This window comes from Acidovorax sp. CF316, from assembly GCF_000276605.1.
Classification (GTDB): Bacteria; Pseudomonadota; Gammaproteobacteria; order Burkholderiales; family Burkholderiaceae_C; genus Acidovorax.
Genome location: NZ_AKJX01000006.1, coordinates 1 through 51560, shown reverse-complemented (window position 1 = coordinate 51560; position 51560 = coordinate 1). Strand labels below are relative to the sequence as shown.

Annotated in this window: 49 protein-coding genes and 1 pseudogene; 24 read left to right on the top strand and 26 right to left on the bottom strand. The window is 68.5% G+C overall.

From position 1 onward, the window contains the following. Together PMI14_RS00855 and ppa are read right to left on the bottom strand one after the other, a co-directional pair. On the bottom strand, window positions 1–845 hold an 845-nt coding region (locus PMI14_RS00855), incomplete at its 3' end, for an MCP four helix bundle domain-containing protein (protein WP_007848111.1). Between the two features lie 192 nt (window positions 846–1037). Continuing rightward, window positions 1038–1580: an inorganic diphosphatase gene (gene ppa / locus PMI14_RS00850; RefSeq protein WP_007848109.1), complete on the bottom strand. Its 543-nt coding sequence runs from the start codon at window positions 1578–1580 to the stop codon at window positions 1038–1040. Between the two features lie 277 nt (window positions 1581–1857). On the opposite strand from ppa, the gene PMI14_RS00845 reads away from it, so the two are divergent. Together PMI14_RS00845 and PMI14_RS00840 are read left to right on the top strand one after the other, a co-directional pair. Continuing rightward, entirely contained in the window at window positions 1858–3933 is a 2076-nt protein-coding gene (locus PMI14_RS00845; protein WP_007848106.1) for a sodium-translocating pyrophosphatase, read from the top strand. An 84-nt stretch (window positions 3934–4017) separates the two neighbouring features. Beyond that, on the top strand, window positions 4018–4404 hold the full coding sequence (locus PMI14_RS00840; RefSeq protein ID WP_007848099.1) for a VOC family protein: 387 nt from the start codon (window positions 4018–4020) through the stop codon (window positions 4402–4404). Window position 4405: 1 nt separating this feature from the next. Here PMI14_RS00840 and PMI14_RS00835 read toward each other — a convergent pair whose 3' ends face one another. After that, window positions 4406–5017 carry a TetR/AcrR family transcriptional regulator gene (locus PMI14_RS00835; protein WP_007848096.1) on the bottom strand — a complete coding sequence of 204 codons (612 nt, stop codon included), beginning with the start codon at window positions 5015–5017 and terminating at the stop codon, window positions 4406–4408. A gap of 116 nt (window positions 5018–5133) precedes the next feature. Between PMI14_RS00835 and PMI14_RS00830 the strand changes: the two genes are divergently transcribed. The 6 genes from PMI14_RS00830 to PMI14_RS00805 all read left to right on the top strand — a co-directional run bounded on the left by PMI14_RS00830 (window position 5134) and on the right by PMI14_RS00805 (window position 13228). Further along, the gene (locus tag PMI14_RS00830; RefSeq protein WP_007848093.1) at window positions 5134–5955 is read left to right on the top strand and encodes a metal-dependent hydrolase; all 822 of its coding nucleotides are present in this window, start codon (window positions 5134–5136) and stop codon (window positions 5953–5955) included. A gap of 11 nt (window positions 5956–5966) precedes the next feature. After that, complete coding sequence (locus PMI14_RS00825) at window positions 5967–7418, top strand: TolC family protein (protein WP_007848090.1); 1452 nt, start codon at window positions 5967–5969, stop codon at window positions 7416–7418. A 2-nt stretch (window positions 7419–7420) separates the two neighbouring features. Next, on the top strand, window positions 7421–8437 hold the full coding sequence (locus PMI14_RS00820; RefSeq protein WP_007848088.1) for an HlyD family secretion protein: 1017 nt from the start codon (window positions 7421–7423) through the stop codon (window positions 8435–8437). A gap of 34 nt (window positions 8438–8471) precedes the next feature. Continuing rightward, window positions 8472–9647: an ABC transporter permease gene (locus tag PMI14_RS00815; RefSeq protein WP_007848086.1), complete on the top strand. Its 1176-nt coding sequence runs from the start codon at window positions 8472–8474 to the stop codon at window positions 9645–9647. Then, on the top strand, window positions 9647–10807 hold the full coding sequence (locus PMI14_RS00810) for an ABC transporter permease (protein WP_007848084.1): 1161 nt from the start codon (window positions 9647–9649) through the stop codon (window positions 10805–10807). The genes PMI14_RS00815 and PMI14_RS00810 overlap by 1 nt, the downstream gene beginning before the upstream one ends. A 99-nt stretch (window positions 10808–10906) precedes the next feature. Continuing rightward, window positions 10907–13228, top strand: a complete 2322-nt coding sequence (locus tag PMI14_RS00805) for a DUF1631 family protein (RefSeq protein ID WP_007848081.1) — start codon at window positions 10907–10909, stop codon at window positions 13226–13228. On the opposite strand, the gene PMI14_RS00800 is transcribed toward PMI14_RS00805, so the two are convergent. Together PMI14_RS00800 and PMI14_RS00795 are read right to left on the bottom strand one after the other, a co-directional pair. Next, entirely contained in the window at window positions 13223–14098 is an 876-nt protein-coding gene (locus PMI14_RS00800; protein ID WP_007848078.1) for a bile acid:sodium symporter family protein, read from the bottom strand. The genes PMI14_RS00805 and PMI14_RS00800 overlap by 6 nt on opposite strands. Window positions 14099–14211: 113 nt before the next feature. Beyond that, window positions 14212–14739, bottom strand: a complete 528-nt coding sequence (locus tag PMI14_RS00795) for a DUF962 domain-containing protein (RefSeq protein ID WP_007848074.1) — start codon at window positions 14737–14739, stop codon at window positions 14212–14214. A 109-nt stretch (window positions 14740–14848) separates the two neighbouring features. On the opposite strand from PMI14_RS00795, the gene PMI14_RS00790 reads away from it, so the two are divergent. The 8 genes from PMI14_RS00790 (at window position 14849) to PMI14_RS00755 (ending at window position 22311) form a co-directional block, all read left to right on the top strand. After that, window positions 14849–15553, top strand: coding sequence for a Crp/Fnr family transcriptional regulator (locus PMI14_RS00790; protein WP_007848069.1), 705 nt, complete (start codon window positions 14849–14851; stop codon window positions 15551–15553). 92 nt (window positions 15554–15645) lie between these two features. Continuing rightward, window positions 15646–17079 (top strand): aldehyde dehydrogenase family protein, encoded by a 1434-nt coding sequence (locus PMI14_RS00785; protein WP_007848067.1) that lies wholly within the window; start codon window positions 15646–15648, stop codon window positions 17077–17079. Window positions 17080–17134: 55 nt separating this feature from the next. Continuing rightward, window positions 17135–17722, top strand: coding sequence for a DUF2889 domain-containing protein (locus PMI14_RS00780; protein WP_007848065.1), 588 nt, complete (start codon window positions 17135–17137; stop codon window positions 17720–17722). Window positions 17723–17785: 63 nt separating this feature from the next. Further along, complete coding sequence (locus PMI14_RS00775) at window positions 17786–18547, top strand: SDR family oxidoreductase (protein WP_007848062.1); 762 nt, start codon at window positions 17786–17788, stop codon at window positions 18545–18547. A 223-nt stretch (window positions 18548–18770) separates the two neighbouring features. Then, window positions 18771–19907 carry a GTP 3',8-cyclase MoaA gene (moaA, locus tag PMI14_RS00770; protein WP_007848060.1) on the top strand — a complete coding sequence of 379 codons (1137 nt, stop codon included), beginning with the start codon at window positions 18771–18773 and terminating at the stop codon, window positions 19905–19907. Window positions 19908–19967: 60 nt separating this feature from the next. Next, on the top strand, window positions 19968–20609 hold the full coding sequence (mobA, locus tag PMI14_RS00765; protein ID WP_007848057.1) for a molybdenum cofactor guanylyltransferase MobA: 642 nt from the start codon (window positions 19968–19970) through the stop codon (window positions 20607–20609). Further along, window positions 20606–21898, top strand: a complete 1293-nt coding sequence (gene glp / locus PMI14_RS00760; protein ID WP_007848054.1) for a gephyrin-like molybdotransferase Glp — start codon at window positions 20606–20608, stop codon at window positions 21896–21898. Before mobA ends, glp begins: the two co-directional genes overlap by 4 nt. An 86-nt stretch (window positions 21899–21984) precedes the next feature. Continuing rightward, window positions 21985–22311, top strand: a complete 327-nt coding sequence (locus tag PMI14_RS00755) for a thioredoxin family protein (RefSeq protein ID WP_007848051.1) — start codon at window positions 21985–21987, stop codon at window positions 22309–22311. 6 nt (window positions 22312–22317) lie between these two features. On the opposite strand, the gene ubiG is transcribed toward PMI14_RS00755, so the two are convergent. Further along, on the bottom strand, window positions 22318–23025 hold the full coding sequence (gene ubiG / locus PMI14_RS00750) for a bifunctional 2-polyprenyl-6-hydroxyphenol methylase/3-demethylubiquinol 3-O-methyltransferase UbiG (RefSeq protein ID WP_007848049.1): 708 nt from the start codon (window positions 23023–23025) through the stop codon (window positions 22318–22320). Between the two features lie 41 nt (window positions 23026–23066). Continuing rightward, window positions 23067–23447 (bottom strand): thiol-disulfide oxidoreductase DCC family protein, encoded by a 381-nt coding sequence (locus PMI14_RS00745; RefSeq protein WP_007848047.1) that lies wholly within the window; start codon window positions 23445–23447, stop codon window positions 23067–23069. Between the two features lie 94 nt (window positions 23448–23541). On the opposite strand from PMI14_RS00745, the gene PMI14_RS00740 reads away from it, so the two are divergent. Then, entirely contained in the window at window positions 23542–23880 is a 339-nt protein-coding gene (locus PMI14_RS00740) for a metalloregulator ArsR/SmtB family transcription factor (protein WP_007848043.1), read from the top strand. 128 nt (window positions 23881–24008) lie between these two features. Here the strand turns inward: PMI14_RS00740 and PMI14_RS00735 are convergent, their stop codons facing one another. From PMI14_RS00735 to PMI14_RS00715, 5 genes are all read right to left on the bottom strand, one after another. After that, entirely contained in the window at window positions 24009–24779 is a 771-nt protein-coding gene (locus tag PMI14_RS00735) for an SDR family oxidoreductase (protein WP_007848041.1), read from the bottom strand. 45 nt (window positions 24780–24824) lie between these two features. After that, window positions 24825–25931: an SMP-30/gluconolactonase/LRE family protein gene (locus tag PMI14_RS00730; protein ID WP_007848039.1), complete on the bottom strand. Its 1107-nt coding sequence runs from the start codon at window positions 25929–25931 to the stop codon at window positions 24825–24827. A gap of 67 nt (window positions 25932–25998) precedes the next feature. Further along, the gene (garD, locus tag PMI14_RS00725; protein ID WP_007848037.1) at window positions 25999–27606 is read right to left on the bottom strand and encodes a galactarate dehydratase; all 1608 of its coding nucleotides are present in this window, start codon (window positions 27604–27606) and stop codon (window positions 25999–26001) included. A gap of 43 nt (window positions 27607–27649) precedes the next feature. Continuing rightward, entirely contained in the window at window positions 27650–28801 is a 1152-nt protein-coding gene (locus PMI14_RS00720; protein ID WP_007848035.1) for a mandelate racemase/muconate lactonizing enzyme family protein, read from the bottom strand. A gap of 66 nt (window positions 28802–28867) precedes the next feature. After that, complete coding sequence (locus tag PMI14_RS00715; RefSeq protein WP_007848031.1) at window positions 28868–29827, bottom strand: tripartite tricarboxylate transporter substrate binding protein; 960 nt, start codon at window positions 29825–29827, stop codon at window positions 28868–28870. A gap of 366 nt (window positions 29828–30193) precedes the next feature. Between PMI14_RS00715 and PMI14_RS00710 the strand changes: the two genes are divergently transcribed. Beyond that, the gene (locus tag PMI14_RS00710; protein WP_007848007.1) at window positions 30194–31207 is read left to right on the top strand and encodes a LacI family DNA-binding transcriptional regulator; all 1014 of its coding nucleotides are present in this window, start codon (window positions 30194–30196) and stop codon (window positions 31205–31207) included. Window positions 31208–31224: 17 nt separating this feature from the next. Here PMI14_RS00710 and PMI14_RS00705 read toward each other — a convergent pair whose 3' ends face one another. Beyond that, window positions 31225–32376: an MFS transporter gene (locus PMI14_RS00705; RefSeq protein ID WP_052024297.1), complete on the bottom strand. Its 1152-nt coding sequence runs from the start codon at window positions 32374–32376 to the stop codon at window positions 31225–31227. 297 nt (window positions 32377–32673) lie between these two features. Further along, window positions 32674–33156, bottom strand: coding sequence for a VOC family protein (locus PMI14_RS00700; protein ID WP_007848000.1), 483 nt, complete (start codon window positions 33154–33156; stop codon window positions 32674–32676). Between the two features lie 173 nt (window positions 33157–33329). Here PMI14_RS00700 and PMI14_RS00695 point away from each other — a divergent pair, with 173 nt between their 5' ends. Genes PMI14_RS00695 through PMI14_RS00685 form a run of 3 tightly spaced genes read left to right on the top strand, consistent with a single transcriptional unit; the run spans window position 33330 to window position 35517 of the window. Further along, window positions 33330–33923, top strand: coding sequence for a YbhB/YbcL family Raf kinase inhibitor-like protein (locus PMI14_RS00695; protein WP_007847999.1), 594 nt, complete (start codon window positions 33330–33332; stop codon window positions 33921–33923). A gap of 11 nt (window positions 33924–33934) precedes the next feature. Further along, window positions 33935–34840, top strand: coding sequence for a helix-turn-helix domain-containing protein (locus PMI14_RS00690; protein WP_007847998.1), 906 nt, complete (start codon window positions 33935–33937; stop codon window positions 34838–34840). A 35-nt stretch (window positions 34841–34875) separates the two neighbouring features. Then, a complete protein-coding gene (locus tag PMI14_RS00685; protein ID WP_007847997.1) occupies window positions 34876–35517 on the top strand; it encodes a glutathione S-transferase family protein in 642 nt (213 codons plus the stop codon). Between the two features lie 29 nt (window positions 35518–35546). Here PMI14_RS00685 and PMI14_RS00680 read toward each other — a convergent pair whose 3' ends face one another. Together PMI14_RS00680 and PMI14_RS00675 are read right to left on the bottom strand one after the other, a co-directional pair. Then, a complete protein-coding gene (locus PMI14_RS00680) occupies window positions 35547–36308 on the bottom strand; it encodes an enoyl-CoA hydratase/isomerase family protein (RefSeq protein WP_007847996.1) in 762 nt (253 codons plus the stop codon). Window positions 36309–36340: 32 nt separating this feature from the next. Continuing rightward, window positions 36341–37951, bottom strand: a complete 1611-nt coding sequence (locus PMI14_RS00675; RefSeq protein WP_007847995.1) for an AMP-binding protein — start codon at window positions 37949–37951, stop codon at window positions 36341–36343. A 156-nt stretch (window positions 37952–38107) separates the two neighbouring features. Between PMI14_RS00675 and PMI14_RS00670 the strand changes: the two genes are divergently transcribed. Further along, window positions 38108–39523, top strand: coding sequence for a sigma-54-dependent Fis family transcriptional regulator (locus PMI14_RS00670; protein ID WP_007847994.1), 1416 nt, complete (start codon window positions 38108–38110; stop codon window positions 39521–39523). Window positions 39524–39538: 15 nt separating this feature from the next. On the opposite strand, the gene PMI14_RS00665 is transcribed toward PMI14_RS00670, so the two are convergent. The 4 genes from PMI14_RS00665 to PMI14_RS00650 all read right to left on the bottom strand — a co-directional run bounded on the left by PMI14_RS00665 (window position 39539) and on the right by PMI14_RS00650 (window position 45584). Next, window positions 39539–42688, bottom strand: coding sequence for an efflux RND transporter permease subunit (locus tag PMI14_RS00665; RefSeq protein ID WP_007847991.1), 3150 nt, complete (start codon window positions 42686–42688; stop codon window positions 39539–39541). Window positions 42689–42722: 34 nt separating this feature from the next. Then, on the bottom strand, window positions 42723–44129 hold the full coding sequence (locus tag PMI14_RS00660) for an efflux RND transporter periplasmic adaptor subunit (protein WP_007847985.1): 1407 nt from the start codon (window positions 44127–44129) through the stop codon (window positions 42723–42725). A gap of 136 nt (window positions 44130–44265) precedes the next feature. Continuing rightward, a complete protein-coding gene (gene rnhA, locus PMI14_RS00655) occupies window positions 44266–44715 on the bottom strand; it encodes a ribonuclease HI (protein ID WP_035201835.1) in 450 nt (149 codons plus the stop codon). 41 nt (window positions 44716–44756) lie between these two features. After that, window positions 44757–45584, bottom strand: a complete 828-nt coding sequence (locus PMI14_RS00650) for a class I SAM-dependent methyltransferase (RefSeq protein ID WP_035201829.1) — start codon at window positions 45582–45584, stop codon at window positions 44757–44759. Here PMI14_RS00650 and gloB point away from each other — a divergent pair. Together gloB and PMI14_RS00640 are read left to right on the top strand one after the other, a co-directional pair. Next, the gene (gene gloB, locus PMI14_RS00645; protein WP_007847979.1) at window positions 45583–46359 is read left to right on the top strand and encodes a hydroxyacylglutathione hydrolase; all 777 of its coding nucleotides are present in this window, start codon (window positions 45583–45585) and stop codon (window positions 46357–46359) included. The genes PMI14_RS00650 and gloB overlap by 2 nt on opposite strands. Continuing rightward, window positions 46356–47936, top strand: a complete 1581-nt coding sequence (locus PMI14_RS00640) for a transglycosylase SLT domain-containing protein (protein WP_007847976.1) — start codon at window positions 46356–46358, stop codon at window positions 47934–47936. Before gloB ends, PMI14_RS00640 begins: the two co-directional genes overlap by 4 nt. 162 nt (window positions 47937–48098) lie before the next feature. On the opposite strand, the gene PMI14_RS33940 is transcribed toward PMI14_RS00640, so the two are convergent. From PMI14_RS33940 to PMI14_RS00615, 6 genes and pseudogenes are all read right to left on the bottom strand, one after another. Next, window positions 48099–48251 (bottom strand): DUF3096 domain-containing protein, encoded by a 153-nt coding sequence (locus PMI14_RS33940; protein ID WP_007847974.1) that lies wholly within the window; start codon window positions 48249–48251, stop codon window positions 48099–48101. Window positions 48252–48397: 146 nt separating this feature from the next. Continuing rightward, window positions 48398–49450 carry an ABC transporter substrate-binding protein gene (locus PMI14_RS00635; RefSeq protein ID WP_007847971.1) on the bottom strand — a complete coding sequence of 351 codons (1053 nt, stop codon included), beginning with the start codon at window positions 49448–49450 and terminating at the stop codon, window positions 48398–48400. Window positions 49451–49604: 154 nt separating this feature from the next. Next, entirely contained in the window at window positions 49605–50027 is a 423-nt protein-coding gene (locus PMI14_RS00630; protein WP_007847967.1) for an MAPEG family protein, read from the bottom strand. 121 nt (window positions 50028–50148) lie between these two features. Continuing rightward, window positions 50149–50748, bottom strand: coding sequence for a recombination mediator RecR (gene recR, locus PMI14_RS00625; RefSeq protein ID WP_007847965.1), 600 nt, complete (start codon window positions 50746–50748; stop codon window positions 50149–50151). A gap of 222 nt (window positions 50749–50970) precedes the next feature. Beyond that, a complete protein-coding gene (locus PMI14_RS00620) occupies window positions 50971–51303 on the bottom strand; it encodes a YbaB/EbfC family nucleoid-associated protein (protein ID WP_007847962.1) in 333 nt (110 codons plus the stop codon). A gap of 61 nt (window positions 51304–51364) precedes the next feature. Beyond that, a pseudogene (locus PMI14_RS00615) lies at window positions 51365–51560 on the bottom strand (DNA polymerase III subunit gamma/tau); the annotation flags it as partial.

Here is a 51560-nt window from a genome sequence, read left to right as displayed (position 1 = left end):
CTCTCGGCGTTGCCGCGCACCCCGGTGACCACGCGCGCCAGGTTGGAGCGCATGTCCTCCAGGGCTGACAGCAGCTGGCCCATTTCATCGTTGCCATGGGCCGGCATGGCTGCCGTGAGGTCGCCTTCGGCAATGGCGCGTGCAGCGCTCACGGCCTGGCCCGCGGGGCGCGTGACCGAACGCGTGATCGACACGCCCAGCACGATGGCGAGCGCCACGCAGGCGGCCAGCGTGCCCAGCACCCAGACGCGCGCCGCCTGGAAAACCGACGCCACTTCGGCCTGCTCCTTGTCGGCCTGCGCCGAGTTGATCTTCTGCAACTGGCCCAGGGTTTCTGCGGCAGCCACGAAGGCGGTTTCGGACTCACCGGCAAACAGCCCGGACAAGGCATCTGCGCTCAAGGCCAGGGTGTCGTTGGTGCTGAAGTCCACCGCCTTGGCGACATCCACCAGGTTGGCCTGGAGCTTGTAGTAAGCGGCCTTGCGCGTGCGAAAGGCCTGGAAGGCCTCGCGCTCCTCGCCCGCGCTGACCAGCGGTTCGTACTGCCCCTCCACGCGCTCCAGGTCTTTGGCGCGCGCGGTCATCTGCTCGGCAAAGGCCTGGACTTCGGCCGTGCTGCGCGAGGTGATCATGCCGGCTTCGGAGCGCCGCATGCGGTTCATCAGCACCCTGAGCTCGCCCGTGTAGCCCACGCTGGGCAGCAGGTTGCTCGCAATCTCCTGTGCGTTGTGGTGGATGCGTGACAGCTGGAACAGCGAGACCGCTCCCAGGAGACCCGTGAGCAGCACCAGGGCAAAGAACCCGATCCCCAGCTTGAGCCCGATACGCACGTCGGAAATCTTCATATCACCCCTTGGCCACGGCCATTCGTGCCAGGGCGTGCGCAGGATTGCGCACCGACACCTTGGCTTTGCCCAGTCTAGCAACCGCAGGGGCACTGCACAGTGCGGGGTTTCCATGAAAAAAAGCATGCAGCCCGCGAGGGCATGCATGCTTTCTGGTCAGCGGGCTACCGCAGGGGCAGCCGGCCCGGGCGCTCAGGCCGCGTTGTTCTTGGCCTTGAAGTTGGCGATGCCGTCCATGATTTCCTTCTTGGCGGCGTCCAGGCCTTCCCAGCCCAGCACCTTGACCCACTTGCCGGCTTCCAGGTCCTTGTAGTGCTCGAAGAAGTGGCTGATGGCCTTCAGGCGCATCGGGTTCACGTCTTCCACCTTCTGCCAGTGGGTGTAGATGGGCAGCACCTTGTCGGTGGGCACGGCCAGCACCTTGCCGTCCACGCCGGCTTCGTCTTCCATCATCAGGATGCCGATGGGGCGGCAGGGCACGACCACGCCGGGGAACAGCGGGTAGGGGGTGATCACCAGCACGTCCACCGGGTCGCCGTCGCCCGACAGCGTCTGCGGCACGTAGCCGTAGTTGGTGGGGTAGTGCATGGCCGTGGTCATGAAGCGGTCCACGAAGATCGCGCCCGATTCCTTGTCCACTTCGTACTTGATCGGGTCGGCGTTCATCGGGATCTCGATGACGACGTTGAAGGAGTCGGGGGCGTTCTTGCCAGGAGGTACGTGGTTCAGGGACATGTCTGTGGATAGTGGTTTGAAACGATAACCCGCGAGCCCGGTTCAGGACCCATGGCGTCGGGATTAACCCTGATTTTAGGCGCATGCCCCTTTCTGCCCGCTTGCAAACCGGCGTTTGCCTGTAAATTGGGCCTGTTGGCCAATCGACCCCTTGAGAACCTGCTCTCGATTTTGAGCAGGTTTTTCTCCCAGGAGCACGAGGAAGCAACGCAGCGGAAGCACCACCGACCTGCGTTGTGTTTCCTTCCGTGCAACTGAAACAACCAAGGAGAAATGAATGGCTGACAACTCAGCGCTGACGTCCCCTCTGATACTGGCAGTGGTTTGCGGATTGATTGCGGTGGCCTACGGCATCTGGGCCCGTGGGTGGATTCTTGCCAAGGATGCGGGCAACGCGCGCATGCAGGAGATTGCCGGCGCCATCCAGGCCGGTGCAGCGGCCTACCTGGCACGCCAGTACAAGACCATTGCCCTCGTCGGCGTGGTGCTGGCCATTCTCATCGGTGCCTTTCTGGACCTGAGCTCCGCGCTCGGCTTCGTCCTGGGCGCATTTCTCTCGGGCGCCTGCGGCTTCATCGGCATGAATGTCTCGGTGCGCGCCAACGTGCGCACCGCACAGGCCGCCACGCAGGGCATCGGCCCGGCACTCGACGTGGCGTTTCGCGGCGGCGCCATCACCGGCATGCTGGTCGTGGGCCTGGGCCTGCTGGGGGTCACGGGCTTTTACTGGGCGCTGTCGCGGGGCATCACCTCGGGCCCCATGCTGGCCGAGGCGCTCAACCCGCTGATCGGCTTTGCCTTCGGCTCCTCGCTGATCTCGATCTTCGCGCGCCTGGGCGGCGGCATCTTCACCAAGGGCGCCGACGTGGGCGCCGACCTGGTGGGCAAGGTGGAGGCCGGCATCCCCGAGGACGACCCGCGCAACCCGGCCGTGATCGCCGACAACGTGGGCGACAACGTGGGCGACTGCGCCGGCATGGCGGCCGACCTGTTCGAGACCTACGCCGTGACGCTGATCGCCACCATGGTGCTGGGCGCGCTGATGGTGGTGGCCGCGCCGGTCAACGCCGCGGTGTACCCGCTGGCGCTGGGTGCCGTGTCCATCGTGGCATCGATCATCGGCTGCTTCTTCGTGAAGGCCTCGCCGGGCATGAAGAACGTGATGCCCGCCCTGTACAAGGGCCTGGCGATCGCGGGCATTCTGTCGCTGATCGCGTTCTACTTCGTCACGATGTGGATCATGCCGGACAACGCCATCCGCGCCAGCGGCAGCCAGATGCGCCTGTTCGGGGCCTGCGCCACGGGGCTGGTGCTCACGGCCGCGCTGGTCTGGATCACCGAGTTCTACACCGGCACGCAGTACTCGCCCGTGCAGCACATCGCGCAGGCCTCCACCACGGGCCACGGCACCAACATCATCGCCGGCCTGGGCGTGTCGATGCGCTCCACCGCCTGGCCGGTGCTCTTCGTCTGCCTGGCCATCCTGGCGTCCTACCAGCTCGCAGGGCTCTACGGCATCGCCGTGGCGGCCACGTCCATGCTGAGCATGGCGGGCATCGTGGTGGCCCTGGACGCCTACGGCCCCATCACCGACAACGCCGGCGGCATTGCCGAGATGGCCGAGCTGCCCAGCAGCGTGCGCGACGTCACCGACCCGCTGGATGCCGTGGGCAACACCACCAAGGCCGTGACCAAGGGCTATGCCATCGGCTCGGCAGGCCTGGCCGCCCTGGTGCTGTTCGCCGACTACACCCACAAGCTGGAGACCTATGGCAAGGCCATCTCGTTCGACCTGTCGGACCCGCTGGTCATCGTCGGCCTGTTCATCGGCGGGCTGATCCCCTACCTGTTCGGCGCCATGGCCATGGAGGCCGTGGGGCGTGCGGCCGGCGCCGTGGTGGTGGAGGTGCGCCGCCAGTTCAGCACCATTCCCGGCATCATGGACGGCACCGGCAAGCCCGAGTACGGCAAGGCCGTGGACATGTTGACCACCGCCGCCATCAAGGAGATGGTGATCCCCAGCCTGCTGCCCGTGGTGGTGCCCATCGTGGTCGGCCTGGTCCTGGGGCCCAAGGCGCTGGGCGGCCTGCTCATGGGCACCATCGTCACCGGCCTGTTCGTCGCCATCTCCATGTGCACGGGCGGCGGCGCCTGGGACAATGCCAAGAAGTACATCGAGGACGGCCACCACGGCGGCAAGGGCAGCGAGGCGCACAAGGCCGCCGTGACCGGCGACACCGTGGGCGACCCCTACAAGGACACGGCCGGCCCGGCCATCAACCCGCTGATCAAGATCATCAACATCGTGGCGCTGCTGATCGTGCCGCTGGTGGTGCGATTCCATGGGAGCTGATACGCTGCGGTAGCAGCCAGTACGGCCACGGGCCCGCTTCGGCGGGCCTTTTTCATTTTCACACCCCAGTCGCCCTCCTTTGCCATGCCCATCACCGTGCAATCTCTGGACCATGTGGTCCTGACCGTCGCCAGCATCCCGGCCACCATCGCCTTCTACGAGCGCGTGCTGGGCATGCAGGCACGGGAGTTCAAGCCGGGGCGCCATGCCCTGCACTTCGGCAGCCAGAAGATCAACCTGCACGAGGTGGGCACGGTGGTGGACCCGAACGTGCGCCATGCCACCGCGGGCTCGGGCGACCTGTGCTTTCTCACGCGCACGCCGCTCGATGAGGTGCTCGTGCACCTGGCCGCGCAGAGCGTGGCCGTGGTGCAGGGGCCGGTGGGCGCCACGGGAGCGCAGCACCGCCTGCGCTCGGTGTACCTCTACGACCCGGACGAGAACCTGATCGAAATAGCGAACGAAATCTGAGTCAGAACTCCGCCGAGATCGCCGCACGCAGCAGCATCGCGGCCGGCTCCACCAGCTCCTGCAGGTCGTTGGCGCGCCCCTGCTCGATGGACTGCAACACCATCTCGTTGATGCCGCCCACCACCGCCATGGCCATCATGGGCTGGAGCGGCGCCTTGCGCAGGCGTTCGCCCGGGCGGTTGTTCACCACGTCGAGCATCAGGTCGGCCAGTTGCTGGTTGGCGCGGCGGCGCGCCGCCAGCCCTGGCGCCCCCAGTCCCAGCATCTCCACGAAGAGCGTGCGCAGCAGCACGGGGTTGCGCTCAAGCACGCCGAAGTAGGCCCCCATGGCCTGCTCCACCTGCGCCTGCCAGTCACTCGCCGGGTCGATGGCGTTGCGCAGCACGGTGATGGCGTTGCCGCTGGCGACCTCGTACAGCGCGATCAGGCACTCGGCCTTGTCGCCGAAGTTCTCGTAGAAGGTGCGGCGCGAGACGCTGGCCTCGCGCACGATGTCGGCGATGGTCGTGTCCGCATAGCCGCGCGCGGCCACGGCGCGCGCCATGCCCTCCAGCAGGCGGGAGCGGTGCACGGTGGAGGGAGACGGGCTGGCGTCGGTCGTGGCGGCGGTCATGGCGGCAGGCAATTCCAGGATAGATCCAGAAGGTACTTGACAGTACCACACTCCAAGCGCATCATATGCATTGGTACCACGCAGTACCAAAACCTGTCCACCGATTGGAGCCTGCCATGACCGAACTTGTCGTCCGCCGCCTGCTCATTGACCTGGAAGCGCCTTTCGCGCGCCACTGGTGCGGTGGCGACGCGTTTCGCACGGCGCTCTTCAATGCGCTGTCCATGAGCTTCCCCGTGGGCGAGCAGTTCTTCATCGACGCGGTGCGCAATGGCCACAAGGCCTTGCCCGCTGACCGGCAGGCGCAACATGCCGATGAGGTGCGCGGCTTCATCGGGCAGGAGGCCACGCACCGGCGCATCCATGCGCTGTTCAATGGCCACCTCGACACGCAGGGCCTGGTCAATACCTGGGCCCCGCGCGCGGCCGCGCGCATGAAGCTCTTCGAAGGCGCTGACCCGCGCCACCCCCTGGCGGTGACCGCGGCCAACGAGCATTTCACGGCCCTGCTGGCCGAGTGGCTGCTGGGCCATCCCGAGGTCCTGGCGGGCGCCGATCCGCGCCTGGCCACGATGTGGCAATGGCATTGCGCCGAAGAGGCCGAGCACAAGAGCACCGCCTTCGACATCTACCAGGCCCTGGGCGGCGACCATGCCTGGCGCATCACCTGGTTCCGGCGCATCACCCTGGTGTTCCTGGGCGACGTGCTGCGCCAGACCGTGGGCAACCTGCGCCGCGACGGCACGCTGTGGCGGTGGCGCACCTGGGCCAGCGCGGCACGCACCCTGTTCGGCCAGGGCGGCCTGGTGCGCGAAAGCTGGCGCCCCTGGCGTGCGTACCTGCGCAGCGATTTCCACCCCAGCCAGCATGGCAGCGACCTCTCAGAACGCTGGCTGGCCGACCACCGTGATGCCTATATCCCCGTAGGCGCGCGCTAACCCCTCCCACCATGACCCAGAGCCCCTCCCACCGGCCGCATGCGGCGGCCGGCCAGCCCCGCCCTTGCCTGCGCACCTCCCCACTGCGGGCCGCCGCCCTGCTGGCCGCGCTCGCCATGCAGCTGCCTGCACAGGCCGAACCTATGGCCTTCCACACGGCGCTGGAGCAGCTCGCGGCCCGCTCCGACCAGCTCGCCGCATCGCGCAGCGCGGTCGAAGGCGCCCAGCTGCGCCGCCAGGCCCTGGCACGCCTGGGCGGCCCGGTGGTTTCGCTCAGCGGTGCCGCGTACGCCTACAACGCCAACCTGGACCTCGACCTCAACCCCGTGAACGAGGCCCTGCCCGGCGTGCTTCAGCAGCTGCCGCCGCAACTGGCGGGCTCGCTGGCCCAGTTGCCGCACCTGCCGGCCAGCTACACCTTGAACCGCCACAAGACGGACACCAGCACCTCGGTCTCGGGCATCTGGCCGATCTACATGGGCGGTGCCGGCGATGCCGCGCGCGGCCTGGTGGAGGCACAGGCCGCCGAGGTGCAGGCCGATGCCGACAAGACCGGCCACGAGGTCACCACGGTGCTGGTGCAGCGCTACTTCGGCGCCCAGCTGGCCGAGCAGGCGGCGCGGCTGCGCGAATCGGCCCTGGCCACCATCGAGCAGCACGACGCGGCCGCGCAGAAGATGCTGGACGCCGGCGTGATCGCCCGCGTGGAGCGCCTGCAGGCCCGCGCCGCACTGGAGGAAGCGCGCCGCAACGCGCGCAAGGCCCGCGACGATGCCGACCTGGCGGCCACGGCCCTGACCCGCACGGTGAAGGCCAGCGAGCGCGTGACGCCCACCAGCCCGCTGTTCGTGCTCGGCCAGCCGGTGGAGCCCCTGCCCCACTTCGTCGATGCCGCCCTGCAGCGCCACCCGGGCCTGGCCAAGGTAGCCGCCAAGAAGGGCCAGGCCGAGCAGCTGCATGCGGCGCAGGAGGCCCTGCGCAAGCCCCAGGTGTTCGCCTTCGGCCAGCGCCAGCTCAAGACCGGCAGGGACGCGGACTGGGTGGCCGGCATCGGCGTGCGCTTCACGCTGTGGGACTCCATCGACCGCGACGCGCTGGCCGCATCGTCCTCGCGCCAGATCGAGCAGGCCGAGCGCAGCGGCGCCCAGGCGCAGAACGACATCGCCCTGCTGGTGGAAAAGCGCTGGCAGGCGCTGGAGCAGGCGCGGCGCGCCTACTTTGCCCTCCAGCCGGGGCTGGAAGTGGCCGACGAGGTGCTGCGCCTGCGCACCTCGGGCCTGCGCGCGGGCACCAGCACCACGCTGGACCTGATCGACGCCCAGGTCAACCAGGCCAAGGCGCAGACCGAACGCGCCCAGGCCGCCCACGACTACGTGAAGGCCCTGGCCGAGCTGCTTGAAAGCTGCGGCCTTTCCGATGAATTTGGCAAATACATGGCACGTGCCGATGTGAAGGTGGAATGAACATGAGCGATACCAGCAACAAGAACAACAACGGCAAGGGCAGCAAGAAGGCGGCCGTACTGGGCGCCGTGGCCCTGGTGGCCGCGGGCGGTTTCGTCGGCTTCGGCCTGTGGAAGGCCTCCCAGCCGGCCCCCGAGGTGTTCCAGGGCCAGATGGAGGCGCGCGAGGCCGACATCGCCCCCAAGGTCACGGCGCGCATCGCGCAGATCCTGGTCAAGGAAGGCGACCAGATCGCCGTGGGCGCCCCGCTGATCCGCATGGACAGCCCCGAGGTGCAGGCCAAGCTGGCGCAGGCCACCGCCGCGCAGGAAGCGGCCCAGGCCGTGGCCGACAAGGCCCAGCACGGCGCGCGCCCGCAGGAGGTGGAGATGGCGCGCCTCGCATGGCAGCGCGCCGTGACGGCAGCCGACCTGGCCGAATCCTCCTACCGCCGCGTGGACGGCCTGGCCCGCGAGGGCCTGGTGGCCGCGCAAAAACGGGACGAGGCCGAAGCCAACCACAAGGCCGCACGCGACCAGGCCCTGGCCGCCAAGGCCCAGTACGAGCTGGCGCGCGCCGGTGCCCGGCCCGAGGACCGGTCTGCCGCCAGCGCCCAGGCGCGCCAGGTGGCCGGCGTGGTCGCCGAGGTCAAGGCGGCCCAGGCCGAGACGGAGCTCAAGAGCCCCGTGGCCGGCGAGGTGGCCAAGGTGCTGGCACGCAGCGGCGAGCTCTCGCCCCAGGGCGTGGCCGTGGTCACGGTGGTGGACCTGGCCGACCAGTGGGTGGTGCTGAACGTGCGCGAGGACCGGCTGCAGCGCTTTGCCATCGGCAGCGAGTTCGAGGCCACGCTGCCTGCCCTGGGCACGGCCGGCAAGCCCGTGCGCTTCAAGGTCTACCACACGGCCGCCCTGCCCGACTTCGCCACCTGGCGCGCCACGCGCGCCGGCCAGGGCTTCGACGTGCGCACCTTCGAAGTGCGCGCCCGCCCGGCCAGCCCCATCGAAGGCGCCCGCCCCGGCATGACGGTGCTGGTGCAATGAGCCGGCACGCGACACCCTGCCCACCGACCACGCCATGAGCACCCTGGTCCACAGCTTTCGCCGCGAGGCGCGGCGCCTGCTTGCCAGCCCCTGGGACCTGGCCATGGTCAGCTGGGTGCCGCTGCTGGCGGTGCTGCTCATGGGCTGGATCTTCTCGGCCGGCATTCCCCGCCACCTGCCCGTGGGCGTGCTGGACGACGACCACTCGGCCCTGTCGCGCCAGGTGGTGCGCATGCTCGACGCCACGCCCGGCCTGCAGGTGGTGCAGCACTACGCCAACACGGCCGAGGCCGAACGCGCCCTGCGCAGCGTGGAGGTCTACGCCGTGGTCACGCTGCCGCGCGACTTTGCGCGCACCGTGAAGGAGGGCCGCACGGCCCAGGTCACGCTGCTGCACAACGCGCAGCTGGGCACGCACTCGGGCGTGCTGCAGCGCGACGTGCGCGCCGTGGTGGGCACGCTGTCGGCCGGCATCGAGATGGCGGCGCGCAACAAGCGCGGCGAGCCGGCGCAGGCCGTGCGCGTGAGCATGGAGCCCATCCACACGCAGTTGCTGGCGCTGTTCAACGTGTCCACCAACTACGAACAGTTCCTGGGCGCGGCGCTGATTCCGGCGCTGCTGCACATCCTGGCCATGACGGCCGGCGCCTGGACCGTGGGCCGCGAACTGCGCGACCGCACGCTGGGCGAATGGCTGGGTGCGAACGGCGGCCTGCTGCGCACCGGTGGGGCCCTGGTCGGCAAGCTCGCCCTGCCCTGGGCATCCCTCACGCTGGTGGCCCTGCTGGCGCTGGTGGGCATCACCTGGGGCCGGGGCTGGCACCCGCCGGGCAACCTGGCCTGGGTGGCGGTCGGGCTGGCGCTGCTGATGGCCGTGTCGGTGGCCGCCGGAGCGGCACAGGCGGGCGCCACGCGCTCGCTGCGCACCGCCCTGTCGGGCGCGGGCTTCTTCGCGGCACCGGCGTTCGCGTTCAGCGGCGTGGGCTTTCCACTGGCGGGCATGCCGGCCAGCGCACGCGCCTGGGCCGAGGCCATGCCCTACACCCACTACATCCGCCTGCAGATCGAGCAGCTGCAGATGGGCGCTCCGCTGCGCACCAGCGTCTCCACCGTGGTGGCGCTGATGGCGGCCACGGCCGTGCTGCTGCTGGTGTGCACGCTGGCCCTGCAACTGGCACGGCGCAAACCCGAGAGTTGGGGAGGACGGTGATGGACGCACGACACAACCCGTCGGCAGAGCCGGCGAGCCTGTGGAGCGCCTGGCTGCAGGCCCTGGCCACCATCGGCCGCGACAAGGGCGTGCTGCTGCTGCTCGTGGCGGCGCCGGTGCTCTACGGCTTCTTCTACCCCTGGTTCTATGCCGACGAGGTGCTGACCCGCGTGCCCGTGGCCGTGGTGGACATGGACCGCAGCAGCCTGTCGCGCCAGATCACGCGCTTTGCCGAGGCCGACCCGCGCATCGAAGTGCGCCTGGTGACTGCCAGCGAACGCGAGGCACAGGAGGCGCTGTGGCGCGGCGAGGTGGAGGGCTACGCGCTGATCCCCCCCAACCTCAAGCGCAGCGTGGTGCGGGGCGAGGAAGCCCTGGTCCGCGTGGAGGGCAACGGCGCCTACGCGCTGCTCAACAAGGCCGTGCAGTACGGCTTTGCCGAAGCCGTGGGCACCGTGTCGGCCGGCATCGAGATGCGCAAGCTGCAGGCCGCGGGCCAGAGCGCCCAGCAGGCTGCCGCCAGCCGCAACCCGGTGCAGCTGCAGATGGTGGCGCTGTTCAACCCCACGGAAGGCTACGGCAGCTTCGTCGTGCCCGCCGTGGCGCTCCTGATCCTGCAGCAGACACTGCTGATGGGCGCAGCCATGCTCACCGGCACCTGGGTGGAGGCGGGGCGCCACCGGGCGCGCGCCCGCACCTGGCTGGGCCGGCTGCTGGCACTGTGCACCCTGGGCTGGGTGAGCGGCCTGTTCTATTTCGGCTGGATCTTCCTGCTGCACGACTACCCGCGCGGCGGCAACCCGCTCGGTGCGCTGGCGCTGCTGGCCTGCTATGTTCCTGCCATTGCGGCCCTGGGCGCGCTGATCGGCCTGTGGGTGGGCAACCGCGAGCGCGCGCTGCAGGTGCTGCTGTTCACCACCTTGCCGATCGCCTTCGTGGCCGGCTTCTCGTGGCCCGTGGAAGCGTTGCCCGAGCCGCTGCAATGGGCGCGCTGGCTGCTGCCCAGCACCTCGGGTGTGCAAGCCTCGCTGCGCCTGAACCAGCTGGGTGCGCCCCTCGCGGCGGCCTTGCCCCAGCTGTGCGCGCTGGTGGCGCTGTGCGCTGCAGGCACGGTGGCGCTGCTGGCCTGGACCCGGCCAGGGCCTGGCCGACCTGGCTGAGGAACCTGGAACCTGCTCAAGGTCTTCTTGAGCAGATTCTTGGGCACTTGGGCAGCAAGCCCGCGTACCATCACAGGCATTCCGGTATTCCCAGAGAAGATGGCCTTGACACATTCCGCACTGCCTGACCCTGCCCCTCTCGGCGGCAACGCCCCGCACTACCAGCGCATCGTCCAGGGTGTGCTGGCCGATTCCAGGCAGCTGATGGAGCGCGTCGCCGAGGCGACGCGCATGTCCTTGCAGCTGCGCCAGGACCAGGCCCGCACGCCGGGCGAGCACCAGGGCATGCTCGAAGCGCAGCAGCAGCTCATGCGACTCACCTCCGTGATGGGCGAGCGCTACCCCGGCGCGCTGCGCAAGGCACTCGCACAGCAGACCACGGCGCTCGGGGAGGAGAAACCCTCGCGCTCCCTGTTCTCCATCCATTTCGACCAGCTCGAACTGATGGACGAGTCGCAGATCACCGAAAGCATCGAGCGCGCCCGCGCCACCCAGGTGCTGGCGTCTGCCGTCGAGGGGCCGCTGGCCGACCTCGATGCCCTGGTGTGCGCAGCCCAGGGGCTGCCCAGGGTGCAGCCCGAGCACAACCCCCTGCGCCCCGAAGTCTTCCTGCAGGCACTGCAGGCCGTGGTGTCGCAGATGCAGGCCACCGCCCAGGTGCGGCACGACTGGATGGCACACATGGCCAAGGCGCTGGGCACCGAGCTACGCAAGCTCTACCTGGCGCAGATCGATCTGCTCAAGCAAGGCGGCGTGCAGCCCGTGGGCTACGCCATGCGCCAGGCCGACGGCGAGTATGTGTACGTCGCGCCGGGTGGCGACGGAGCATCCCCCGGGTTCGGGGCGGAAACGGACCTGCCCGTGCCGGCAGGCTCCGGCGACCCACTGCTGACGCTCGACCGACTGCGCCGCCTGCTGCTCGGCGAGTTCAGCGAGACACACGCGCCGGCGCAGGCCCCGGCGGCTGCGCCGGACGACGAGCCCTTTGCCGAACGCTTTGCACGCGAGTTCGAGAGCCCGGCCGAGCTTCCGCAGATCGACCCGCCCGCCACGGATTTCGCCATGACTGTGCCCGCCGCCTTCGAGGCGCTGCAGGAGATGAACCAAGTCGGCCAGATGATGGAGCGCCTGGGTGGCCAGCGCGCCCAGCCGGGCGACGGTTCGGGCCAGCGGCGCGCCGCGGGGCTGGGCGACGCCCTGGGCATGGAGGTGGTTGCGCTGATGGTGGACAACATCGCGCGCGACAGCCGGCTGCTGTGGCCCGTGCAGCAGTTCGTACGCGCCCTGGAGCCTGCCCTGATGCAGCTGGCGCTGGCCGACCCCCGGTTCTTCAGCAACAAGGAGCACCCCGCGCGCCGCCTGCTGCAGGACATCACCGACCACGCCATGGCCTTCAACGGGCCCGAGGCACCGGGCTTCAAGCGCTTCATGCGCTCCCTCATGGACATTGCCGGCCCGCTGGCCACGGCCACCATCGGAGGGGCCGACGATTTCGAGCAGGTCCGCCAGCAGTTGCATGCGCAATGGGCAGACAGCGAGCAGGCGCGCGAACAGGAGCGCCAGCGCGCCATCGAGGCGCTGCAGCACGCCGAGCAGCGCCACGTGCTGGCGGCCAGGTTGTCCGGCGAGATCCGGTTGCTGCCGCAGTTCGAGCAGATTCCCGGCGAAATTGCCCATTTCCTGCTCGGCCCCTGGGCCCAGGTCATGGCCCAGGCGCGCCTCATCGACCAGACAGGCAGCGCCGACCCGGGCCGCTACCAGGAGCTGGTGGGCGCCCTGGTCTGGAGCGCGCAGCCCGAGCTGACCCGCATGAACACCGGTGAGCTCGCGCGCCTGATCCCCCAGCTGCTGCCCCGGCTGCGCGAGGGGCTCGCCTTGATCGACTACCCAGCTGACAGGACCGAAGCCGTCTTCGAGCAGCTGATGCAGTTGCACCAGCAGGCCTTCCAGGGCGGGCCCAAGCCTGACGCACTGTCCCATGCTCCAGCGCCGCCGGGCACCGAGTCTGCGGAACCACCGGACCTGCTCCTGGATGAAGAGCCATGGGTCGCGCCATCGGAAGCCCAGGATTCCGGCTTCATGGACGACTTGCAGCCCTCTGTGCCAGGGGACCTGGAGCCCCTGCCGGCCCCCACCCCGGCGGATGCGCCCGCCAGGCCCACGCTGGCCGTCGGCAGCTGGGTCAACCTGCTGGTGGCGGGCCAGTGGGAACGCACCCAGCTGTCCTGGGTCGGCTCGCAGGGCACCTTCTTCCTCTTCACCAACGCGTCCGGCCGCACCCAGTCGATGACCCTGCGGCTGCTCGACCGGTGCATCCAGCAGGGCAACCTGCAGGTACTCAGCCAGCAGCCCGTGGTGGACGTGGCCCTGGACGCCGTGGCGCAGACGGCCATGCGCAACAGCGTGGAAAGCAGGTCATGAGCCCGGGGCCTTCTGCCCCTGCCTGCGCAGCACCAGCATGCCGAACAGCGGCGCCATGATGTACATGCTGACCGAGTAGATGGCGGCTGGCAGCGCCAGCTGGAAGTTGTTCAGCACCGACAGCGCAATGAAGATCGCCAGCGTGGAGTTGTGGATGCCGATCTCGAAGCCGATGGCCGTGGCCATGGACTTGTCCATGCCCACCGCGCGCGGCAGGAAGTAGCCCGCGCCCAGGCTCAAGGCATTGAACAGCAGCACGGCCGGACCGATGTCGGCAAAAGAGGCCGACAGGGCCGCCCATTCCTTCACGATGGCGATCAGTGCAAAGGCCGCAAGCACCATGGCGCTGAAGAGCTTCATGGGCTTTTCCATGCGGGCGCTGAAGGCCGGCGCGCGCCGGTGCGCCCACATGCCCACGACCACCGGGATGAGCACGATCACGATCACCTCCAGCACCTTGCCGAACTGCAGCGGCACCACCTGGCCGGTCTTGGCGAAGGTGGCGATGGCCCAGTTGGTGATGAGTGGCAGGCTCACGATGGACAGCAGCGTGTTGATGGCCGTGAGCGAGATGTTCATCGCCACGTTGCCGCCGAACAGGTGGCTGAACAGGTTGGCCGACACGCCGCCCGGCGAGGCCGCCAGCAGCATCAGCCCCACGGCATACAGCGGCGGCACGCCCAGCAGCACGATCAGTCCGTAGCAGACCGCTGGCAGCACCAGCACCTGCAGCACCAGGGCCAGCACCACGGCGCGTGGGTACTGCAGCAGGCGCTGGAAGTCCGCCACGGTGAGCGACAGGCCCAGGCCGAACATGACGAGGCCCAGCGCAATGAACAGCAGCGTGGGCAGGATGGAAATGAAACTCATGGTGCGCTCACGCGGCCAGACGGGCCGCGCTCCTGTGGCAAAGCCCACGGCACCGCCATGCGGTGCCGTGGGCCGGATTCAATGAACGGGGAGAGAGGGGGAGACGCGCCAGGTCAGGCCGTGGCAGCCGGCCCCGTGCGCAGGCGCACCGGGCCGCTGCGCTGCTCGATGGCGTGCTGCACTTCCTTGCGCAGGCCCATCAGAAAGCCCAGTTCCGCCACCACGAAAAGCGGGCCGACGATCAGGCCCGCCAGGTCGTCCACGAAGGCCGGCTTGCGGCCCTCGTAGTAGTGGCCCACGAACTGGATCACCCAACCCACGGCGAACAGGCCCACGCCCGTGGCCAGCCACAGCGTGGTGCCTTGCAGCGCCAGCCACTGGCCGCCCGCCAGCATGGCGGCCAGCAAGGTGGCCATCACCAGGCCGAAGCGCGTATCGAGCCGGAAGTAGAAGACACTGGCCGCGATGGCGGCCACCAGGGCCGGCCCCACCGGCACCCCGCCCAGCAGCCAGGTGGGGCGCGAGAGCAGGATCACCACGGCGAACATGATCATCGGCACGCCCACGAAGTGGGTGTGGATGTTGCGCGGGTCGCGGTGGTAGTCGGCGTACTGGGACAGCTGGTCGATCAGGGTTTTCATGGGTGTCTCCTGGTATTGTTTTGAGCAGCATCCATACTCGCCCGATGCCCGGCCACAGTCTGTCGGAAAGCCGACACAACGCCCTGCCCGACCGCCCTCTCCTTCCTGCATGACCGAACCCGCCGCCTACCTTCCCGTGCTCCAGACCGGCCGCTGGTTCGCCCACCTGCCCCCCGATTTTGCCCAGCCCCTGCTGGCCATGGCCCACCTGCGCCAGTTGGCGCCGGGGGAGGTGCTCTTCCTGCGCGGCGATGCGCCCTGCGGCCTGTACGCCGTGGTGCGCGGCGCGATCAACATCTCGGGCACGGGCGGGCGGGCCGACGAGGCACGCGCGGCCATGCTCACGCGGCTGGAGCCGCCGCACTGGTTCGGCGAGATCTCGGTCTTCGACAACTCGGCGCGCACGCACGATGCGCACGCGGCCGAGGCCAGCACCCTGCTGCAGATACCGCACGAGCCGCTGCAGGCCTGGCTCACCGCCCACCCGCAGCACTGGCATGCGCTGGCCCTGCTGCTCACCGACAAGCTGCGCACGGCCTTCGTGGCCATCGAGGAACTGGCCCTGCTGCCTGCCGGCCAGCGCCTGGCGCGACGCCTGGTGATGATGGCAGAGGGCTATGGCCAGTGGACGGCCGAAGGCCAGTCGCGCCGGGTGATCGGGATTTCGCAGGAGCAGTTGTCGCTGATGCTGGCCATTTCGCGCCAGACCACCAACCAGATCCTCAAGGACCTTGAGGCACGCGCCCTGGTGCGCGTGCACCGTGGCGAGGTGGAGATCCTGGACCTGGCGGCCCTGCGCGCGACTTGCTATTGAAACGATAGCTATCGACGCATACGGGTTATCACCCAGCGGCAATTGCGCCACAAATACTAAGAACACGTTGTATTTCCGGGCAAAATGGCACCATGCAACTGAACTACATCGCCAACGCCTCCGTACCGTCTTCGTCGGGCCGTACGCTGCCCGTGATCGACCCGTCCGACGGCCAACCCTTCGACGAGATCCAGCGCAGCAACGCCGACGACATCGACGCGGCGGTGCATGCGGCGCGCCAGTGCTACAACGCCGTGTGGCAGCGCATGGCGCCCGCCGACCGCGGCCGCCTGCTGCAGCGCCTGTCGGCCAAGGTGCTCGAGCATGCCGACGAGCTGACCGCGCTGGAGCAGCGCGACTGCGGCAAGCCCACCAAGCAGGCGCGGGCCGACACGCTGGCGCTGGCGCGTTACTTCGAGTTCTATGCCGGTGCCTGCGACAAGCTGCATGGCGAGACCCTGCCCTACCTGGACGGTTACAGCGTGCTCACCTGGCGCGAGCCACATGGCGTGACGGGCCACGTGATCCCCTGGAACTACCCGATGCAGATCTTCGGCCGCAGCGTGGGCGGCGCCCTGGCCGCCGGCAACGTCTGCGTGGTCAAGCCAGCCGAGGACGCCTGCCTGTCGCTGATCCGCGTGGCGCAGCTGGCGGCCGAGGTGGGCTTCCCGTCGGGGGCCCTGAACATCGTCACCGGCTATGGGCATGAGGTGGGCGACGCGCTCGCGCGCCACCCCGGCATCGACCACATCAGCTTCACCGGCAGCCCCAAGATCGGCACGCTGATCCAGCAGGTGGCGGCCGAGCGCCACTGCCCCGTGACGCTGGAGCTCGGTGGCAAGAGCCCGCAGATCATCTTCGCCGATGCCGACCTGGATGCCGCCGTGCCCGTGGTGATCAACGCCATCGTGCAGAACGCGGGCCAGACCTGCAGCGCCGGCTCGCGCGTGCTGATCGACTCGCTGATCTACGAATCCCTGCTCGAACGCCTGGGCAAGGCCTTCGAGGCCCTGCGCGTGGGCCCGGCGGCCATGGACCTGGACGTGGGCCCGCTGATCCGCCAGACCCAGCAGCAGCGCGTGTGGGACTTCCTGTCCGACGCACAGGTGGCCGGCATCCCCATGGTGGCCCAGGGCGTGGTGGTGGACGAATCGCCCGAGGGCGGCTTCTACCAGGCCCCCACCCTGCTGCGCGACGTGCCGGTGCAGCACCGCCTGGCGCAGGAAGAAGTCTTCGGCCCCGTGCTCTCGGCCATGGCCTTCCAGGACGAGGACCATGCGGTGGAGCTGGCCAATGCCACGCAGTTCGGCCTGGTGGCCGGCATCTGGACGCGCGACGGCTCGCGCCAGTTCCGCATGGCCAAGCGCGTGCACAGCGGCCAGGTGTTCATCAACAACTACGGTGCCGGTGGTGGCGTGGAGCTGCCCTTCGGCGGCGTGAAGTCCAGCGGCTACGGCCGCGAAAAAGGCTTCGAGGCACTGTACGGTTTCACCACGCTCAAGACGGTCGCCATCAAGCACGGCTGATGCGCCAGGTGTCCCTCGCCCGCCGCGGGACACCGAGATTCAGAATCATTTTTCCATGCCCCTGAGCCCCCCCGCCCCCCGCACCGCCCGGCATGTCCGGCGCGTGACCTACCAGGGCTTCGAGCGCGACGACGGCCTGTGGGACATCGAAGGCGAGCTGCACGACAGCAAGGCCTACGATGCGCCCGTGCACCGTGGTCAAGGCATGCGCCGCGCGGGTGAGCCCATCCACCACATGCTGCTGCGCGTCACGGTGGACCGCCAGCTCGTGGTGCAGGCCATCGACGTGGCGATGGACGCCCACCCGCTCAAGGACTGCCCGCTGGCCCAGGCCGCGCTGCAGCAGATGGTGGGCTGCAGCATGACCCGTGGCTGGCGCCAGGCCATCCAGAAACACCTGGGCAGCGTGGCCAGTTGCACCCACCTGCGCGAGCTGCTGTTCAACCTGGCCACGGCCGCCTTCCAGTCCGTCACCGCCGTGTTCGCGCCGCCCGCCAATGGCGACCCGCCGCGCCACCTGGGCCAGTGCACGGGCTGGGCCTTCGACGGCAACGGCGTGAAGGAACATTTCCCGCAGTTCTACGGCCGTGTGCCCATCGCGCTCAGCAAGCCCGAGACGGTGGCACCGCCCGCCGAGCGCTGACCACGGCCGCCCCCACCCTTACTTTTTACCGCCCCCCATTTTCCAAAGACAGGGAGACACTCCATGCGTGCACAGAACAAGTCCGTCATCGTCACCGGCGCCGGCAACGGCATTGGCGAGGGCATCGCCAAGCGCCTGGCGGCCGAGGGCGCCAAAGTCATCGTCAACGACATCAACGAAGCCGGCGGCCAGCGCGTGGTGGCCGAGATCACCGCGGCCGGCGGCACGGCCGCCTTCTTCAAGGCCGACGTGACGAATTCGGCCCAGGTCAAGGCCCTGGTCGACGAGGCCGTGCGCCTGTACGGCCGGCTCGACGTGATGGTCAACAACGCCGGCTGGACGCACCGCAACCGCCCCATGCTGGAGGTGAGCGAGGAAGAGTTCGACAAGGTCTATGCCATCAACATGAAGAGCATCTACCTCTCGGCCATCCACGCCGTGCCCGCGCTGCGCAAGGTGGGCGGTGGCAGCATCATCAACATCGCCTCCACGGCCGGCCTGCGCCCGCGCCCGGGCCTGACCTGGTACAACGGCTCCAAGGGTGCCGTGATCATCACCAGCAAGTCCATGGCGGCCGAGCTGGGTCCGGACAACATCCGCGTGAACTGCATCAACCCGGTGTTCAACCCCGACACGGGCCTGGCCGCCGAATTCGCGGGCGGCCCGGTGGACGACGCACGCCGCGCCAAGTTCCTGGCCACCATCCCGCTGGGCCGCTTCTCCACCGCGCTCGACGTGGCCAACGCCGCCCTCTACCTGGCCAGCGACGAAGCCTCGTTCATCAACGGCGTGTGTATCGAGGTGGACGGCGGACGCTGTGTCTAAGAAGGTGTGAACGGGCCCGACATGCCCGCTCATGCCTCCAAAACACGCGCGCTCGTCGTTGAAAATGCTCGCCATAGCCCGAGCTATGGCTGCGCTTTTCGCCTAGATCACACGCGTTGTGGCGGCCTGCTCGGACACGCCGGGCTCGTTCCCACCTTCTAAACGCGGGGGATTAGGGCAGACGGCACTGCCACGACTGCGGTACTGCGGCAAAATCGGCCCCATGGCCGAACGTGTGATCCCCCTGGTGGACCAGCGCATCGCCGCCCTGAAGGCGGTGGTGCCGCTGCATGGCCAGGCGCCCACGGGCCACCTGGTGGACACGCGCGGGCGCCCGTTGCGCGACCTGCGCATCAGCGTGACGGACCGCTGCAACTTCCGCTGCAGCTACTGCATGCCCAAGGAAGTCTTCGACAAGGACTACCCCTACCTGCCGCACAGCGCGCTGCTCAGCTTCGAGGAGATCACGCGCCTGGCCCGGTTGTTCCTGGCCCACGGGGTGCGCAAGATCCGCCTCACGGGCGGCGAGCCGCTGCTGCGCAAGAACCTCGAAGCGCTGGTGGAGCAACTCGCGGCGCTGCGCACGGTGGACGGCACGGCCCCCGACCTCACGCTCACCACCAACGGATCGCTGCTGGTGCGCAAGGTCCGGGCGCTCAAGGACGCGGGCCTGAACCGCGTGACGGTAAGCCTCGACGGCCTGGACGACACGGTGTTCCAGCGCATGAACGATGTGGACTTTCCGGTCGCCGACGTGCTGGCCGGCATCGAGGCCGCGCACGCGGCTGGCCTGTCGCAGATCAAGGTCAACATGGTAGTCAAGCGCGGCACCAACGACCACGAGATCCTGCCCATGGCGCGGCACTTTCGCGGCACGGGCACCACGCTGCGCTTCATCGAGTACATGGACGTGGGGGCCACCAACGGCTGGCGCATGGACGAGGTGCTGCCCTCGGCCGAGCTCATCGAGCGCCTGCGCGCCCACCTGCCCCTGGTGCCACTCGACCCTGCCAGCCCTGGTGAGACCGCCGAGCGCTGGGGCTATGCCGATGCCAGCGGCCGGCACGACCCGGCGCTGGGCGAGATCGGCGTGATCAGCAGCGTCACGCAGGCCTTTTGCCACGACTGCAACCGCGCACGCCTGTCCACAGAAGGCCAGCTGTACCTGTGCCTCTTCGCCACCCAGGGCCACGACCTGCGCAGCCTGCTGCGCGGCGGCGCAAGTGACGAGGCCATCGCCTCGGCCATCGCCCCCATCTGGCAGGGCCGCAGCGACCGCTACTCGGAGCTGCGCAGCAGCCTGCCCGCGGATGCCACGCCAGGGCCGCGCCGGGTGGAGATGAGCTACATCGGCGGCTGACGGCGCAGCCACGGCTGCCCTTTCATTTTTTCTTCAACGCGCACGGGGCCACACCTTCCAATGATCGACATCCAGGACATCACCGGCCTCGTGCTGGCCGGGGGACGCGGCTCCCGCATGGGCGGGGTCGACAAGGGCCTGCAGGGCTTTCGCGGCATGCCGCTGGCGCTGCACACGCTGATGCGCCTGCAAATGCAGACCGGGGCCACCATGGTCAACGCCAACCGCAACCTGGCGGCCTACGAATCCTTCGGTGCCCCGGTGTGGCCCGACGTGCTGGCCGACTACCCGGGCCCGCTGGCCGGCTTCATGACCGGGCTGGAGCGCTGCGAAACGCCCTGGATGCTGACCGTGCCCTGCGACACCCCCCTGTTCCCGCTGGACCTGGCCGCGCGCCTGGCTGCTGCGGCCGAGGAAGCGGGTGCCGACATCGCCATGGCGGCCGCCCCCGAGGACGACGGCAGCGGCCAGGTGGCCGTGCGCCCCCAGCCCGTGTTCTGCCTGATGCGCGTGGAGTTGCTGGAGAGCCTGGTGGCCTTCACCCAGGCCGGCGGTCGCAAGATCGATGCCTGGACCGGCCAGCATGCCTGCGCCGTCGTGCCGTTCAACGCACCGGGCGACGACCCGCAGGCCTTCTTCAACGCCAACACCCTGGCCGAGCTGCATGCGCTGGAGGCCGGTACACCATCCAACCGCCCATGAAGACCCTTGCCCAGATTGCCGCCGAACTGCAGGGCTACGACCCCAAGGCCCTGAGCGTTGCCGATGCCAACGCCTTCCTCGCGCGCCTGGTGCAGCCGGTGCAGGGCAGCGAAACCCTGCCCCTCTTCGATGCGCTGGGCCGCGTGCTGGCCAGCGACGTGGTCTCGCCCGTGAGCGTGCCGCCGCACGACAACTCGGCCATGGACGGCTACGCGCTGGACGGTGCGCAACTGGTGCCGGGCCAGCCGCTCACGCTGCGCCCCGTGGGCACGGCCCTGGCTGGCAAGGCCTGGACGGGCAGCGTGGCTGCAGGCGAGTGCGTGAAGATCATGACCGGCGCCATCATGCCGGCGGGCCTGGACACCGTGGTGCCGCAGGAGTTCACCAGCACCGGGGCGGACGGGTCCATCACCATTGCCGCCGATGTGCTGCGCCCGGGCGATAACCGCCGCTTCAAGGGCGAGGACCTGATGCAAGGCAGTGTTGCGCTCGCGCAGGGCGAACTGCTCACCCCCGCCGCGCTGGGCCTGGTGGCCAGCCTGGGCCTGCCCACGGTGGCGGTGTACCGGCGCCTGCGCGTGGCCTACTTTTCCACCGGCGACGAGATCCTGAGCCTGGGCGAGGCCCCGCGCGAGGGCGCGGTGTACGACAGCAACCGCTACACCGTGTTCGGCCTGCTCACGCGCCTGGGGGTGGAGGTGATCGACCTCGGGGTGGTGCGCGATGAGCCCGCCCTGCTGGAGGCCGCCTTTCGCCAGGCGGCGCAGCAGGCCGACGCCATCATCACCAGCGGTGGTGTGAGCGTGGGCGAGGCCGACCATACGCGCACCATGATGAAGCAGCTCGGCGACGTGGCCTTCTGGCGCATCGCCATGCGGCCCGGCCGCCCCATGGCCGTGGGCCGCCTGGCCAGCGACACGCAGGACGATGGCCGCAGCGCCGTGCTGTTCGGCCTGCCCGGCAACCCGGTGGCGGTGATGGTCACCTTCCTGGCCTTCGTGCGCCCGGCCCTGCTGCGCATGATGGGCAGCACCCACACCCCCGTGCCGCTGATGCGTGCCACCAGCACTGAGGCCCTGCGCAAGAAGCCCGGCCGCACCGAGTACCAGCGTGGCACGGTGAGCACCGCGCCCGACGGCAGCCTGCAGGTCTGCACCACCGGCAACCAGGGCTCGGGCGTGCTTAGCTCCATGGTGCAGGCCAATGGCCTCATCGTGCTGCACCATGGCCAGGGCGACGTGGCGGCCGGCGAGCCCGTTGACGTGATGGTTTTTGACGGCGTGATCTGACATGCAGGTGCGGCCTGGCCTTCCCCACGCCTGGCCCGACACGGTCTACGCTGTACCGAACACCCTCCATTGGAACGAGATACACCATGCCTTACGCAGCCAAACACCTTGTACAGCCCCCTTCGCGCGATGAAGTGGACCAGTTGGCGGGAACCACCGTCGTCGAGTTTGGCACGCCCTGGTGCGGCCACTGCCAGCGCGCCCAGCCGCTCATTGAAGGGGCCTTGAAGGACCGCGCCGACGTGGCCCACATCAAGGTCGAGGACGGCCCTGGCCAGCGCCTGGGGCGCACCTTCGGCGTGAAGCTCTGGCCCACGCTGGTCTTCCTCAAGGATGGCAAGGAAGTGGAGCGCCTGGTGCGCCCGCAGCAGGCGGCCGATGTGCAGCAGGCCCTGCAGGCTGTGGCAGGCTGAGCCCCTTCAGCCCTCCTTCTTCTTCATCGCCAACAGGTAGCCCACGCGCAGCGCGCGGTGCAGCCTGAATGCCCGGGTGAACGGGTTGTAGCCCAGCCCGCGCGCATCCGTGAGGGCCAGGCCGGCCCCATGGGCATGGGCGGTGAGTTCGTGCGGGCGGATGAACTTGCGCCAGTCGTGCGTGCCCACGGGCAGCAGCCGCAGCACCCGCTCGGCGCCGAACACTGCAATCAGCCACGCAAAGGGCGTGCGGTTGATGGTGGAAAAGAACACCCAGCCACCGGGCTTCACGAGCCGCGCACAGGCCTCGACCACCAGGCGCGGGTCGGGCACATGTTCCAGCATCTCCATGCAGGTCACCACGTCGTAGCTGCCTGGCTGCTCGGCCGCCAGCTCCTCGGCCGACACGGCGCGGTAGGCCACGCTCGCCCCGCTCTTGCGCGCATGCAGCGTGGCCACCTTGAGCGGCTTGTCCGCCAGATCGATACCCAGCACGTCGGCCCCGCGCCGGGCCATGGACTCGGCCAGGATGCCGCCGCCGCAGCCCACGTCGAGCACGCGCTTGCCGGAGAGCGAGACCGCATCGTCGATCCATTGCAGGCGCAGCGGGTTGATCTCGTGCAGCGGGCGGAACTCCGATTGCGGATCCCACCAGCGGTCGGCCAGTTGCTGGAATTTGGCGAGTTCGGCGGCGTCGAAGTTGGTGTGGACCATGGTGTGGCTCCTTCTTTGGAATGGGAAAACGATTGATCGGCTTACCAATGGCCCTTGGCCCGGTTCCAGCGGTAGAGCCGGCGCGCAAAGGCGTTGTAGAAAAGGTCGGTGACCTTGCGCACACCCCACCACCGCAGCGGCGCGGCCAGCCAGCCCCAGCGCGGCACGCGCCGCAGGGCTGCGGCCAGGGCATCGGCGCCCACCTGCATGCGCCCCTGCCCGTCGGCCACGTGCAGGCGCTCGCGCACGGCTTCGAGCTCCAGGCCCAGGGCATCGAGCACCTCGGGGTGCTGGTGCACGTCCACCCATTGCACATCCCCATCGGCGGCCAGCCGCTCCCGCATGGCGCAGATGCCGGCGTCGCACACGGGGCAGGCGCTGTTGTAGTACACGGTGGCAGTGGGGTTGGGGGTGTTGCTCATGGCCATGTCCTTTGCAGCCATCATAGCAATATTTAGTTAAATACCTAAATATTTAATTAAATAAGCCACGACACAGCTTCGCTAGAATGAGCGGATGGAAAAAATCTTCGAAGCGCTTGCGTCCACCCCCCGGCGCAAGATCCTGGCCTACCTGTCTGAGACCGAGCTGTCCGCGGGCGAGATCGCCGCGCGCTTCGAGATGAGCAAGCCCTCGCTCTCGCAGCACCTCAAGGTGCTGGAGAACGCCGGCCTCGTCACGTCGGAAAAGCGCGGCCAGTTCGTCTACTACAGCCTGCTGCGCGACAACCTGGCCCACACGCTCACGGGCTTCATGCAGAGCGTGTGCCCCGTGTCCACGGGGCTCAAGAAGGAAAGCCGCGCCCTGGCCCAGAGCAAGGCCAAAGCGGCAGGCGCCAAGCCGACTGTCAAGTAGAACGAAGCCTGCCCCTCAGCAGTCTCGCGGCTTGGCATTCATCCGGATAGCTAGGCGGAGAGCCGCAGACAGTGCTGTAGCACGGCAAGGCTCTCCAACGACGTTAGCCGGTTGAAGGTCAAGCCGCCTCAGCCTCTTCCGGCGAACGGCATGTTCGATGCCATCACCGTCATGTTGAGCACGTTGGCGCTCAATGGCAGGCTGGCCATGTAGCTCACGGCATCGGCCACGTGCTTGACGTCCATCAGCGGCTCGGTGGACATGGTGCCATTGGCCTGGCGCACGCCTTCGCCCTTGCCCATGCGGGCCGCCAGGTCGGTCAGCGCATTGCCAATGTCGATCTGGCAGCCGACGATGTTGTAGGCGCGGCCGTCCAGCGCCAGGCACTTGGTCAGGCCCAGCACGGCATGCTTGCTGGCCGTGTAGGGGCTGCTGAAGGGCCGCGGCGTGTGCGCCGAGATCGAGCCGTTGTTGATGATGCGCCCGCCCTGCGGCGACTGGCGGCGCATGAGGCCGAAGGCGGCCCGCGCGCACAGGAAGACACCGGTGATGTTCGTGTTCACCACGTCCAGCCACTTCTCCACGGGCAGTTCGTCCATGGGCACGGCAGGCGCGCCGATGCCGGCGTTGTTGAACAGCACGTCCAGGCGGCCGCATTCCTTCTCGACGGTCTGGAACAGCGCATCCACGCTGGCCGGGTCGCGCACGTCGGACACCACGGCCAGGGCCTTGCCGCCCGCAGCCTGCACCTCGGCCACCAGGGCATCGAGCAATTCGGTACGGCGCCCGGTGGCCACGACGTGGAAACCGTCCTTGGCGAGCTGCAGGGCAACGGCACGGCCAATGCCGCTGCCGGCACCGGTGACGAGAGCGACTTTCTGAGCGGGAAGAGAGGACACGCAATAACTCCTGTTGGGTAGGAAAACAATGGCGAAAGCCGGACCTTACACCGCGCCGTGCGACTCCACGTACAGCGCGTACAGCGAATGGCTGCTGGTCATGTAAAGCCGGTTGCGCTTGGGCCCGCCGAAGGCCAGGTTGGCACAGCGCTCGGGCAGGCGGATGAAACCGATGGGCTTGCCCTCGGGGTTGAAGACCTTCACACCGTCCATCTCGTCGGAGCGGCCCGTGGGCAGGTGCGCCCTCATGCCGCCACCGATGTCCGTGGGCTCGGCCGCCACGGCACCGGTGTAGCCCCAGCCGCACCACAGGTTGCCGTCGCGGTCGACCTTGAAGCCGTCGAGGGCGCCGGGGCCGGCCGCATCGATGAGCTTGGTCTTGTTGGAGACGCTGGCCCCGTCGGCAGACACGTCGTAGGCCCAGATGCTGCGGTGGGGCGTGCCCTTCCACTCCACCACGTAGAGCTTCTTCTCGTCGGGCGAGAAGGCCAGGCCGTTGGGGTTGACCAGGTCGGTGATCACCGCGGTGAGCTTGCCGTCGGGCGCGATGCGGTAGACATTCGTCGTGGCCTGCTCGGGCGTGGCGCGCGAGCCCTCCCATTCACCGTTGATGCCGAAGATGGGATCGGTGAACCAGACGCTGTCGTCCGACTTGACGACGATGTCGTTGGGCGCGTTCAGGCGCTTGCCCTCGAAGCGGTCGGCCAGCACGGTGGTGCGCCCATCCTTCTCGGTGCGCACCACCCGGCGTGTGACCGAATGCTCGCAGGTGATGAGCCGACCCTGGCGGTCGCAGACATTGCCGTTGGCGTAGTTGACGTTGGTCTTGTGCACCGAGAACTGCCCGGTCTTCTCGTCGTACTTCATCAGCCGGTTGTTCGGGATGTCGCTGAGCAGCAGGTAGCCGCCCTGGGGGAAATAGGCCGGCCCCTCGGCCCAGCGCATGCCCGTGCCCAACTGCTCCACCGTGCTGCTGTAGATGCGGTACTTGGAAAAGCCCGGGTCCAGGATGAACACCGACGGGTCGGGGTAGCGCTGGTGGGGCCTGAAGTCGAAGGCCTGGGCGCCAGCCAGGCCGCTCAGCGCAGCCATGCCAGTGCCGGCCGCCGTTTTCAGGAACTGCCGGCGGGCCTGGTTCTTGTTTGTCGTCATCGCTCTTGTCTCCTGTTGTGGTTTTGAATGAAAGAAGGCGGAACGCGGCCGATCCTCGGCCGCGGAATCAGGTCACCGGGGCCGGGTTGAAGAGGACCAGAGCGTTGTGCAGCTTCCACTGCTCGGCCCAGGTCTTTTTGCGGCCGCTGGCCACGTCGAGCATGAGCTGGAACATCTCCCAGCCCACGTCGGCAATCGTCTTTTCGCCGGTGGCGATCGTTCCGGCGTTGATGTCCATCAGGTCATGCCAGCGGCGCGCCAGGTCGTCACGCGTGGCCACCTTGATGACGGGCACCTGGGCCAGGCCATAGGGCGTGCCGCGGCCGGTGGTGAACACGTGCAGGTTCATGCCCGCAGCCAGCTGCAGGGTGCCGCAGATGAAATCGCTGGCCGGCGTGGCCGCGTAGATCAGGCCGCGCTGGCGGAGCTTTTCGCCCGGCGAGATCACGCCCGAGATGGGCGAGCTGCCCGACTTGACGATGGAGCCCATGGCCTTTTCCACGATGTTGGACAGGCCGCCCTTCTTGTTGCCCGGAGTGGTGTTGGCGCTGCGGTCCACGCGGCCGCGCTGCAGGTAGGCGTCGTACCAGGCCATCTCGCGGATCATGGCCTCGGCCACTTCGGGGGTGGAGGCACGCGAGGTGAGCTGGTCGATGCCATCGCGCACCTCGGTGGTTTCCGAGAACATCACGGTGGCACCTGCGCGCACCAGCAGGTCGGTGCAGTAGCCCACGGCCGGATTGGCCGTGACGCCCGAGAACGCATCGCTGCCGCCGCACTGCACGCCCACCACGAGTTCGCTGGCAGGCACGGTCTCGCGCCGGCGCGCGTTCAGGCGCTTGAGGTGCAGCTCGGCCTGGCGCAGGATGGAGTCGACCATGGACATGAAGCCCACGTGCGCATCGTCCTGCAGGCACACCACGTCAAGCGGCGTTTCGGCGCTGGTGCCCGTGTCGGCCACGCTGCGCTCATCCACCAGCGGGATGCTGCCAGGCGGCAGCAGGCGCTCGGGCTGCAGCTTCTCGCAGCCCAGGCTGACCACCATGACCTCGCCGCCGAAGTTGGGGTTGAGCGAGATGTTGCGCAGCGTGCGGATGGGGATCACCGCGTCGGGTGCGTCGATGGCCACGCCGCAGCCATAGGTGTGCTCCAGCGCCACCACGTCGTCGACGTTGGGAAAGCGCGGCAGCAGCTCGGCCTTGATGCGCTGCACGGCGAAGTCGGTGACACCGGCCACGCACTGCACGGTCTGCGTGATGGCCAGGATGTTGCGCGTGCCCACCGAGCCATCGGCATTGCGGTAGCCCTCGAAGGTGTAGCCTTCCAACGCGGGCTGTGGCTCGGGCTTGACGGTGGCGATGGGCAGGCCTTCGAGCTCGCGCGCCTCAGGCATGCGCAGCAGGCGCTCGTGCACCCAGCTGCCCGCGGGGATGGCTTTCAGGGCATAGCCGATGGGCACGTTGTAGCGGCGCACCTCGCCGCCTTCAGGGATGTCCACCAGCGCCACCTTGTGCGCCTGCGGCACCTTGTCCACCAAGGTCAGGCCAGAGGGAAACACCGTGCCCGCAGGCAGCCCCCCGTCGTTGGCGACGATGGCGACGTTGTCGCGCTCGTCCATCTTGATGTGCAGGGGCGGCCGCGCCGGGGTCGTGGTGGATGCGGTGCTATCGGTCATGGGGTTTTCTCGGTGCTGTTTTTCTCAATCTACCGCAGGCGCGTCAGGGGCGCTGTCCGACTTCTGCGCTCTCGCGTGTCCAGGCGCGCGCCTGCTCGCTCAGGCTCAGGCCCAGGCCGGGGCGCGTGGGCACGAGCATGCGACCGTTCTGGATCTCCAGGCGCTCGTTGAACAACGGCTCCAGCCAGTCGAAATGCTCGACCCAGGGCTCGGTGGCATACACGGCAGCCAGGTGCACGTGCAGCTCCATGGCGAAGTGCGGGCCCAGGCTCAGGCCGGCATGCTCGGCCTGCCCGGCGATCTTGAGGAAGGGCGTGATGCCGCCCACGCGCGGTGCGTCGGGCATCAGGTAGTCGGCTGCGCGGTGGCGTATCAGCTCGCCGTGCTCGGCAGCGCTGGTGAGCATTTCGCCGGTGGCGATCGGTGTGTCGAAGGTCGCGGCCAGCGCGGCGTGGCCCTCGAAATCGTAAGCGTCGAGCGGCTCCTCGATCCACACCAGGTTGAATTCTTCGAAGATGCGGCACATGCGCTGGGCCGTGGGGCGGTCCCACTGCTGGTTGGCGTCCACCATCAGCGGCACATGCTCGCCCAGGTGCTTGCGCACGGTCTCGACGCGCTTTATGTCCAGCGCCCGGTCGGGTTGGCCGACCTTGAGCTTGATGCCGCCGATGCCGCGCTCGATGGAAGCGCCCGCGTTCACCACCAGTTGCTCGATGGGCGTGTGCAGAAAGCCGCCCGAGGTGTTGTAGCACTGCACCGAGTCGCGCTGCGAGCCCAAGAGCTTGGACAGCGACAGCCCCGCGCGGCGCGCCTTGAGGTCGTACAGCGCCACGTCGAAGGCGCCAATGGCCTGGGTGGACATGCCGCTACGCCCCACCGAGGCACCGGCCCAGCACAGCTTGGTCCAAAGGCGCGAAATGTCGCTCGGGTCCTCACCGATCAGCGCGGGCGCGATCTCCTTGGCATGGGCGAACTGCCCCGGCCCGCCCGCGCGCTTGGAATAGCTCAGCCCCAGGCCCTTGTGGCCATCCTTGGTCTCGATCTCGGCGAACAGCATCGCGATCTCGGTCATCGGCTTCTGGCGGCCGGTGAGCACCTTGGCATCGCTGATCGGGTTGGCCAGCGGCAGGTAGCACGAGGAGATGCGGACCCAGGCGATGGAATCGCCAGCGGCGGAGGGGGTAGAGGCAGTCATGGGCAGGGGCTGGGGAACGACAGGGAACACAGAGGCCCCAAGGCGGCGCCTTGGGGCAGGGAGGCATCAATCAATCGAAATCTTGCCGGTCTCGATCACCGTCTTCCAGCGCGCGTATTCCTTCTTCTGGAACTCAGCGAACTGGGCTGGCGTGTTGACCACCATCTCGAAGCCGATGCCGACGAACTGGTCCTTGACCTTGGGGTCGTTGAGCGCCTCGGCGAACGCGGCGTGGGCCTTCTCGCGCACGGCGGGCGGCAGGCCCTTGGGGGCGACGATGGCCTGCCAGGAGGTCACTTCCACGTTCTTCACGCCGGCTTCGGTCAGGGTGGGCACGTCGGGCAGCACGGGCGAACGCGCTGCGCTGGTGACGGCCAGGGCGCGCATCTTGCCGCCCTTGATGTACTGCACCACCGAGTTGACGTTCTGGAACGAGGCATCGACCTGCCCGCCCATGATGTCGGTGTGCGCGGGCGCGCCGCCCTTGTAGGGCACGTGGATGGCCGTGGTGCCCGTCTGCTGCCAGAACAGCTCGGCCGTCAGGTGGTCGCTGGAGCCGTTGCCAGCCGAGGCGAAGGTCAGCTTGCCGGGATTGGCCTTGAGGCTGGCGATCACGTCGGCCACCGACTTGAGCGGCGAATTGGTGGGCACGACGAGCACATTGGGCGACTGCACGGCCACGGTGACCAGGTCGAAGTCCTTGAGCGGGTCGTACTGCATGCCCTTGAGCAGATGCGGCGTGATGACCAGCGGGCCCAGCGAGGTGACCAGGAAGGTATACCCATCGGCCGGCGCACGCTTGACGAAGGTGGCGCCGATGGTGCCCGTGGCCCCGGCCTTGTTCTCCACCAGGAAGGACTGCTTGAACTTGTTGGTGAGCAGCGGGCCCACGGCGCGCGCCACCTGGTCGGTGGAGCCCCCGGGCGGGAACGGTACGACCAATGTCACCGCTTTTTCAGGCCAGGCCTGGGCGTGCGATGCGAGTGCGGCCAGGCCGAGGCACAGGGCTGTGAGTGTGTTTTTCATGCGTTGTCTCCTTGTTGGTAAACGGTCTGACCGCCCATCACCCATGGACGAGCGGCACGGCCGGGAGGGGAAAGCAGTGTTTCCCCGAAATGGTAACGTTGTCATTTTTGGCAAATGAAGTCGTCTTGCCGACTGCTCCATCTTTCCGAAAGCCACAAGCCTCGTGAAAGCGCCTTTGCTACCGTTCAGCGCAAATGATATCGTTGTCATTTGCCGCAGTCAACCTGGGCAATGCGCAGTGTCTGCAAGCCAGCCACCAGGCACCCTGCCCGGGCCTCCCACCGCGGAAGGGGCCCGGAATTTTGGTAGGGTACGGACTTCTCTCTCCATTGCGCCAGCCCTGCCCTTGCGTCGCCGTACCCGTCCATGAACACCCCCGCCCCCCACAAGCCCGTCACCCTGCACGATGTGGCCAAGGTCGCGGGCGTATCGCTCATCACCGCCTCGCGCGCGCTGAGCAACCCGGGCGTGGTGTCGGACAAGACGATCGCCAAGGTGCGCGAGGCCGTGGAGGCCACGGGCTACATCCCCAACCTGCTCGCAGGCGGCCTCAAGTCCAAGCGCAGCCGCATGGTCGCGGCCATCGTGCCGGCGCTGTCGGTATCGCAGTTTTTGCCCACCGTGCAGACCCTCACCTCGGCGCTGGCCGCGGGCGGCTACCAGGTCATCGTGGGACAGACCAACTACGACGCCGAGCGCGAGGAGGCCGTGCTCAACACCATGATCAGCCGCCAGCCCGACGGCATCGTGATGACCGGCCTGGTGCAGTCGCAAAAGGCACGCGACCGGCTCAGGCGATCCGGCATCCCGGTGGTGGAAACCTGGGACCTGAGCGACCGGCCGGTGGACATGGTGATCGGCTTCTCGCATCTCAAGGTGGGCGGAGCGGTGGGTGGCTACTTTCTCTCGCGCGGCTGGACCAGGGTCGGCATCGCCACCGGCAGCGACCACCGCGCCATGCTGCGGCGCGAGGGCTTTCTGGCCACGCTGGGCCGCGACGACGTGCCCACGGCCGTGGTGCCCGCGCCCAGCAGCCTGGCCCTGGGCCGCCGCGCGCTGGCCGAGCTGCTGGACAAGGAGCCGGGCCTGCAGGCCGTGTGCTGCAGCTCCGACACCCTGGCCCACGGCGTACTCGTGGAGGCCCAGGCCCGTGGCCTGCGCGTGCCCGAGGACCTGGCCGTGGTGGGCTTCGGCAATGCCGAGTTCGGCGCGCACATGGTGCCGTCGATCACCACCGTGCACGTGGACGGCCCCGAGATCGGCCGCCTGGCCGCACAGCTCATCCTGGCGCGCTGCAATGGCGAGACCGTGGAGCAGCCCATCGTGGACCTGGGGTTTCGCATGATCGAGCGGCGCTCCACCTCGGTGGACGCGGAGTAACCGCCGGGGGCACGGGCCTACGCCCTGCCCCCCAGCCGCACGCTAGCCAGCAGGGCCAGCGCCAGACACGTGGCACCTGCTCCCACGAGGAAGGCCGTGCCAATGCCGAACCAGTGCGTCGCCATGCCCACCACCGGCCCCGTCACGCCCAGCGCAATGTCGGCAAAGGCGATGAAGTTGCCCACGGCGCGGCCGCGCTGCTCGGGTGGCACCGAACGCGTGGCCAGCACGCCCATGGCCGGGAACACGAGCGAAAAGCCCAGGCCCGTGAGCGTGGCACCCAGCACGGCCATGGCGGGACTGCCGGCCTGCCAGACCAGCACCTGGCCCACGGCCTCGAAGGCCAGCGAGCCCACGGCGACAGCGGTGGCACCGAAGCGGTCCGGCAGGCCCGAACCCACCAGACGCACCAGCACATAGGCCGCGCTGAAGCCCAGCAGCGCCGTGCCCGCATGCGGCCAGCCGTGGGCTGCGTATGCCAGCGTGAGGAAGGCCGCCATGGCCGCATAGGGCACGGTGGCCAGCGCCAGCACCAGGCCCGGCCGCCAGATCAGGCCCAGCACGCGGTGGAACGGCACGCGCGCCTGACCACCGGAGGCCGGCACCGCCGGCAGCCGCAGCGCAATGGCCCAGGCCAGGAGCGGCGTGAGCAAGACCAGTGCGCCCACGCCCGCAAAACCGAACACTGGCTGCACCGCCAGCCCCAGCGGCGCGCCCAGGCCCAGCGCCGCATAGATGGCAATGCCCACCCAGGACATGACGGAGCCCGTGCGCGCAGGCCCCACGCGCGCAATGCCCCAACTCATGAGGCCGGTGAGGAACAGGCTTTCACCGAGGCCCGCCACCAGGCGGCCCAGGATGAGCACGGCCAGGCTGGCCGCAGGCGCCATGGGCAGCACACTGGCCAGCACATAGGCCAGCCCCGAGCACGCCGTGAGCGGCAGGCCCAGCAGCACGGCGAAGCGCGGCCCGCGCTGGTCGCACAAGGTGCCCGCCTGGTGGCGCGTGAGCAGGGTGGCCAGCGACTGCAGGCCGATGGCCCAGCCCACCGTGGCCGCGCCAAAGCCCAGGTGGTCGCGCACCTCCAGCGCCAGCGCGCCGAGCGGGATGCTGATGGACAAGAACCCGAGGAAGACCGCCAGCACCACCGGCGCAAGCGCTGTGAACAAGGCAGGCGCGGGTGCACCAGCCAACCCGAGCGGGCGAACGGAAGAAGAAACGGAGGGAGAGGAAGACGGAGAAGAAGAATGCGAAATGCGTGACGTCATGGAGAGCGCGCCTTTAAAACGCCGAGACACGCCCTTACTGGGCTCCTCTCGACAAAGGACGCGTTGGATGACGGTAACGCTTACGACAGGCCGGCAAGCGGCTGCGGGGCGGATTATGGCGTGGTGTTTCGCTGCCCGTCAACCGCATCGGGGAAAAAAATTTCTCCGATGCGCCGACAAAACTTCACACGACCAGGCTCAGCCGCGAACGGCCTTTTCTATCGCCGCCACATCGATCTTTCTCATGGGCATCATGGCCTGGAACGCACGCTTGGCCACATCGCCGCCCTGAGCCATGGCATTGGTCAGCACACGCGGGGTGATCTGCCAGTTGATGCCCCAGCGGTCCTTGCACCAGCCACACTGGCTCTCCTGCCCGCCGTTGCCGACGATGGCGTTCCACAGGCGGTCGGTCTCGGCCTGGTCGTCGGTGGCGATCTGGAACGAGAAGGCCTCGCTGTGCTTGAACTGTGGGCCGCCGTTCAGGCCAATGCAGGGGATGCCGGCGACGGTGAATTCCACCGTCAGCACATTGCCCTTCTTGCCGCCGCCCGGGAAGTCGGATGGCGCCTGGTGCACGGCCGCCACCTGGCTGTCCGGAAAGGTCTGGGCGTAGAAGTTGGCAGCGGCCTCGGCTTCGCTGTCGTACCAGATGCAAACGGTGTTCTTGGCGGCGGGCATGCAGGTCTCCTGTGTCAGAAAGCGGCCAGTGTGTCGCTTTCGATCCTCGCCCGCAAGGCAAGCACTTGTAGGACACCTGCTTGATCGGATTGGCACAGAATGCGATTGGCGCCGCACCCTTTGAAAGCACCCGGGAACCTAGACTTTCCCCACACCAACCACCGGGAACCGACATGCTTTTCACCACCTCTTTTTCCACGTTTCGCGCCCTGCTCGCACTGCCGCTGCTCGCCCCTCTGGCAGCCTGCACCGTCGTCGCGCCAGGCCCAGGCGGTGCCACGCCACCATTCACCGTGCACAGCCCCGACATGGCCGATGGCCGGGTGGCCCGCGCGCAGTTTGCCAGCGCCATGGGCGGCCCGGGCGACAACCTGTCGCCGCAAATCGAATGGCAGGGCGCTCCGGCCAATGCGCAGAGCTTCATCGTCACGATGTACGACCCCGATGCCCCCACCGGCTCGGGCTGGTGGCACTGGGCCGTGGCCAATATCCCCGCCACTGCCAGCGCGCTGCCACGCGGTGCCGGGCTGGCAGGCACCAGCGCACTGCCTCCCGGCGCGGTGGAGATCAACACCGACATGGGCGTGCCTGGCTATGGGGGGCCCCTGCCCCCGCCCGGCGAAACGCACCGCTATGTGGTCACCGTGACCGCGCTCGACGTGCCGCGGCTGGACCTGCCGCCCACGGCCACGCCGGCGCTGCTGGCCTTCATGGCGGGGGCCCACACGGTGGGCAAGGCCAGCTTCACTGCCATGGGCGCACGCTGAGCACGCACGGCATGAACCACAGCCCCATGCGCAGCACACGCCACGCCCCACCCGACAGCGCAGCCCTGGCCCGTAGCATCCATGCCCTGCCCGGCGTGGGCATGGCGGCCCATGTGCTGCAGGGGCGTGGGCTGGAAATCCTGCGCATGCGCATGGACCAGCCCGCGCTGATCCTGGTGGACCAGGGCACCAAGACCGTGCGCGCCGAGCGCGGTGCCACGGCCTGCGCCATGCCCGGGCAGGCCATCGTGATCGACGGCCACCAGACAGTGGACTTCACCAATGCCGTCCCCAGCGGCGTGGACCATTACGAAGCCCGCTGGCTGGTGTTCGATACCGCGCTGCTCGACGACCCCTACTACCGGGCCCGCACCGCGCAGGCCGAACGCCCCGGCACCACGGGCGCCGCGGGCGCACCCGTGCGCCTGGTGCCCCAGGTGGCACCGGCACTGGCGAGCGCATTCGGGCACGCTGCGCAGTCACTGGCACCGGATGCAACCCTGCCCGCATCCATCGCGCGCCAGCGCGTGCTGGAGGTGCTGCACTGGCTGCTGGAGCAGCACGGCATCGCCCTGCACGCCCCGCCCGTGAACCCCGGCGTATCAGTCAAGGTGCGCGCACTGATAGCGGGTCGGCTCGACACCGAATGGACCGCCGGCCGCATCGCCAATGAACTGGCCGTGTCCGAGGCCACGCTGCGCCGCCGCCTGGTGGCCGAGGGCGCATCGCTCACCCAGCTGCTGGTGGACGCGCGCATGGCCACCGCGCTCACGCTGCTGCAGGCCACCACGCAGCCGGTGTCATCCATCGCGCTGTCGGTGGGTTATGAATCGCCCTCGCGCTTCGCGGTGCGCTTTCGCCAGCGCTTCGGCTTTGCCCCCACGGCCGTGCGCGGGCACGAGCGCGGCGCCAGTTGATCCTTTCGTCCCCTCCCCCACAACATCCAACACCCATGCTCAAAATCCACCACCTCGGCCACTCCCAATCCGAACGCATCGTCTGGCTCTGCGAAGAGCTGGGCCTGCAATACGACCTGGTGCACTACAAGCGCGATGCCGTCACGCGCCTGTCGCCGCCCGAACTCAAGGCCCTGCACCCGCTGGGCGCCGCGCCGCTCATCGAAGACGGCAGCCTGCTGCTGGCCGAGTCGGCCGCCATCGTCGAGTACATCATCGTCCAGCATGGCGGCGGCCGCCTCAAGCTTTCGCAGGACCATGCCGACTACGCGCAGTTCCTGTACTGGTTCCACTTCTCCAATGGCAACCTGATGCCCGTTCTGGGCCGCATGATGGTGGTCAACCGCGCCCAACTGCCTGCCGACCACCCGGTGCAGCAGAACGTGCAGCTGCGCCTGGACCGGGTGCTGGCGCTGGTGGAGGCCCGCCTGGGCGAGGTGCCCTACTTCGCAGGGCAGGAGTTCACGGCCGCCGATGTGATGAGCGTTTTCTCGCTCACCACCATGCGGCTGTTCCAGCCGCTGGATCTGGGGCCTTACCCCAACATCCGCGCGTACCTGCAGCGCATCGGGGCGCGGCCGGCGTACCAGCGTGCGATGGCGAAGGGGGACCCGGATCTGGTGCCGTTGCTGGGCTGACAGCGCGGTTCAACGGCGCTTGCGCGACATCACAACCGCCCCTTCGCAAACACCCCGATCCGCAGCGCCGTATCCGGGTCTGCAAAGCAGGCATTCGCAGCCTTGCCCTCCGCCACCAGCGCCTCTTCGATCTTCGGCCCCAGGCCTGAAGTCAGCACGCGCTTGAGCCGCGCGGTGGCGCCAGCCGAGCGGGTGGCCACCTCGGCGGCCAGGGCCAGGGCGGTGGGCAGCATCTGGTCGGCAGGCACCACGCGGTTGACCAGGCCCAGGGCCTTGAGGTCCGCGGCGCTCTGGCGTTCGCCCAGCACGATGAGCTCCATCGTGCGCTGGTGGCCCAGGGCCTGGGGCAGCAGGTGGGTGACGCCGCCGGTGACGAAGTGGCCCAGCGCCATTTCGGGGAAGAAGCAGACCAGGGTGTCGGCGGCGACCACCATGTCGCAGTTGAGTACCCACTCGAAGCCGCCGCCCACGGCATAGCCGTGCACGGCGCCGATGACGAGCTTGGGGCCGAACATGATGTCGCGCGTGATCTGCTGGATGCGCTCGCAGTGCTCGGCGATGGCGGCGGGGCTTTCGGACTGTTCGCCGAACTCCTTGAGGTCGTCGCCTGCGCAGAAGGCGCGGCCTGCGCCAGTGAACACGATGGCCCGCGTGGCGGGCTCGTTCTGCGCGGCCTGCAGGGCGGTGTGCAGGTCCACCAGCAGCGTTCCGCTGATGGCATTGAGTCGCTCGGGGCGCTGCAGGGTGACGACGCTGACGGCGCCGTCCATCGTGTGGGTGGCAAAGCTCATGATTGGTCTCGCTTTCTTCGTTCGTTGGATGGTCAGTTGGTGGTGCGCAGCGTCTCTGCTTCGCGGTCCCAGGTCCCCGGCGCAATGCCTTCGGCCTGCAGGCGGAATTTCTCGACCTTGTCGGTGGGGGTCTTGGGCAGCGCGGGCAGCAGGCGCAGGTAGCGCGGCACCATGAAGCGGGCCATGTGTTCGCTGCAGTGCTGCGCCAAGGCTTCGGGGCGGAGGCTGACGCCGGGGCGCAGCACCACGCAGGCCATGACCTCTTCCTCGGTCATCTCGCTGGGCACGCCGAACACGGCGCATTCGAGCACGTCGGGGTGGGTCTCGATGCCCATCTCGACCTCGGCGGCCGAGATGTTCTCGCCGCGGCGGCGCACGATGTCCTTGGTGCGGCCGACGAAGTACATGTACCCCTCTTCGTCCTGGCGCAGCAGGTCGCCGGTGTGGAACCACAGGTCCTTGAAGGCGGCGAGCGTGACCTCGGGCATGCCGTAGTAGCCCTGCATGAGCAGGCCGGGCTGCTCGGGGCGCAGCAGCAGTTCGCCGGGCTGGCCCACGGGCACTTCGACGCCCTGCGGGTCTGCCAGCCGTGCACGGAAAGCAGGGGCCACCTTGCCGCACGAACCCATGCGCCGCGGTTCGTTCAGCGGCGTGTACATCACGCCGCCGGCCTCGGTGGAGCCGTACAGCTCTACCAGACGGCAGCCGAAGCGCTCCTCGAACTGCGGGGCGAACGCGGGCAGGGGCACGCCCCAGCCCAGGCGCGCGCGGTGGTCGCGGTCGCGGGGTGATGGCGCCTGCTTCCACAGCATGGTGACCGTGGCGCCCATGAAGTCGAACACGGTGGCCTGCAGGGCGCGCACCTCGTCCCAGTAGCGCGAGACGCTGAAGCGCTCGCCGATGGCGGCCACGCCGCGCAGCAGCAGCGCGGGCACGATGGTCATCACCGAGGCGTCGAGGTGGAACATCGGGTACGGGCAGTACAGCACGTCGTCGGGCCGCAGTTCGAGCCCCGCGATGAACAGCCGTGCCTGGGCCAGCACGAAGCGGTGCGCGATCATGGCCGCCTTGGAGCGGCCCGTGGTGCCCGAGGTGTAGAGCAGCAGGCACAGTGCATCGCAAGCGACTTCGGGGCGCGGCAGGGTGCGCTCTGTGGGCTCCACGCCGCGCAGCAGGGCGTAGGGTAAGCATCCTGCGGCATCGGCCGCATCGGCCCCCACCACGAAGACCTGGGTGGCCGTGGCCAACCGGGCCTGCACGTCGGCCCACTGGGGGTGCAAGCTGGCGTGCACCACAACCAGGCGGCTTTCCACGAGGTTGACCGCGTCGGCCAGCACCGTGCCGCGAAACGAGGTGTTGACCGGCGCGGCCACCGCACCCAGCTTGGCCAGCGCGAACCAGAGCACGGCCATCTCGATGCAATTGGGCAGCATGAGGCTGACGTGGTGGCCCGCACGCACGCCCTGGGCATGCAGGCCGGCGGCCAGGCGGTCGCTTTCCTCGTCGATCTGGCGGTAGGACCACTCGCCTGCCGCCATGCGGATGAAGGGCTGGTCGGGTACCTCGGCGGCCGCGCGGCGCAGCTCGGCACCGAGCGAGGGAGCGAAGGGATCGTGGGTGGCGGTGGAAGCAGCGTTGGCCATGGGTGTTGCAGGATAGGAAGGCCCTGCTTTCAGGGCAAGCTCCGTGCCACATGCGGCAGGCCGGCTTTATCTGGGAACGCCGCTCTCTGCATCCGACGTGGGGGTATATGATTTGCAACGAACGTTCAATAATTGAACGTTTTATATTGCAACACCATGCCCACCAAGCGACCACCCTCCCCGCCCCCTGCTACAGCCGTCAACCCCGATGACCTGCTGGAGCGCCAGGGCCAGCTCATCGAAGAGCTGCAGACCCTGGTGAACCATGTGCCCTATGGCCTGATGGTGCTGGAGCCCGGGGGCGTGGTGCGCCACCTCAATGCCGAGGCGGCGCGCCAGCTGCGGTTGCCGCGTCACCTGGCACAGGGGCGCACGCTGGGGTCGCTGCTCGACTTCGACACCATGGTGGAGCAGGTGTTCCTGACCGGCGAGGGCTATACCGACCGCGAGCGCATCATCGCCACGCCGCGCTTTCAGCTGCATGTGCTGGACACGGCGGTGCCCGTAAAGGCAGCCGACGGGCGCGTGCTGTCGGTGGTGAACACCTTCCGCGAGATCAGCGGCGTGCACCGGCTGGCGGACCGCCTGGCGGGCAGCCAGGCGCGGCACACCTTCGACACCATGGTCGGGCAGAGCCCCGCGCTGCGCGCCACCATCGCCGCTGCGCGCAAGGCGGCTGCGGGCCAGGCCAATGTGCTGCTGTGCGGCGAGAGCGGCACGGGCAAGGAGGTGCTGGCCCAGGCCATCCACAACGCCAGCGCGCGGCGCGACGGCCCCTTCATCGCGGTGAACTGCGCGGCGCTGCCGCGCGATCTGATCGAGAGCGAGCTGTTCGGCCATGCGCCGGGCGCCTTCACGGGTGCTCAGCGCGAGGGGCGGCCGGGCAAGTTCGAGGCGGCCAGCGGCGGCACCATCTTTCTGGACGAGGTGTCGGAGCTGCCGCTCGATGTGCAGGCCAAGCTCTTGCGTGTTTTGCAGGAGCGCGAGGTGGTGCGCCTGGGCAGCACGCGCGCCGTGCGCGTGGATGCGCGCGTGGTCACGGCCAGCAACCGCGACCTGCACGCCATGGTGGCGCGCAAGGAGTTCCGCGAGGACCTGTATTACCGCTGCCATGTGATCGCACTGACCCTGCCGCCGCTGCGCGAGCGCCCGGCCGACGTGGCGCTGCTGGCCACGCATTTCCTGGCGCGCTACGGTACGGCGCTGGGCAAGCCGGTGCATGATTTGCCGCCTGCCGTACTGGCCGCCCTGCTGCAGCACCCCTGGCCGGGCAATGTGCGCGAGCTGGAGAACGCCATGGAGCGGCTGGTGAACCTGAGCGAGGGCGGCACGCTCGATGCCGGCGTGCTGGGCCTGGTGCCGGCGTCACCGGGTGCACAGGCCCCCGCGGACTCAGCCCCTGGCACCGAAGTGCGCAGCCTGCGCGCGGCCGAGCGCGAGGCCATCGTGCAGGCGCTCAAGGCCCACCGCTACAACGTGACACGCGCGGCGCAGGCCCTGGGCATTGCCAAGCCCACGCTGTATGCCAAGCTGCGCCTGCACGGCATCGCGCTGGAGCGGCCACTGGCCTAGGACGGCCGAACCGGCCTATTTCGCCACGTAGTCGTGCGGTGGGTGCAGCGGCTCGGCGGGTTCCTCCGCGGCCACGGCGGTGTTGGCCCCGGGCACGGCCTTGCGCGCGAACAGGGTGTACATGGTGGGCACGACGAAGATGGTGAGCAGCGTGCCCAGCGACATGCCGCCCACGATCACCCAGCCGATCTGCGAGCGCGTTTCGGCACCGGCGCCCGAGGCCAGGGCCAGCGGGATGGCGCCGAGCACCATGGCGCCCGTGGTCATCAGGATGGGGCGCAGGCGCTGGGCCGAGGCCTTGACGAGCGCGTCCACCATTTCCAGGCCCTGCTCGCGCAGCTGGTTGGTGAACTCGACGATCAGGATGCCGTGCTTGGTGATCAGCCCCACCAGCGTGATCAGGCCGATCTGCGAGTACACGTTGAGCGAGCCCCCGCTCCACTTGAGCGCCAGCAGCGCGCCGATCATGGACAGCGGCACCGAGACCATGATCACCAGCGGGTCGATGAAACTCTCGAACTGCGCCGCCAGCACCAGGAAGATGAACACCAGCGCCAGCAGGAAGACGATGCCCAGAGCCCCCTGCGAGCTGCGGAACTCGCGCGAGGTGCCGTTCAAATCGGTGGTGTAGCCGGGCTTGAGCACCTTGGCGGCCGTGGCGTCCATGAAGCCCAGGGCCTCGCCCAGCGAGTACTCGGGCGACAGGTTGGCCGTGATGGTGACCGAGCGGCGCTGGCCGAAGTGGTTGAGCTCGCGCGGGCTCACGCTTTCCTTGACGTTGACCAGGCTCGAGAGCGGGATCATCGCGTCGTTGCGGCCGCGCACGTAGATGCTGTCGATGTTCTCGGGCGTGGTGCGGCCGCTGGCCTGGGTCTGCACGATCACGTCGTACTGCTCGGAGTCGCGCTTGTAGCGCGTGACGGTGCGCCCGCCCAGCATGGTCTCGATGGCCTTGGCCACCACGTCCACGCTCACGCCCAGGTCGGCGGCGCGGTCGCGGTTGACGGCGATGCGCAGCTCGGGCTTGTTCAGGCGCAGGTCGGCCTCGGGGGAGATGATGCCGGGGTTCTTGGCGATCTCGGCCATCATGGCGTTGGACACGGCGTTGAGGTTCTCGTAGCTGTCGGAGGTCTGGATCACGTAGGTGAGTGGGCGCGCGCGGAACGGCTGGCCCAGCGACGGCGGCGTGATCAAGAAGGCATTCACCCCCGGCAGGCCGACCACCTTGGGCTGCAGCTCGCGCACCATGTTGAGCGTGCTGCGCGAGCGGTTCTCCCAGTCCACCGTGCGGTAGATCACGCTGCCCTGCGCTACCGTGGGGTTGCCGATGTTGGCGAAAATGCGGTCGAACTCGGGGTAGTCGCGGCCCACCTTTTCGAGCTCCAGCGCATAGCGGTTGGTGTAGTCCAGCGTGGCGCCGTCAGGCGCGGTGACGTTGACCAGGATGGTGCCGCGGTCCTCCAGCGGCGAGAGCTCCTGGCGCATGCCGGGGTAGACCAGCACCAGCGCGGCGCCGCTGACCACCATGGCCAGGATCACCAGCCAACGCGCCTGGAACAGCGCGCCGCGCACGCCCCCCGCCCGGCCGCCCCAGCGCGCGGTGACGATCCAGCGCAGCAGGCGGCCATAGGCGTCCGACAGGGCCGTGAGCCAGCGCTCCATGGAGCGGTCGAACCAGTTGGGCTTGGGGTTGTGCTTGAGCAGCAGCGAGCACATCATGGGCGACAGCGTGAGCGCCACGAAGCCCGAAACCACCACGGCGCCGGCCAGCGCCAGCGCGAACTCGACGAACAGCCGGCCCGTGCGGCCCGGGGTGAAGGCCAGCGGCGCATACACGGCCACCAGGGTCAGCGTCATGGCGACGATGGCAAAGCCGATTTCGCGCGCGCCCTTGATGGCGGCCGAGAACGGATCGAGCCCCTCCTCGATGTGCCGGTAGATGTTCTCCAGCATCACGATGGCATCGTCCACCACCAGGCCGATGGCGAGCACCAGGGCCAGCAAGGTGAGGGTGTTGATCGAGAAGCCGGCCAGCGACATCAGCGCAAAGCTGCCCACCAGGCTCACCGGGATGGTGACGATGGGGATGATGGAGGCGCGCGCCGTGCGCAGGAAGACGAAGATCACCAGCGCCACCAGCACCACGGCTTCGGCAATGGTGGTGTAGACGCTCTTCACCGAGCGGTCGATGAACAGCGAGTTGTCGTTGGCGATGTCGATCGCGATGTCCGGCGGCAGGTCGGCCTTGAGCGTGGGCAGCATGGCGCGCACGCCGGCCGACAGCTCCAGCGGGTTGGCCGTGGCCTGGCGGATCACGCCCAGCGAGATGGCCTCGCGCCCGTTCAAGCGCACGCGGCTGCGGTCGCTGGCGGCGCCCTCCTCCACCCGCGCCACGTCGCGGATGCGCACCGGAAAGCCGTTGACGGTGCGGATCACCACGTTCGAGAACTGCGCCGGGCTGGCCAGATCGGTCTGCGAGGTGACGCTGAATTCGCGCTGCTGCGACTCGATGCGGCCGGCGGGCAGCTCCAGGTTGTTGCGGCGGATCGCGTCTTCCACGTCCTGCGTGGTCAGGCGGTAGCCGGCCATGCGCTCGGGGTCGAGCCACACGCGCATGGCGTAGCGGCGCTCACCGTAGATGGGCACGTCGGCCACGCCGGTCACGGTCTGCAGGCGCGGCTTGACGATGCGGTTGAGCAGGTCGTTGATCTCCAGCGGGGTGCGCGTGTCGCTGCTGAAGGCCAGCCACATCACGGGCGAGGCGTCGGCCTCGACCTTGGCGATGACGGGCTCGTCCACCGCATCGGGCAGGCGGTTGCGCACGCGGGCGGTGCGGTCGCGCACCTCGGCGGCGGCGTTGTCGGCGTCCTTCTCCAGGCGAAAGCGCACGCTGATCTGGCTTTGCTCGGCACGGCTGATGGAGGTGATCACGTCCACCGCGTCGATGCCGGCAATCGAGTCTTCGAGCGGCTTGGTGACCTGCGACTCGATCACCTCGGCCGAAGCCCCCGCATAGCGCACGCTGACGGTGACCACGGGCTCGTCGATCTTGGGGTATTCGCGCACCGACAGGCGCGTGAAGCTCACGGCGCCGATCAGCAGCACCAGCAGCGACAGCACGGTGGCAAACACCGGCCGGCGGATCGATAGTTCAGCGAGTTGCATGGCAGGGGCTCATGGATGGAGGGCGCCGGCTCGCTCAGCCGGGCTGGCGTGGCGCTGCAGCAGGGGCCTGGCGGCCCGGGGCGGTGCCCGCCACCTGGCAGGGGTTGGGGCCGGGCGGCGGCTCGGCCAGCACGGCCACCGCAGGTGCGGCGGGCGCAGCAGGGGCCGCCGGGGCCGGCACGGGAGCCGGTGCGGCAGAGGCGGGTACATCGGCCGCGGTGGCTGTGCCCGACGCAGCGCCCGAGGCCGCGCGCGCAGGCCCGCCAGCGCCCTTGGCCTTGCCAGCCGCCTCCGGCTGGCCCAGCACCACCACGCGCACGGCGGTGCCGTCGCGCTGGATGCGCTGCTGGCCGGCGGTGACGACCAGGTCATCGGCGGCCAGGCCGTCCAGCACCTCCACCAGGCCAGGGGCACGTGCGCCCAGCTTCACGGCGGTGCGCTGGCTCACGCGGGTGCCGGGCTCCTTGCCCTCGATCACCTTGTAGACGAAGGCATTGTTGCCCTCGGGCACGATGGCCTCCTCAGGGACCACGCGGGCATTGGCACGTTCGGAGAACACCGTGGTCACGCGCGCGAACATGCCGGGGCGCAGCTGCAGGCGGCGGTTGTCGATGCAGCCGCGCACGGCCACCGCGCGGCCATCGGCATCGATCTGCGGGTTGATGGCCTGGATGACGGCGGCGTAGCGCACGCCGGGCAGCGCATCGAAGGCCACGCGCGCCGTCTGGCCGGTGCGCACCTTGCCCTGCAGGCGCTCGGGCAGGCGAAAGTCCACATACACCACGTCCAGGTCTTCCACGTTGACGATGTCGGCACCGTCCTTCAGGTAGTCGCCCACGTTCACGCCGCGGATGCCGGCAATGCCGTCGAACGGCGCCAGGATGCGCAGCCGCAAGGCGGTGGCCTGTGCCAGCGCGAGCTTGGCCTGGGCCACTTCGAGGTTGGCCGCGCTCTCGTCGACCGAGCGCTGGCTGATGAAGCCCTGGGCCACCAGCTCCTGGTTGCGCTTGTGGTTGGCCTGGGCGATGGACAGCTCGGCCTGGCTCTGCTGCACCTGGGCGCGGGGTAACTGGTCGTCGAACTGCACCAGCACCTGGCCCTGGCGCACGCGCTGGCCATCGGTGAAATTGAGTGCCGTGATGCGCCCGCTGACTTCGGGGCGCAGCACCACGCTGCGGCGCGAGCGCAGGCTGCCCACGGCCTCGGCATCGTCGCGCAGCGCCATCTGGCGCACGGGCACGGCCTCTACGGCCACCACCCGGCCTGCACCGCCCTGCCCGCCCGGGCCCCGCGCACCGGCCGAGGGGGCGTTGCCCCCTGCGGGCGAGGATGCAGCGTCCGTCTTGGGCGGCGCAGCGGGTCGCTGAAGCCACCATGCGGCCCCCGATGCGGCAGCAATGCCGACGACAGCAACAACGATGTAACGGGTTTTGGACGCCATGGATCAGCAGCAGCAATGAAATCGGTGGAGCCGCACGGATGCGGACAATCCATCAATGTATCAGTGTGTGTCCAAAACCGCAGCCTCCGGCGATACCGGGGTGGGGCATTGGAGACAGATCCACGCCCCTTGCGTCTCAGATCCGGCCCAGCGCCTTGTCCACGCCCTTGTTGGCCAGTTGGTCGGCGCGCTCGTTGCCGGGATCGCCCGAATGGCCCTTGACCCAGCGCCAGTCGATGCGGTGCCCGCCGCTGGCGACCAGCGCATCCAGGCGCTGCCACAGCTCCACGTTCTTCACCGGGGCCTTGGAGGCGGTGCGCCAGCCACGGGCCTTCCAGCCGTGGATCCACTCGGTGATGCCCTTGCGCACGTACTCGCTGTCCAGGTACAGGGTGACGGCGCAGGGGCGCTTCAGGGCAGCCAGCGCCTCGATCACGGCCAGCAGTTCCATGCGGTTGTTGGTGGTGCCCAGCTCGCCGCCGAACAACTCCTTCTCCGACGTGCCTGCGCGCAGCAGCACGCCCCAGCCGCCAGGGCCAGGGTTGCCCTTGCAGGCGCCATCGGTGTAAATCACGACCTCGTTCAAATTGGATTCCTGTTCTCTTTCTTCTTTCATGTCCATCGCCATCAGCGCCGATGGGTGGCGCCCGGTGGCGAGGGTGTGCGGTGCGCCACGGGCACGGTGGCCGCGTTGCGCTGGCGGGCGGTGCGCCAGCCGGGCTCCAGCAGGCGCATGCCATGCACGCGCTTGACGGCCACCAGGAAGTACCCGGCCCCGAAGATCGGCCACCATTTCTCGCCCAGCGGGTCCAGCCAGCCAAAGCGCTCTATCCACTGGCTGCTGCGCACCGCCGGACAATAACAGCCAAACCGCGCGGATTCGACCTCGAAGCTCAACAATCGCAACCAGTCGCGCAGGCGGCGGTAGCCGATGAACTCGCCCACGTCGGGCAGGTACAGCGTGCTGCGGCCCAGCCGGCCGTACAGCCGCGCACGCCGCTGGCGCAGGCCCCACAGGCTCACGGGGTTGAGGCCGCTGATCACCACGCGCCCTTCGGGCACCAGCACGCGCGCCACCTCGCGCAGCGCGGCGTGGGGGTCGATGCTCAGCTCCAGCGTATGGGGCAGCACCACCAGGTCGAGGCTGCCTTCCGCGAACGGCAGGGCCACGGGCTCGGCCAGCAGCGCAATGCCCTGGCGGGGAGTACCATCCGCGCGCAGGCCGGCGTCCGTCGGCAGGCCCTCGCCGCCCGCCGCCTCCTGGCCCAGCACCAGCCACTGGTTGGGCATGCGGTTGGCACGCAGCCCGTCCAGCAGCGGCATGCCCAGCTGCACGGCGTGGTAGCCGAAGAGGTCGGCCACCGCCTCATCCAGCCGCGCCTGCTCCCAGGCCAGCAGGTAACGGCCGGGCGGGGAATCGAACCAATGGTGCAAACCTATAATTTGATCGCTCATGAACCTGCTACCGCTGCCCGCCTTTGCCGACAACTACATCTGGATGCTGCACGACACGCGCCAGGCCATTGTCGTGGACCCGGGAGATCCCGCACCGGTACAGAAGGCTTTGCACGACCAGGGACTGCGATTGCAGGCCATTCTAGTCACGCACCACCACAACGACCATGTGGGTGGGGTGGACGTGCTGCGCGAGGCCACGGGCGCCACCGTGTACGGCCCGGCACGCGAGAAGATCCCCGAACCCCTGGTGCGCCTGTCTGCCGGGGACACTGTGGACGTGGCCGGCCTGCACTTCACGGTGCTGGACGTGCCGGGCCATACGGCCGGGCACATCGCCTTCTACTGCGCGGACATCGGGGGGGCGCCCGTGCTGTTTTGCGGCGATACGCTGTTTTCGGCCGGCTGCGGGCGCCTGTTCGAGGGCACGCCGGCCCAGATGCTCGGCTCGCTCGACCAGTTGGCCGCGCTGCCAGGCCACACGCGGGTGTGCTGTGCGCACGAATACACACTCTCGAACCTTAAATTCGCACGGGCGGTGGAACCCGGCAACCAGGATCTGGTCCACTACCTCGGCTGGTGCGAGGAACAGCGGGCACGCAACGTACCCACGCTGCCATCGACCATTGCGCAGGAGCGCGCAGTGAACCCCTTCCTGCGCGTGCGCGAGTCCGAGGTGCGCCAGGCGGCACAGCGGTTCCACCAGCAGACCGATCAACACGACGCGGTGGCAGTGCTGGCTGCCCTGCGCCAATGGAAAAACGAGTTTCGATGAAAATTGTGCACATCGCATGCCTGGCGGGCATGCTCTGGCTGACTGGCTGCGCCACCACCGGAACCAACACCGCCAACAACACGGCGTCCGGCACGCCGGATGGCACCCCTACCCCCACCAGCAACACCCCGGCACGCCCCGCGCACACGCCGTTCATCCCGAATGGGCCACTGCAGCCCATCATGGCGGTGAACGCCTTCAACAACGGCGGCGTGGCCTCGCTGTCGGCCCCGGCCGACCTGTGGGACCGCATACGCCGCGGCTTCGCCATGCCCGACCTGCAGCACGAGCTGGTGCAGGACCGCGAGCAGTGGTATGCCACGCGGCCCGACTACATCCAGCGCATGACGGAGCGCTCGAGCAAGTACCTGTTCCACATCGTCGAGGAACTGGAGCGCCGCGGCATGCCGACCGAGCTGGCGCTGCTGCCCTACATCGAGAGCGCGTTCAACCCGCAGGCCGTGTCGAGCGCCAAGGCGGCCGGCATGTGGCAGTTCATGCCGGCCACGGGCAGCTATTTCGATCTCAAGCAGAACGCCTTCCGCGACGACCGACGCGACGTGCTGGCATCGACCCGCGCGGCCCTCGATTACCTGCAGAAGCTCTATGGCATGTTCGGCGACTGGCACCTGGCCCTGGCTGCCTACAACTGGGGCGAAGGCAGCGTGGGCCGCGCCATTGCGCGCAACCAGAAGGCGGGCCTGGGCACCAGCTACACGGACCTGAACATGCCGGCCGAAACCCGGCTGTACGTGCCCAAGCTGCAGGCGGTGAAGAACATCGTGGCCAACCCCGACGCCTTCAAGGCCGAACTGCCGCTGATCGAGAACCACCCCTACTTCCAGACGGTGGACATCACCCACGACATCGATGTGGCGCTGGTGGCCAGCCTCTCGGGCATCCGCGAGGAGGATTTCCGCGCGCTGAACCCCTCGTACAAGCGCCCTGTGATCCTGGCGGCCGGCACGCCGCAGATCCTGCTGCCCTGGGACAACGCCAAGGTCTTCCAGCGCAACCTGGAAGCGCGCCGCGAAGGCCAGTACGCGAGCTGGACCGTGTGGTCCGTGCCCACCACGATGACGGTGGCCGACGCAGCCCAGCGCGCCGGCATGAGCGAGGCCGACCTGCGCGCCATGAACAACATTCCCCCGCGCATGCTGATCAAGGCCGGCTCGGCGCTGATGGTGCCGCGCTCCGTGACCACGCGCGAGGACGTGTCCTCGCACCTGGCCGACAACGGCCAATTGGCCTTTGCCCCCGAGATCGTCACGCGCCGCACCACGGTGCGCGCCCGCAAGGGTGAAACCGTGGCCAGCGTGGCCAAGCGCTACAACCTGAGCGCCAGCAGCGTGGCCGACTGGAACGACGTGAAGGCCGGCGCCGCCTTCAAGCTGGGCCAGCAGGTCGTGGTCTACCTGCCGGTGCGCGCCGCCGTGGCCGTAGCCACCACCCAGGTGCGTTCATCGAACGTGCGCAAGGTGGTGCAGGCCCGCGGCAACAAGCAAAGCGCGGCCAAGGCCCCGCCATCCTCCCCCGCCAAGCGCGGCGGCACGCCGTCTAAAGTGAAGAAACGCTGAGCCCCAGGGGTCTGCCGCACAACAAGCAACAACAAGCAAACAGACCCTGTCCTCAAGAGCGGCTGAAAAACTTTCCTGGCTAGGCGCCTTGTCGCAGACAGTACTGAAAGTACGGCAAGACGAGGCAACGACGCCAGGGGAGTTTTCTCAGTCGCTCCGCTCTTACAACTTCAGGGAATGCATGCCCATCAGTCCCAGTACGCCCATGACGATGAGGTAGATCGCCACGATGGTGCTGAGCAGGCGCGGCATGACGAGGATGAGGATGCCCGCGATCAGGGAGACGAGCGGGCCGATGCTGAGGCTGAACGACATGGTGGAGCAGTCCTTGTTGGCTGGGTGGTAATCGGTATCCGGAGGTTACGCATCCGGAGCGCTGGCCAATGTAAGCCATCTTCCCGACCCGAGAGCGCAATTTGCGGACAGTGGTGTCGCCCGCCCATCCGGCGCGCTGCGCAGGTTCAGACGTTGTATTTCAGGCGTGCCTTGCGCACCCACTCATTGCTGAAGGTGCGCGCCAGGTCCACCTTCACGTCGGCCACTTCCGGGCCGGTGCGGCCCAGCACGCGCAGCGCGGTGGCGGGCCCGTCGTCGGGCATCAGGCCGTTGGGCGAGAAGGTCTCGCGCACACGGCTGAACGCGGCCAGGTAGAGCCCGCGGTCGCCCAGCAGGTAGTGGGGCGGCACCACCTTGATCAGGTCGGCCGGTGCCGCCGTCTGCAGCCATTTGAGCGCATGCACGATGGCATTGGTCAGCGCCTGCACCTGGGCGGCCTGCCGTTGCACGAAGGCCTGCGGTGCATACAGGCAACCCGCCGGCATGTTGCCACCGAACATCTCGTGCGACCCCTTCAGGGTGCGCATGTCGCCGACGATGGTCACGTCCATCTTCTGCTCGAGCAGCGTCATGATGGGGTCGGCATGGCACAGGGCATGCACCTGGCCCGTGCGCAAGGCCGCGACGGCCGGCGCACCCGAGCCCACGCCGATGAAGCTCACGTCGCGCTCGCGCACGCCGGCGCGCGCCAGCAGGTGGATGGCCATGAGGTGCGTGGACGAACCCAGGGCCGAGACGCCGATGCGCCGGCCCGCCAGATCACCGATTTCGCCATAGCGCGGCAGCGCCTTGCGCGACACCCCCATGGCGATCTGCGGCGCACGGCCATGCACGGCCATGGCGCGCAGGTGGTTGCCACGCGCCTGCTGGCGGATGGTGTACTCATAGGCCCCCGACCCCACGTCGGCCACGCCGGTGAGCACCGCCTGCAGAGCCATGGCACCCCCGGCGAAGTCGGACACCACGACCTGCAGCCCCTCGCTCTCGAAGTAGCCGAGCAGGTCGGCCAGCGCCAGCGGCAGGTGGTAGAGCACGCTTTGCCCGCCCACGGCCACGGTGACGCGGCCCAGCCCCGGGGCGGCCGCCTGCTGCGAGAGCACGGCAGGCGCGAACACCGCAGCCGCCGAGAGGGCGGATACGGCGCCAAATGCGCGGCGGCTGAGCAGGGGTGGTGGCATGGAAAAAAGAAAGGCGGAGCGCCCATTGTTGCACTGCAACAATCGTGCCTCAGCATGCCCCATCGGGCATCAGGGACTACCCCTGAGGACTAATACGTAGGTGACAGTGGCAAGGGCCGAAAACCGGGGCCCACAAGGGCCCGCGTCCTGCCGATCAGCGGTATCCGAGAAACAGGATGCCAACGTTCACCAGGAAGGCGCCCGACCACAGCGCACTGCGCACGGTCGGCATGTCCGACACATACATCATGATGTAGAAAATGCGCAGGAACACCCACAGCAGGGCCGCCAGGTCCAGCAGCGTCTGGCCGGCGCCGAGCTGGTGCGCAATGACCACGGCACCGATGAAGAACGGCAGCGCCTCGAAACTGTTGGTCTGCGCCGCATTGGCGCGCGCCTGCCAGCCCGTCTGCCGGGCCAGCCAGCCGCGCGGGTCGCGGTTGTCGAAACCGCCCTCCTTGCGGGACTTGCCCAGCCCACCGCTCTTGGCCATGTAGGAGCACACCATGGGCAGCAATGCAGCCACCAGCACACACCAGTAGGCCGCCGTGAAGCGCGCCATGTGCATGGAGTTCATTGGAATTGACTTTCTTGGTATTGCCTGCCAGTCCTGACTGGCAAGCTATTGAATTGATAGTAGTAGTGGGGGGAGGGATTCTAAGCGGCCCCGGAGGCTGGGGCTGCACTGCTGCCGCCGATCAGCGCCGGTCCACCAGCGCATGGGCGATGGTGCCCAGGTCCACGTACTCGAGTTCGCTGCCCACCGGCACGCCGCGCGCCAGCCGCGTGACATGCAGGCCCCGGGCCTTGAGCGCCTCGCTGATCACATGCGCCGTCGCTTCGCCCTCGGCATTGAAATTGGTCGCCAGGATCACCTCCTGCACCGTGCCGTCGCTGGCCCGGTCCATGAGCTTGTGCAGGCCGATCTCCTTGGGGCCGATGCCGTCGAGCGGGCTGAGCCGCCCCATCAGCACGAAATACAACCCCTTGAAGGCCCCGGTGCGCTCCAGCGCCGACTGGTCCGCCGGCGTCTCCACCACGCACAGCCGCGTGGCATCGCGCTCCGGGTCCAGGCAGGTGCTGCACACCTCGGCCTCGGTGAAGGTATGGCAGCGGCTGCAGTGGTGCACCGATTCCGCCGCATCCTGCAGCGCCCGCGACAAGGCCTGCGCCCCCTCGCGGTCATGCTGCAACAGATGGAACGCCATGCGCGAAGCCGACTTCACCCCCACCCCCGGCAGCCGCCGCAGCGCCTGGATCAGAACGTCAAGAGAGTTGGTGGACGAAGAAGAAGCCATAGGCCAGTGTAAGCAGCAAGTGCCTGAAAAAAACGAACTCTGCCAGGCGCCAGTGAGCAAAGCGAACGAAGCGCCGCCCCTGCCTTCACACCCCGCCCTCCAGGGCGTAGCGAGCGGTCTTCAGGCTAGGCGGACGGAGCGCAGCAACCGGAACGTACTTCCTGTACGTGAGGATTGCGAGCACCGCCCAACGACGCATGAAGGCCGCTCGGTAGCCAGCCCTCAAAAGGGAAGTTTCATGCCGCCGGGGAGGCCTGGCATCCCGGCTGTCAGCTTGCCCATCTTCTCGCTGGAAGTCTCTTCGGCCTTGCGCACGGCCGCGTTGAACGCAGCAGCCACCAGGTCTTCGAGCATGTCCTTGTCCTCGGCCAGCAGGCTGGGGTCGATGGTGATGCGCTTGACGTCGTGCTTGCAGGTCATGAGCACCTTGACGAGGCCGGCGCCGGATTCGCCTTCCACTTCGATGAAGGCCAGTTCGTCCTGGGCCTTCTTCAGGTTGTCCTGCATGGCCTGGGCTTGCTTCATCAGGCCGGCGAGTTGTCCTTTGTTGAACATGGTGGTGGTCCTTGGGTTGGAGGTTGTTGTCTGTCTATCTATCGGTACCGGTGAAGGCGCCTCACGCGGGCTTGATGCTGCCCGGCACGATTTTCGCGCCATGGTCGCGCAGCAGCGTCTGCACATAGGGGTCGTTCATCACGATCTCTTCGGCCACGCGCTGGCGCTCGGCGGCAGCGGCGGCGTTGCGGCGGGCGGGGCTGTCGATCACCACGCCCACCTCGACGGTGATCTGGGTGGCGTGGCCGGCAGCCTCC

Excerpts from the sequence above, each read along its gene's own strand:
- PMI14_RS00820 (WP_007848088.1), top strand. The coding sequence starts at position 7,421 with ATGAGCGATACCAGCAACAAGAACAACAACGGCAAGGGCAGCAAGAAG.
- PMI14_RS00675 (WP_007847995.1), bottom strand. The coding sequence starts at position 37,951 with ATGGCCAACGCTGCTTCCACCGCCACCCACGATCCCTTCGCTCCCTCG.
- PMI14_RS00690 (WP_007847998.1), top strand. The coding sequence starts at position 33,935 with ATGAACCACAGCCCCATGCGCAGCACACGCCACGCCCCACCCGACAGC.
- PMI14_RS00775 (WP_007848062.1), top strand. The coding sequence starts at position 17,786 with ATGCGTGCACAGAACAAGTCCGTCATCGTCACCGGCGCCGGCAACGGC.
- PMI14_RS00730 (WP_007848039.1), bottom strand. The coding sequence starts at position 25,931 with ATGACGACAAACAAGAACCAGGCCCGCCGGCAGTTCCTGAAAACGGCG.
- PMI14_RS00695 (WP_007847999.1), top strand. The coding sequence starts at position 33,330 with ATGCTTTTCACCACCTCTTTTTCCACGTTTCGCGCCCTGCTCGCACTG.
- PMI14_RS00780 (WP_007848065.1), top strand. The coding sequence starts at position 17,135 with ATGCCCCTGAGCCCCCCCGCCCCCCGCACCGCCCGGCATGTCCGGCGC.
- PMI14_RS00755 (WP_007848051.1), top strand. The coding sequence starts at position 21,985 with ATGCCTTACGCAGCCAAACACCTTGTACAGCCCCCTTCGCGCGATGAA.
- PMI14_RS00660 (WP_007847985.1), bottom strand. The coding sequence starts at position 44,129 with ATGGCGTCCAAAACCCGTTACATCGTTGTTGCTGTCGTCGGCATTGCT.
- PMI14_RS00640 (WP_007847976.1), top strand. The coding sequence starts at position 46,356 with ATGAAAATTGTGCACATCGCATGCCTGGCGGGCATGCTCTGGCTGACT.
- PMI14_RS00745 (WP_007848047.1), bottom strand. The coding sequence starts at position 23,447 with ATGAGCAACACCCCCAACCCCACTGCCACCGTGTACTACAACAGCGCC.
- mobA (WP_007848057.1), top strand. The coding sequence starts at position 19,968 with ATGATCGACATCCAGGACATCACCGGCCTCGTGCTGGCCGGGGGACGC.
- PMI14_RS00715 (WP_007848031.1), bottom strand. The coding sequence starts at position 29,827 with ATGAAAAACACACTCACAGCCCTGTGCCTCGGCCTGGCCGCACTCGCA.
- PMI14_RS00785 (WP_007848067.1), top strand. The coding sequence starts at position 15,646 with ATGCAACTGAACTACATCGCCAACGCCTCCGTACCGTCTTCGTCGGGC.
- PMI14_RS00800 (WP_007848078.1), bottom strand. The coding sequence starts at position 14,098 with ATGAGTTTCATTTCCATCCTGCCCACGCTGCTGTTCATTGCGCTGGGC.
- PMI14_RS00815 (WP_007848086.1), top strand. The coding sequence starts at position 8,472 with ATGAGCACCCTGGTCCACAGCTTTCGCCGCGAGGCGCGGCGCCTGCTT.
- PMI14_RS00680 (WP_007847996.1), bottom strand. The coding sequence starts at position 36,308 with ATGAGCTTTGCCACCCACACGATGGACGGCGCCGTCAGCGTCGTCACC.
- PMI14_RS00790 (WP_007848069.1), top strand. The coding sequence starts at position 14,849 with ATGACCGAACCCGCCGCCTACCTTCCCGTGCTCCAGACCGGCCGCTGG.
- PMI14_RS00685 (WP_007847997.1), top strand. The coding sequence starts at position 34,876 with ATGCTCAAAATCCACCACCTCGGCCACTCCCAATCCGAACGCATCGTC.
- moaA (WP_007848060.1), top strand. The coding sequence starts at position 18,771 with ATGGCCGAACGTGTGATCCCCCTGGTGGACCAGCGCATCGCCGCCCTG.
- PMI14_RS00840 (WP_007848099.1), top strand. The coding sequence starts at position 4,018 with ATGCCCATCACCGTGCAATCTCTGGACCATGTGGTCCTGACCGTCGCC.
- glp (WP_007848054.1), top strand. The coding sequence starts at position 20,606 with ATGAAGACCCTTGCCCAGATTGCCGCCGAACTGCAGGGCTACGACCCC.
- PMI14_RS00805 (WP_007848081.1), top strand. The coding sequence starts at position 10,907 with ATGGCCTTGACACATTCCGCACTGCCTGACCCTGCCCCTCTCGGCGGC.
- PMI14_RS00830 (WP_007848093.1), top strand. The coding sequence starts at position 5,134 with ATGACCGAACTTGTCGTCCGCCGCCTGCTCATTGACCTGGAAGCGCCT.
- PMI14_RS00700 (WP_007848000.1), bottom strand. The coding sequence starts at position 33,156 with ATGCCCGCCGCCAAGAACACCGTTTGCATCTGGTACGACAGCGAAGCC.
- gloB (WP_007847979.1), top strand. The coding sequence starts at position 45,583 with ATGAACCTGCTACCGCTGCCCGCCTTTGCCGACAACTACATCTGGATG.
- PMI14_RS00630 (WP_007847967.1), bottom strand. The coding sequence starts at position 50,027 with ATGAACTCCATGCACATGGCGCGCTTCACGGCGGCCTACTGGTGTGTG.
- PMI14_RS00710 (WP_007848007.1), top strand. The coding sequence starts at position 30,194 with ATGAACACCCCCGCCCCCCACAAGCCCGTCACCCTGCACGATGTGGCC.
- PMI14_RS00845 (WP_007848106.1), top strand. The coding sequence starts at position 1,858 with ATGGCTGACAACTCAGCGCTGACGTCCCCTCTGATACTGGCAGTGGTT.
- PMI14_RS00670 (WP_007847994.1), top strand. The coding sequence starts at position 38,108 with ATGCCCACCAAGCGACCACCCTCCCCGCCCCCTGCTACAGCCGTCAAC.
- PMI14_RS00825 (WP_007848090.1), top strand. The coding sequence starts at position 5,967 with ATGACCCAGAGCCCCTCCCACCGGCCGCATGCGGCGGCCGGCCAGCCC.
- PMI14_RS00810 (WP_007848084.1), top strand. The coding sequence starts at position 9,647 with ATGGACGCACGACACAACCCGTCGGCAGAGCCGGCGAGCCTGTGGAGC.
- garD (WP_007848037.1), bottom strand. The coding sequence starts at position 27,606 with ATGACCGATAGCACCGCATCCACCACGACCCCGGCGCGGCCGCCCCTG.
- ubiG (WP_007848049.1), bottom strand. The coding sequence starts at position 23,025 with ATGGTCCACACCAACTTCGACGCCGCCGAACTCGCCAAATTCCAGCAA.
- PMI14_RS00740 (WP_007848043.1), top strand. The coding sequence starts at position 23,542 with ATGGAAAAAATCTTCGAAGCGCTTGCGTCCACCCCCCGGCGCAAGATC.
- recR (WP_007847965.1), bottom strand. The coding sequence starts at position 50,748 with ATGGCTTCTTCTTCGTCCACCAACTCTCTTGACGTTCTGATCCAGGCG.
- PMI14_RS00795 (WP_007848074.1), bottom strand. The coding sequence starts at position 14,739 with ATGAAAACCCTGATCGACCAGCTGTCCCAGTACGCCGACTACCACCGC.
- PMI14_RS00665 (WP_007847991.1), bottom strand. The coding sequence starts at position 42,688 with ATGCAACTCGCTGAACTATCGATCCGCCGGCCGGTGTTTGCCACCGTG.
- PMI14_RS33940 (WP_007847974.1), bottom strand. The coding sequence starts at position 48,251 with ATGTCGTTCAGCCTCAGCATCGGCCCGCTCGTCTCCCTGATCGCGGGC.
- ppa (WP_007848109.1), bottom strand. The coding sequence starts at position 1,580 with ATGTCCCTGAACCACGTACCTCCTGGCAAGAACGCCCCCGACTCCTTC.
- PMI14_RS00720 (WP_007848035.1), bottom strand. The coding sequence starts at position 28,801 with ATGACTGCCTCTACCCCCTCCGCCGCTGGCGATTCCATCGCCTGGGTC.
- PMI14_RS00635 (WP_007847971.1), bottom strand. The coding sequence starts at position 49,450 with ATGCCACCACCCCTGCTCAGCCGCCGCGCATTTGGCGCCGTATCCGCC.
- PMI14_RS00650 (WP_035201829.1), bottom strand. The coding sequence starts at position 45,584 with ATGAGCGATCAAATTATAGGTTTGCACCATTGGTTCGATTCCCCGCCC.
- PMI14_RS00620 (WP_007847962.1), bottom strand. The coding sequence starts at position 51,303 with ATGTTCAACAAAGGACAACTCGCCGGCCTGATGAAGCAAGCCCAGGCC.
- PMI14_RS00835 (WP_007848096.1), bottom strand. The coding sequence starts at position 5,017 with ATGACCGCCGCCACGACCGACGCCAGCCCGTCTCCCTCCACCGTGCAC.